Raw genomic sequence first — 57051 nt, 5'->3', positions numbered from 1 at the left:
AATAGTAGCAAACTCCCATACTATGCCGGTTAATTCTTTACTTCTAAAAGGCACGATGACAAGATCGCCGATATTTAAAACTAAACTTTCAGGGATTAAATAATCTAGAGGGAATAATTTTGCTGCCGGTAATAATATTTTTGCTATTCGCATATATAATGTATTTTATAATTTTTTTTTTATTATATACTAAACTGATAAATTATAGAAACCTAGATGAATAAAGATAAAAAAATTATTATAGCAATTTCCGGAGCATCAGGTGCTATATACGGTATTCGTTTGCTTGAAGTACTAAAAGAACAAAATATCGAAACTCATTTAGTTATTTCAGAGGGAGCAGCTCTTACTATAAAGCTTGAAACTAAATATTCTATAGATGAAGTTAAGTTTCTCGCTAATTATTATTATGATGATAAAGATTTAGGTTCTACTATTTCAAGCGGCTCTTTTAAAACTTCAGGCATGATAATAGCCCCTTGTAGTATGAAGACCTTAGCAAGTATCGCTCACTCAATGGAAGATAGTTTAATTAGTAGAGCGGCAGGTGTTGTACTTAAAGATAGACGAAAACTTATTTTAATGACCCGTGAGACTCCGCTACATATCGGACATTTAGAAAATATGTTAAAAGTAGCGAATTACGGTGGTATCATAGCACCGCCCGTACCGGCTTTTTATAATAACCCTAAAGCAATAGATGATATAGTAAATCATTCTATTACTAGAGTTTTAGATTTTTTTGATATTGAAACTAATTTAATTAAACGCTGGGGGAGCACTTAGGTAAACGTATTGTATACCACTCTTATGTCATTCCCGCGTAGGCGGGAATCCGGTAAAACATATAAAAACTTGTTTTTATATGTTTGTTTTTATCAAATATGTAACTTCTATATCAATATTAAAGTTATTTTTCTAGATACCGTGGTCAAGCCACGGTATGACAGCAAAAAGTACTGGATTCCCGCCTACGCGGGAATGACATAAAACAAGCAATGCTTTCGCAGGAATGACATAAAGTGCTTCTTTTTTTCAAACCATATAATAATTTAACAAACAACAATGGCACGTAATAAAATAAATAATGACAAAAACATAGCTGCTAACGAAGAAGCAGATATTCCTATCCCAAGGGTTTTACCTTCAAATGTTCAAGCAGAACAAATGCTACTTGGAGCAATTCTAACTAATAATGAATTACTTAGTTATGTATCGGAATTTTTGCGTAGTGAACATTTTTTCGAACCTATTCATCAAAAAATCTATAACGCAATTGAAAAAATTACCGAAAAAGGTTTGATAGCTACACCTATTACTTTACGTAGTATGTTAACTCAAGATGAACTATTTCAAGAAATAGAAGGAGCGGAATATTTAGCAAAATTGATAACTATGTCAATGATGGTAATAAATCCGGTTGATTACGGTAAAATAATATATGATTTAGCAATAAAGCGTAATTTAATCAATATCGGTGAAGAAGTAGTAAACGACGCTTATAACTCCTCATTAGAGATTGAAGCAAGAGAACAGATTGAACATGCCGAGGCTAAACTTTACGATTTAGCTAGCGAAGGTCTAAATGAAAAGAGTTTTACCAAAATCGATATTCCTATTTCGGAATCCCTTGCTAGCATCAATAGAGCTATGAAAAATAACTATCACGTAATCGGTATATCTACCGGTTTACTTGATCTAGATAATAAATTATTCGGCTTTCATAATTCCGATCTTTTAATTCTCGCAGGACGTCCATCGATGGGTAAAACAGCATTTGCTATAAATCTTGCACTTAACGCCTGTAATAATATGCGTCTTAAAAATATTAGGGATAATCAGGAAATTCAGTCGGTAGGTTTTTTCTCTTTAGAAATGTCCTCAGAACAGCTAACCACACGTCTACTTTCAATGTGTGCAGAAATTGATTCTACTTCTCTTCGTACGGGGATTCTAGGTGAAGAAAAATATAACCGTCTTCGCAAAGAAGCAAATACTTTATCGGAATTACAATTTTTTATCGATGATACCCCTGCTCTATCTATTTCCGCTATAAGAACAAGAGCTAGAAGAATGAAACGCAAGCATAATCTCGGTATATTATTTATCGATTATTTACAATTAATTAGAGGAGTAAGTAAATCTGAAAATAGAGTTAGCGAGATTTCAGAAATAACCCAAGGTTTAAAGGCAATAGCAAAAGAGTTAAATATTCCGGTTATTGCGTTATCTCAGCTTTCGAGAGCGGTAGAACTACGTGAGGATAAAAAACCTATGCTATCCGACCTTAGAGAATCAGGAACTATAGAACAGGATGCTGATATAGTAATGTTTATTTACCGTGAAGAATATTATTTAACAAGAAAAGAACCGGCAGCAGGCGATGCTAAACATACCGAATGGTTAGATAAGCTCAATAAAGTATATAATATTGCCGATATAATTGTTGCAAAACATCGTAACGGACCGGTTGGAAATGTTCCGCTTTATTATGATAGTCAATTTTCTAAATTTGCTAATTTGGAGAAAAGAACTTTTAATTCTAATTAAATCAGAATTACTTTAACGTCTTAACGTCGTTATTGCGAACTGGCATTACCCAAGTAGATACCAAAATCGTCATTGCGAGGAGCGAAGCGACGTGGCAATCTAGAAAAAGATTAAAAAAATTCTGTAAATCAGAATTTTTTAACTGTATTGCTTCGTCGAAACTTACAGTTTCTTCTTGCAATGACGGCGTATATTTTTAGCCGAAAATATCAATTATTTCATCAAAATTTTCACGTCGTTTATTTTTTTCTACCCATTTTATTGCTTTATCAAGCACCTCATTATTATTGTCCCTATAAAGCCACATCTCATTATCAGGAATGAACTTACCGGCATATTTCTTTCCTAAGGATATTTGCCCGTTATTCCCTGCTTGCTTGATTGTCTTTGTATTATTTTCTATTATCATAATTCCTATTTTTCAATATTACTATATATTATTTAGTTACTATATTAACAAGTTCATAGCCCATTATAAGCATTCCGACAATTACGCATATAATAATTAGATATTGTTTTTGCAATTCAGGATAATAAAAATTCTTTATCTTTGTTTTATATAACAGATAAACCGGTAATAAAATTGCAATTATTACAAGAATCATAACGGCAAACCCTAAAATTGTAATAAAAGCATTAGGTACTACTACTGCTACAATATAGGCCGGTAATATAGTAACAATAGCGGCAGTCATATTACGAATTACTACATTAGGTATCGAATTCATAAATATAGTTTTAAGGGAATCACATAGCCCTACTCCTACTCCAAGTATTGACGTAGCGATAGCAAGAGTTGAAATTATCCAAACTAATAATTGTACGGACTGCCATTTTGCTATATTACTTAATTCCTTAATTAAATCTCCGACTTCTACATTACTTGTAATCATTTGTTGGTAAAATGTTGGATTATTATGATGTACTACAATAAGAATACTACAAGTCCAAATTATATATACTATTGCAGGAATCAAGCTGCCGAATAAAAACGCCGTCTTTAGCATTTTAGCATCTTTGTTACAATAATTAGTTAAGGTATGGAAGATTACTTGGAAACCAAATGAAGTAAAAACTACCGGAGTTACTACTCCCCATATAGATATTTCTTTATAATTTGGTGAGAATAAAGGTAAATTATCCCACTGAATCATGGAAACAAGTCCAATAACTAAAATTGCAATTATTATAAGCAATCCGATAAATAGCACACGATTTATATAATCTACTAACTTTAGAGGTAATAATAATATTAGAATGCTAATAATAACATACCATGCTCCTATATAAGTTATACTTGTATCTAAAGCTAATAACTTCTGTAATATTGAAGAACCTCCATATATAAATACTGCAAGTAAAGCATATGAAAGGAGCTTAAGGCTTACCGTACCGATGATTTGAGCAGTATGTCCTGAAAAATACTTTCCAAGCATCCCTAGTGTTAAGCCTTTACCAGCTTGAAGATTAAGCTCTAGATTAATTAAAGAAGTATAATACATTATAAACCAAATTATAAACATCAATATTATACTAGGTATTATACCTAATTTTGCTAATACCATAGGCAGTGCTATCATACCGCTACCTATACAAGTAAGTTTTTGCATAATTTACCTGAAATTAACAGGATTGAACCAATAATGAAAGTTAGGTTGAAGAAAAAAGTATGTAATTTTTGCTAAAAAGAAAATCAGCTAAAAAAAGAAGATAAGATTTTAAAGGAAAAAGTTTTGATAAGTAAAATTAACATTCGTATAATTTTGTTAAAGTATATGTAACGATATAGTATAATTATATTAATAATTTATGTCAAATTATTAATATTGCTTTTTAAGGGTATTTTTGTATGTTTTTATTAGACAGCTTTCTAAATAACCTCTAGAAGCCGGTTTAGAAAGATGTCTATGAAATTTACTATATTTAAAAATGCAGAGATTAGCCAAAATAATTAGTAATGCAGGAATATGTTCTAGGCGTGATGCTGAAAAGCTGATACTCGAAGGGCAAGTAAAAGTAGACGGCATTACAATTTTATCACCGGCTACAAATGTTGATATTAGTAATCAAATTGAAGTATCAGGCATATTAATCAATCAATCGCAAAAACCAAGGCTTTGGATTTATTACAAGCCTGTAGGTTTAATTACCACTCACAAAGATCCCTTATCTCGTAAAACAGTATTTGAGCAGCTAACCGGTTTACCTCGTGTTATTTCAATAGGTAGGCTGGATTTAAATAGTGAAGGTTTGTTATTACTAACTAATAGCGGTGACTTAGCTCGTCAGTTTGAGCTACCTTCAAATAGGTTAAAGCGAGTATATCATGTTAGGGCATATGGGAAGTCTGATATTCTACTAAAAAGCGATTATAAAAATTTAGAAATTGACGGGATATTTTATAATCCTCATTCGATAAAGTTACTTAAGCAAAATAAGAGTAATTCTTGGTTTGAAGTAGTTTTATTTGAAGGAAAAAATCGGGAAATTAGAAGAATATTCGAGTATTTTGGACTAAAAGTTAACAAATTAATTAGGGTTCAATATGGTAGTTTTACAATAGATAATCTAAAACCCGGAGCTTATAAAGAAATAAATAATAAAATACTGGAAAAATAATTAGTAATGTGTTATTATTAAAGCATGTATGGACCTTCCTAATAATGCAAGAAAAAAATAACATTTAATAGCTAAAAAGCAAATGCAGTCATGTATCCAACTTATAATTGATAAATTACCTTACTTGTATATTTACCGTATAGCCCTGATGGAATTCGTTTGCCTACAAACTTTTACTTATCACTTCGACGGCTTCTATAGAGCCTGTGCGTTAATCAGTTTTTTCGTAGGTTAAGGTTTGTCTTATTCACCATCAATATTATCTCTCACGCATATTTCGGATTGGAATTTTTACATATATTATTATCTAATTTATTCAGTTAATATTGGCAATTCAACAATATATTATTACCTTAAATTGCAATAATTGTAACTAATCTAGCAATGCCTAATCTCTGCTTTTGCTAAATCTTTTAAAGTGCGTGATCCGGTGCATAGCATAGTAATTTTAAGCTGCTCGATTATTAATTGTATCTCTTCGGAAAGCAAGCTTTCAGAAATATCTGCCGCTTTTAAAAATTGACCGGCAAGCCCAAAAATACTTGCTCCCATACGTATTGCTTTTGCACCGTCAATACCGGATTTTAACCCACCGCTGGCAATAATTGGAATGTCCCCCGAAACTTCTTTCACCATTTTTAGAGAATCTAAAGTCGGAATTCCCCAGTTAATAAAGCTACTAGCTATACGATTTTGTAATGAATTTGTAGCACGATAAGCCTCTACTTGACTCCAAGACGTTCCACCGCTCCCTGCAATATCAAGAACCTTAACCCCTACCCTTATGAGGTTTTCAGCAACTTTTTTAGATAAACCGTATCCTACTTCTTTAACGATTACAGGGACAGAGAGGTAATTAACCACTTCTCTTATCTTAGGTAGCAGATTTTCCCAGTTTCTATTACCTTCCGGTTGCGTTAGCTCCTGCAATATATTCAGATGTAAGATTAAAGCATCGGCTTTAATAGCATCAACTAAATACTGACATTCTTTAGGTGTAACGAAGTAATTAAGCTGCACTGCTCCGATATTGGCGAGTAATGGAATATCGGGAGCAACATCCCTTACCGCAAATGTTTTGATCGTATCCGGCTTCGTTAACAAAACCCGCATAGAGCCAAGCCCCATAGCAATTCCGGCTTTTTGGGCGGCCTGTGCAAGTCGATAATTGATATCGCTAGCTCTAGTCGTGCCTCCGGTCATACTAGAAATGAGAATAGGTGCTTGCAAAGATTTCCCGAGAAAAGTAGTAGTAGTATCTATGTTATCGTAGTTAATTTCCGGTAATGCGTTATGAATAAATTGCATAGATTCAAAACCGCTTGTAAGCGTAGATTCAACGTTTTTCGTAAGATTAATTTCAATATGGTCTTGCTTTCTTTCTATATCTAAATTCTGGTTTTTCGACATTTTACTTACTAATTCCTTTTTGTACTTAATCTATATTAATATATCTAGCTTTGCAAAATATATTTCTTTACTATTTTCTAATTCTTATTATAACTTTTGGTATATAATTAATATAGTTAGATAAATTTATGAGTAATAATGCTGATTTAGTAGATCAAAGTTTAATAGGCACATTTAGATATTTTGGATTGCAAGAAATGCAAATAGATAAGGTAAATTATTATCTGATACATACAGGGTGTAATCATCCAGTATGGAATATGATTGTACTGCCTGATAAAGTGAATGTAGCTCAAATGGATAGAATGGAAGAAGGGTTTAAACTAAAAGGTTTGCCGTTTGCTTGGTGGGTTGATAAAAATAATCTATCTTCTGAAATGCTTGAGCGTTTCCAAAACGGTAAATATGCTGATTTTGGCGACGTACCGGGAATGGTTTACGAGCTTAAAGATTATCATGAGCAAATTATAGATAATAAAAATATTAAAATTATTACTGAAATAGAAGAATATACGAAATGGGTTCAGGTACTTGCTCAGGGATTTGGATTTAGTGATGATGTTTATGACGTTTATTTTGATAAATTATCAAAATTTATTGGGGATAATAAAGTATTTATTCCGCTTGCAGCATATGAAGAAAATAAAATTGTTGCAACTGCCTCTATAACTTTTGCAAACGGCATAGCAGGTTTTTATCATGACTCAACGATGCCGGAATATAGAAATCGTGGTCTTGCAAGCAATTTATATAGAGCTAGGTTTAACATATTAAAAGAAATGGGAATAGATAAAGCAGTAGTTCAAACTTCACCGATGGCAACTTCACTTGCTGAAAAATTAGGCTTTAAGAAATACACGAATTATAAAATATATTGCCAAAGTTAGTAAAAAATAATTCTTTATGCCACTCTCAAATAACCAAAAATTTTATATTGCTGAAACAGCTGATGAAAAAGCTTTATGTAGTGCAGTATGGAATAATAACGTAAATGAAGCACGCTCTCTTATTTTAAAATTAATTGATGCAAATCAGTTTCAAAAATTTAATGGAGATCTTCGTGATCGTGATCCTGAAGAAACATATTATGAAGTATATTATCCGTTGCTTTCAGTAGCTGTTTTAAAATGTAATCTTGCAATGCTTAAAATGTTGTTAGCATATGATTTTAAGCCACATGCTATATCTTCAGGGCTAAATCCTGAAACTACTCCGTTAATAGAAGTATCTAGAACCGGGCAGTTTAATATGGTAAGAACTCTTACCTCTCTTCTTAAGAAAGAGGAGCTATGTTATTACGATAAAGATATAAGAAATTCAGCCGTGTATTATGCGATAAAAAATAATCATATAAATATACTTAATGAATTTATTATATGTAATGGAATAACTATTGATTTTGAACTTAGTATGGAATTTTTTATTGAAGCAGATAATTACCATCTATTTTTGCAACTTTTTTATAAGGCTCCGCAAAATGTTAAAGAGAAAATATTAAATGAAGGTTATTTGTTACAGTGTGCCGCTAGTAAAAAAAATCTACAAATAGTTGAATTTTTGTTAGCACAAGATAATATCCAAATTAATATTGAACCTGTAACGATAAGTAGTATCGGTATTCCAATATATCATTATTCTCCTTTAGCAACAGTAGCATCTGTAGGTAGTGTAGAAATTGTTGAAGCATTATTAAGTAAAGGAGCTGATATTAATTTTGGCTCTACTCCTCCTTTTATAGCAGCAATTAAGAATGGACATTTAAAAATTTGCTACTTATTAAAAGCATTAGGAGCTAATACACAAATTAATCTACCGCACGGGGAAAAACCTTTAGAATTATACAAGGATTATCTCTATAAATTTTATGATGAATTATATGAATTTAAGCAAACTATACAAGATAGAGCCGGAGCTTATTATGGATATGGTAAGAATAAGCCGCTTAATATAAAAGACCTTGAAATATGGTATACAAAATTAATAATATGGGATTCTAAAGCTTTTTCTAGAAAAGCTTATACAATGAAAAAAATAGAAGAGTTATCGGAATATGAACAAAGTTTATTTCCGGAAATTATGGGGATGGATGTAAACATAATCGGGTAACTTATTTCTTAATTAATCCAATTAATCTTATCGGCATCCCACATTCCAAGTTGGAATGTTGCTATCAAGCATATGCGTTAAGTCAACGAGTTTGTATGGGAATGTCATGAAACCTTTTATCTTAGATATGACTTTTTACTTATACAATGAAAATTTCTTTGTTATCTGAGAAACCATATCCCATTTTCCGAAGAGAACAGCCGAATAGTAGACATGCTCTTCTTCTGTTTTCTTTGCAATATTTTCTATTTGCTCTAAATATGTTCCGCCAGTCATACTGTCTGTAAATGCTAACTGCATAACTTTTGATTCTTTTGCTGCGAGAATAGCTTTTTTTATCTCACTTGATTTGCCTCGCAAAATAATATACGGCATTCCTGAAATTTGCCAATTATTACCGCTTGCATCAATATTAGGTTGTAAGAAACAAGTAGATTTACCAAGTAAAGCACCGGCTGCAAAAGAAGAATGTGCTACCGCATTCATAGCAACACCTATTTCAATATCTTTATTTACAATAATAACTAATTTATTTTCAAAGCTCATGTTATCTCCATATCGTAAAGTATTTATTTTTAAGTAAAGACAATTATATAAATGTACTTAAAAGCAATTGCTATATTATTATTTATTTATAACCGAGAAATCTTCAATTGTAGCTATTTCATATCAATAATCATTTTTTGCTCTTTAAATATCTTTAAAATAATATATATTGTAAGTATAAAAACTAACAGAAAAATAATAATATGACTGATAAAAATCTAAACACGGCAATATCTTACTATACTTCTATGCGTGACAAGAAGTTTGATGAGATGGCAACATTCTTGCATCCTAAGATTAATTATTATAGGACCATTATCAGTTATGGACGGTAAAGAAGCAGTTGTTGAAGCGGCTAAAAACTTTGCTATGTTTTTTAAGAATCTTACAATTAGTGAAAAATTTAGCTCTAATGATAAAGTGATGCTAGCACTTGAGTTTGATTGTCCAGAACCTATCGGTATTTTCAGGGGTGCTTCATTATTATCTTTTAATGATGGGCTTATTTCTCGTATAGAATTATTTTATGATGCCCGTCTTTTTGTAAGCAAAAAAGAAGAGATTTTTAGTTAAAGATGATAGGAATTAGATAAATAATTCTTTAAGCATTAGTACTTCATCTTTATTTGTTTTAATTATTTTAAATCCTGCTTTTTCATAAGTTTTAATAGCAGCGATATTTTTTCTATCGGGATCAACTAAAACATGAGTATATTGCTTATCTATAAAATTTTCTAAAAAATTTTTTAAAGCAAGTAGTCCAATTCCTTTGTTTAAGTATTCAGCTTCGCCTAAAAAGAAATCGATTGCTGCAAGTTTTGAAGGTAAATTAATTAATGGGCTTGAACGCATAGAATCATAGGCATTATAAATTTGGATGTATCCTATAGGAATACGGTATGCTTCTATAATATAAGCTTGTATATTTTAAGGCTCATTAGATATCTTTTCAAACTTCGTTTCTAGAGGTAATTTAGACGTCGAGCCTAGACTCGCATCTGTGAGATTGTCTATATACGCTGCGGTGCTGTAGAGGTCAAGATTTAATCTTACAGGCACTATAAAAATTATATCTGAATGTCTGATAAGTTATGACTGTCAGATGAGTATTCAAGATATAAGATTTCATTATTCTTTTCAACAGCTAACTTCTTACTATCCTTGAAGGTCTGCATAGGATTTTTACCATAACAATATTTCCCAGAATGAGGTCTTTCATTATTATAATGTTCTAACCAAATATCAAGGTCAAGTTGTAGATCATCAAGATCAGTATAAATCTTTTTACGCATAGCCGTATCAAATAATTCTTGCTTCATAGTTTTATTAAAACGTTCACACATACCATTTGTTTGAGGAGAATATGCTTTAGTAGTGTTATGTTCAATGCCCTCAATGCTTAAGAACAATTCAAAAGCATGATGTTCTATATTTCCTTTATATTCACCACCTCTATCAGTTAGAATACGAAGCACTGGTATTTGCTGACTCTCATACCACGGCAGTACTCTATCATTAAGCATGTCAGCAGCGGTAAGAGCTGTTTTATCAGTATATAATTTAGCATCTGCGACCCTAGTATAGCTATCAATAAATACCTGAGAATATACCTTGCCTATACCTTAAAATTACCTACATAATATGTATCTTGGCATCCTAGATAACCTGGATGCTGTGTATCAATCTCACCATGGGCTTCTTTTTCGCTACGCCGTTTCTCTAATACTTGTAACTGAGCTTCGGTAAGAACAATACCATCTTGAGCCATCTTTGCTTCTAATGCTTTAAGTCTTTTATTGATATTATTTAAATCATTACGTAGCCAAATCGATCTAACTCCTCCAGGTGATACAAGAATACCAGTCTTTTTAAGCTTATTTGATACTCTCATCTGACCATAAGGCTGGGTATTCTATTGCCATATCTAATACTGCTCTCTCTACTGCTGGTTCAACTCTATTCGCTATAATTGGCTTCTTCCTGCTAATCTCATATAACGCCTCTTCTCCACCAGTTTCATATAGCTCTTTGAACCTATAATAACTGTCCCTGCTGTATCCCATTGCTTTACAGGCGGACGATATACTACCAAGACTCTTAGCTAATTCTAGTAATCCTATTTTTGGCTTTATTATTTTTTGATTTAGATTCATCTCTAATCCTCCATTTAATATTTATCTTATTTTACTAAATGTAAGATTAAATCTCAATTATTGCAGTTTTTAACTGTTAAGTATTTTTAATACCAATATAAATATCAACTATAGCATTATTTAAATCACTACTTCTTTCATCATATATTTCAAAGTCAGCTATGTAAGCTCTTTCACCTTCTAACATTGCTGTATTCATATTCCATATTTTTTGCCACATATCAATAACGACTTTAGGCATTTGATCGGGACCTGATGTAAATTTTGCATTGGAATAGTAAGAGTTGAAAATTCTTTATCTATATTCTCAAAAGAAGTAACTTCTTCTCCAAGAAAGTAAGTATATTCCCCGGTAGCGTCACTCTCATAATTTGTATAAACTGCAAAAACTTTTTTTGGAGTTTTTCTATTTAGGATTTTATCTTGTAATTTGTCTGCAAAAAATCGCTGCATTGTTGTCCCTATTTTTGCAGTATCAGCGTTCATTTCTGCAGCGTTTGAGGTGCGGGCTGTAATACCACTAATTTAATTTCTGATAATTGTGTAATTACTTTATTCATTTTATAGCCTCTTAATTAATTCGCTAAGTAAGTTAAAACTAATCTAAAAAGGAATTATGATAAAGTTTTAATTGAATATTATCTAACTTTTTTGAAGAGTAAAAAGTTCTTAGTGTGTAATATGTTTACTGTTTGAATTGTTTATAAATTGAAATAGAAATAAGACATGGTGGAGCCAGAGGGAATCGAACCCTCGACCTCTTGAATGCCATTCAAGCACTCTACCAACTGAGCTATGACCCCAATAACAAATTAATTCTCTTATACTATAATAATAAAACTAAATCTATAAGATTTTTTTTATAAAATTCTTTAAGCATTGCTAACTAAGTATAGATTAATTAGAAATTAACGTCTGAGCTACGAAAAAATTAAAAATTTTGACTAAGCAATCCAGTAAGAAAATATTAGAATTAGCACTTTTTATTATTTTTCTGGATTAACCCAGCCACTTCATGGCTGGCTTTGTTGCATGGCTTAAAAACCCGCTCGGTGTCATACCGTGGCTTGTTCACGGTATCCAGTAAAACAACTAAAAATACTAAAATTATTAGTATTTTTAACTAGATCTCGTGAATAAATCACGGGATGACAAAGGCGAGGTCGAGCCATGCAACAACGATTTCATGGCTTCGCAATGACGAATCTATATTTAGTTAGCAATACCAATTCTTTATTTTGTTGACATTGTCATAGCATCTCTAGAAGAAATTATATTATCGATTATTCCAAATTTCTTTGCTTCTTCCGGCGACATGAAATTATCACGTTCCATACTTTTTTCGATATGTTTTAACTCTTGTCCAGTGTGTTTACTATACAATTCGTTAAGTAACCTTTTGATTTTTAGGGTTTCTTGAGCGTGAATTTCTATATCGGTAGCTTGTCCTCTATAACCTCCTGACGGTTGATGGATCATAATACGGCTATGAGGTAAACTATAACGCATTCCCTTCTCGCCTCCGCAAAGTAAAAGTGAACCCATAGAACAAGCTTGACCTATACATAATGTAGCTACTTTAGGCTTTATATATTGCATTGTATCATAAATAGCAAGCCCTGCGGTTACAACTCCTCCGGGGGAATTGATATACATATATATATCTTTTTTAGGATTTTCTGCTTCAAGAAACAATAATTGTGCAACGATTAAGTTTGACATATGATCTTCAACAGTACTACATACAAAGATTATACGTTCTTTTAGCAATCTTGAATATATATCATAAGCACGTTCACCGCGTGATGTTTGTTCAATTACTATCGGTACATACGACATTAATATTTTCTCCTGAAATTATATTAAAATGTCATACCGTGGCTTGACCACGGTATGACAAATTGGAAAAAAAACTTCTACTTCTTATCTTCTAAAGCATTAGCAAGTATATCTCCCATATTGGTGGTATTATCACTAGAACCATATTCTTTGAGAGCTTTTTGACGTTCTGCTATTTTATGAGCTTTTACCGATAATAAAATTCTACCGGTTGATTTCTCGATAGAAACAACTTTTGCTTCTATTTCTTCGTCTATTTTAAACATTTCAGGCTTCTGCTCGTCTTTTTCATCCGATAGTTCAGTTCTTTTAATAAAACCTGCTACTTTATTGTTTAATAGTACTTCGAGTTCATCATCTTTAACTTCTGTTATAAGGGCTTTAACTATTGTGCCTTTTTTATATTCGTCACTGATTTCTTGATATGGATTAGGCGACAATTGTTTTATACCTAAGCTAACTTGTTCTTTTTCAATATTAATGGCTAGAACTTTGCATTCTATTTCGTCACCTTTCTTGTATGATTTTAATAGATCTGTTCCCTTATCTTCCCAGCTAATATCACCTTCATGAATCATGCCGTCCATATTATTACCAAGTGCAACAAAAATACCGAAATCCGTAATATTTCTAATTGGTGCTTTAATTATAGTACCGACAGGATTATTTTCAGCAAACTTTATTAAAGGATTTTCTTGGCATTGTTTAATACTTAAAGAAACACGATGCTTTTCAGTATCGACCTCTAAAACTACGAATTCTACTTCTTGTCCTATAGTTAATGTTTTTCTAGGGTTTTGATTAGATTTTAACCAACTAATTTCGCTTGAATGAACAAGTCCTTCAAGTCCGTCTTTTAATTCTATAAATACGCCGTAATCAGCAAAATTTGTAACTTTACCGGTCATTTTTTTACCGACGGGGAATTCTTTTTTAATTGCTTCCCATGGGTTAGAATCAAGTTGTTTTATACCAAGTGATATTCTTTTGGTTTTTTCATCAAACTTAATAACCATTACTTTAACCTTTTGGTTAAATTCTAATACTTCTGAAGGGTGGTTAACTCTTCCCCAAGAAATATCGGTTAAATGTAATAAACCGTCAACACTTCCAAGATCGATAAACGCACCGTAATCAGTAATGTTTTTTACGGTTCCTTCTAACACCATGCCCTCTTTAATTTTAGATAGCATCTCATCTCTAGCTTCAGAACGTGATTCTTCTAAGATAGCTCTTCTTGAAACTACTATATTACCAAGCTTTTTATCCATGCTTAAAATTTTAAACGGTTGCTTAATATTCATTATAGAAGTAGGATCTTTAATAGGTCTAACGTCAACTTGGCTTCCCGGTAAGAATGCTACTACACCGGATAAATCCACGGTAAAGCCTCCTTTTACACGACCAAAAATTGTACCGTCGACAAATTCACCCTTGGAACACATGATTTCTAGTTGTCCCCATAATTCTTCTTTGACTGCTTTTTCACGACTCAATATCGTTCTGCCGTTACGTCCCTCAATTTTCTCGATGAAAACTTCAACTACGTCCCCAACTTCAGGTAAAGCTAAAAATTCAGATTTAGGTATTCTACCTTCATTTTTTAATCCAACATCAACAATAACCATATCGTTTTTTATTTCGATTACTTGACCTTTAACTACCGTTTTTTCTTTTATATGACTTGTATCAACGGTTTCAAGCATTTTAGAAAAATCTTCTTCAAATTCGTGATTAATTGCTGCAAGTTGTGGAACAAATCGTTGTTTTAGTTTTATTGACATATTTTTCTCGTAATATTAGCTAAAGTGCTTAGGCTAATAAGATTTTTTAAAGGGTTAATAAAATGATATTGTAAAATAAATTACGTCATTGCGAGGAAAAATTGAAAATTTTGACGAAGCAATCTCATGCCAAAATCCTGAGATTGCCACGCAGCCTATGGCTGCTCGCAATGACTATATCTATAATCAAATAAAATAACTTAGCACTTTTTCAAGTTAGTTTATTCTTTATGTAATTCGTTATTTCTTCTACGACTTCTATAGCTAAAAGCTCTGAAGTATCGATAATTAAAGCATCTGAAGCCGGTAATAACGGTGCGGCTTTTCGCTCTTTATCTCTTTTATCTCGCAAAATTATTTGCTGTAAAATCTCATCGAGTATACATGTTTTTCTTTTTGCTTGCAACTGCTTATATCGTCTTTCAGCCCTAATTTGAGGATTTGCAGTGATAAAAACCTTTAAATCGGCATCAGGTGCAACAACGGTGCCTATATCCCTACCCTCCATAATGATTCTCGGCATTGTTTTTACTAGATTAATCAGATATTTATTTAGATTATTTCTAACTTCGCTTATTACGGCAATTTGCGAGGCTATATTCCCTATATCCTCATTTTCTAAGTCAAAATTATTATCGAGATTTAATTCTTTAGATAAAGCAATTACTGCATCTATATCAGTGATATCTATTTTTTGATTAATACAGTCAAAAGCAAGCTGCCTATAAACAATACTTGACTGAAAATATTTAAGAGAAAATTTTTTTGCTAATATTAAACCGATAATCCCTTTACCTGAAGCAGCAGGGCCGTCAAGGGAAATAGTAAAATTTTGAGAAAAATCGAAGGCTTTAGTTTTTAAATCCACCATAAAATTATAGACTAAGTAATAAAATATTATAAATAATAGAAATAAAGCTTGAAATCTAGTATATTATGCAATAAATATAGAATTTAAAATTATAAGCTAACTATTGTATAAGGCTTTGCTTGCAAAAGCTTATACATATAATTGGCGTTATAAGGGTGATTAGCTCAGTTGGTTAGAGCATTACGTTGACATCGTAAAGGTCGGTGGTTCGAGTCCACTATCACCCACCATCTCACTCCTTAATAAAAACCAATTCGCTATCAGATGAGTGTTTGGGACTAAATTCATAACCTAAATATGGGAAATTCTTAAGTAGCTCAGGTGAGTCAATGAGGTTGTTAGCAATAACCTTGACCATCGCCCCACGAGCCTTTTTAGCATTTATTCCAATTGTTGATAATTTTCCGTCTCTATTTTCTTTAAAATGAATGTTAACTAATTGATATTTAAGCTTATTTGGATTTACTACAGATGAATATTCTTGTGATGCTAGATTGAGTAAATATTTATTTTCATGCTTAGTAAGAATTTCATTAATATAATTAGTGACTTCATCTTGCCAAAAGCTTGTTAAATTTATTTCATTTAGTTTTGTTGCCATTTCTAATCTATACGGCTTAATAGCATCTAGTGGTTTTAAGGCTCCGTAAAGACCTGATATAATAAGCAAATGTGATTGCAGGAAATTTAGTTCATGATTAGTTAGTTTTTCTACATCTATATTATTAAAAGCATCTCCTGCATAAGCAAAAATAGCTGCTTTACTCTCTTGATTATTAAAATCCTTAAATCTTTCTTTATTTATATGTGCAAGCTTTGCACTTATATTCATTATTTCCGATAATTGATTCTCAGAATAGCTTTGGAGTGTAGAAAGTAACTGATTAGTTAAATTAGGGAATATAAGAGAAGTTAGTCCTGTTTTGGGAGCTAACTTCTCGAAATTAAGAGTTTTAGCGGAAGAAATAATAACAAGCATTCCTATCTAACCGGAGTACTCGGAAGAGATGAGGTAGTATTAGCGATATTTCTGTTGGTATTATCGATTGTTTTCATAATTGCATAACTTGGATCACCGTCAAGTTCTACTACTTCTTTTGATTTCGTAGTTTTTTGACCGGCACAACCAATTAAAGCTATAGAAGCAAATAAAATTATTAAATATCTTATCATAAATACCCTGTTTTAATTTTACACTTAAGATAGTTGTCTATTATTATAATGTCAAGTGAGAGGAAAATTTTATTACCCTACCCCTACAGGCTCTAAATAATAGTCTAAAGATGCTTTATAATATTCTAAATCTAATGCAGCATAATCTAAATTAGGTTCATCTTCTTTTCTTTCTATTTCGGGTTTAGGTTTAGGCTCATCATAATTTTTTCTAGTTTCTAAATAATATTCTAAAGTTTCTTCATATTCCCATCTAGGGTGATCATCAGATTCTTTTTCTAAATATGTCATTATTGATGATATTTTTTCCTTTAAAGATTCATTACATACTTCTTCAAAAATATGATAATATTCTTTCTTATTAGATACTAAAGGCATGAGTGCTGGTTTACTATCATTTAAGTAATTATATAATGCTTCAAAAAAAAGAATCATATTTCCCATTATCTATAATATCGTGATACATGAGAGAGTCTATATTAAGTGCTTGAATAACTAGTTTTCCGTCTATCGATAATATTTTTTTGAAGAGTTCTAAATCTTCAATATGAAGAGCCATGGAAAAAATATTATTATGTAATGCCATGCTTTTTATTATTTTCCACTTCTCTATAACACTATATTTAGACCATTCCATAACTTATCTACTCCTTAAATAAATTTTTAGGCATTCTATAATAAACAATATTATAGAATTTATTGCTTTCAGGGAATTTGCGTTTGCGGATGGAGAAGTTACCAAAATTTCTAATTTCGATACGCTCTTGTTCTTTGAGAGATCGACTTAAATAATCTAAGATTAAATCTACTGAATCTTTAACATCTTCTTTGGAAAGATAATTCAGCTTATCATGTACTTTATCTATTAAATAATTCTTAGTAACCATTATTAAAAAATCGCTTTGATTCCGTTAAAACTATTTTTAAAAAAACTAGGTGCTATACTATCAAAATCTTCAAGTATTATGTCGATTAATTTTGGTTTTGGTTTTAATTGATAATCTTTAACTAGTAGATTAGCATTAATTTTCTTAACTTCCTGTAACCATTTTAATGCAGTATCTTCCGAGCCTATAGCATCTACAAGCTTTAACTTTAAAGCCTGACGACCTGAATATACTCGCCCGTCTGCGAGCTTTTTTACTTCTTCTATAGGAAGATTGCGTCTCTCTGAAACAAGTTCAAGGAAAAAATTATAAGTATCTTCTATATTTTCCATAATGGCTACCCGCACTGCTTCCGTCAGTTTTTCGGTAGGATTTGGGACAGCTTTTAATTCACCCGATTTGAAATTATTAAACTTAATTCCCAATTTTTGAGCAAGCTCCGTTACCTCGGCTGTTTGTAGTATTACACCGATTGAACCCGTAATAGTTCCGTTATGGCTAATAATATAATCGCCTCCGAGAGAGATTAAATAACCGCCACTTGCAGCCATTGTTCCCATAACGATTACTACCGGCTTTTTTTTGGATATTTTGCGTAAGATATTATAAATTTTTTCAGAGCCGACTACCGTACCGCCGGGAGAATTTACGTTAACTATTAACGCTTTAATATGAGAATCATCGATTATTTTTTTGAGCTTTTTGTCACGCTTTTCGTCTTCAAGGATTATTTCATCTATTAATATGGAAGCTATATAGTCTTCATTACTATTAATAAGTAAAACCTCTTTTGGAGCAAAATCTTTACCGACTAGTAAGAATACGATAGCAATTAAAATAATAGCTGCTAGTTTCCAAATTAACAAACGAGATTTTAGTTGTCTTCTTTCAATTAAATAATCAGGTGTTATACTCATTTTGCAATATATTTTTAATAAGTAAAAGAAATACGAAGATCAATTTTAAAAAGAGCAAGGAGTTTACAAGACGAGGAGCGGAGCGTATACTTAATACGTGAGCACCGCAGTACTTGTAAAACGACGTAGCCAATTTTTAAAGTTCATCGAGTATTACAAACCGTTTTTAGGGCGTTCAGGACTCTTCATCATCTCAAAAAACTCACCGTTAGTTTTAGTATGTTCAAGTTTTTTGAGTAAAAATTCTATTGCCTCACTGCTACCCATCGGATCGATAATACGACGAAGAACCCACATTTTATTTAATATTATTTTATCTACTAATAAATCTTCTTTTCTAGTTCCTGATCTAGTTATATCAATAGCCGGATAAATACGCTTATCGGCAATCTTACGGTCTAGAACTATCTCGGAATTACCTGTACCTTTAAATTCTTCAAAAATTACTTCATCCATACGAGAACCGGTTTCAATTAAAGCTGTACCGATTATAGTAAGCGAACCGCCATTTTCGATATTTCTTGCTGCTCCGAAAAATCTTTTCGGTCTTTGTAGTGCATTAGCATCAACACCGCCCGTTAATACTTTCCCTGATGACGGCACTACGGTATTATAAGCACGAGCGAGTCGTGTTATCGCATCTACTAAAATTACCACGTCTTTTTTATGTTCTACTAAACGCTTTGCTTTTTCGATAACCATTTCTGCAAGCTGCACGTGCCTACTTGCCGGTTCATCGAAAGTAGAGCTAACAACCTCTCCACGCACGGAACGTTGCATATCGGTTACTTCTTCAGGTCTTTCGTCTATTAATAATACTATTAAAAATACTTCCGGATTATTAGTTGTAATTGCATGTGCTATATTTTGTAATAATACGGTTTTACCTGTACGAGGCGGTGCTACTATTAATGCACGTTGTCCTTTACCCATAGGGGCAACAAGTTCAATAACCCTTGTACTAAAATCCTTACTATCTTTACTATTATTTTCAAGTTCTAATCCTAATTTTTCATCAGGATATAAGGGAGTTAAATTATCAAAATGAACACGATGATAAGCTTTAGAAGGGTCTTCAAAATTTACTCTATTGACTTTCAGTAAAGCAAAATAACGTTCTCCGGCTTTTGGAGCTCTGATCTGACCTTCTACCGTATCACCGGTACGTAGACCAAAACGACGAATTTGACTAGGAGAAATATAAATATCATCAGGACCTGCTAAATAGTTTACTTCCGGTGAACGTAAAAAACCAAATCCGTCAGGTAGTACTTCAAGTACTCCTTCTCCCACTATTAAGCCTCCTTGCTCTACGGATTTTTTCAAAATTGCAAAAACTAATTCTTGTTTAAGTAATGAATTAATATTTTCAATTTTTAATTCTTCTGCTTGAGCTTGTAGTTCCTCCGGTAATTTACGTTTTAATTGTTTTAAATTAATAATATTACCGTTCTCTGCAAAATTATTATGATTGTTATTGGATTCGGTATTGTTAAGTTCTTCTGTAGATTCTTTATTAGTTGTGTTCATTATTTTATTATTAATAGATTATAATTGAAAAGTTGAGTTAGCAATTAAGTTTAAAGGTAAGTAATATAATTATTTAAAATTAGGAATCAAATTAGATTTTTAGAAAATTTTATTTATTCTTGAGGTTTGAAGAATTATTTATCTTGTTAGCTTATAAGAGCTGTTTATGTATGTAAAAGCATACTAACAACGTAATAGCACATTGTCAACCCAAATCGTCATTACGAGCAGGTATTGTTGTATGGATCAATTTCACCTCTGTCATCCCGTGGCTTGACCACGGTATCCAGAAAACAACTAAAAACATCAATAATATTGATATTTTTAACTGGATCTCGTGAATAAATCACGGGATGACAGGAGAAAAACCGAACCATGCAACAACACCTACGGCTCCTCGCAATGACGGTTCGGGTATCGCCATCTACTCTCTAAGAACTATATCTTTTATAATTAATTGAATAGTATAATTATCTTGCCAATTATTGGTTTTTAACGTTCCTATTGCGTCAATATTTTTTGCTTTAGGGCTTAATAAAACATCTTCAAATGAAGTTCCTACCGAATTAAAAGCAATAGCAGATAAGGCTTTATTACCAAAGCCTCGCTTATTTGGAACAAGCATACATTTAATATGCTTACTTCCAACGATATCTGCTTTTAATACAAATAAATCATCGAATTTAAATATAGGCTCATGATTTCCTTGACCGAAAGGCTCTAAAGTGTTTAATTCCTCCATTAAAGGGAAATTTACACTATTAACCGTTAAATCAATATCATATTCCGCATGCTTATAATTTTCTAGTTTATTTATACTAATTCTAAAAGCATTATTAAAAAAAATCTGCAATTCTTGTAATTTTTCAGCAGTTACGGTAAAACCTGCCGCCATAGCATGACCTCCACCTGCTATTAGCAAATCTTTGCTTTTAGCATTAATAATCTCAGCACCGAAATCAATACCTAAAATAGAACGGCATGAAGCTTTACCAATCCCGTCATTTAAAGCCACAACCGCTACCGGCTTATCAAATTTTTCTTTTAATCTGCCGGCAACGATTCCTATAACGCCTGGATGCCATCCTTCTTTTACGATAAATAATAAACTACTATCTTGTTGAGTTAAAGCAATTTCTGTTGCCTCTTCTATCATTAATAACTCAATTACTTTACGCTCATTATTATGTTTTTCAAGTTCTTCAGCTAATTTACTTGCTTCATTAGAACAACTAGTAGATAGGAGATTAGCCCCTAAACTTGACTTTCCTACTCTACCGCCTGCATTGATACGTGGACCTAGAATAAACCCTAAATGATAGCATTTCGGTATTTCATTAAGCCCTGCCATATCATATAATGTTTTAATCCCTATATTTTGCCTTTGTTGCATTACTTTCAATCCGCTTGCGACAAATGCACGATTTAAGCCTGTTAATTTCATCATATCACAAACAGTACCAAGGGCCACTAAATCTAGATACTTCATTAGGTTAGGCTGAAGCATTGTTTGCGTGAAATAATTTTGCTTCTTTAAATTTGATAATATTGCAGTTGCAAATAAGAAAGCAACTCCTACGGCTGCCAAATGTTTACATTCGCTTTTTTCATCAATACGATTTGGATTTACTATAGCTACTGCATCAGGTAATATTTCCGTGGCTATATGATGATCAATTACTATAACATCAAGGTTAACGTCTTTTGCGTATTTTAGGGCTTTATGTGCCATAGCACCGCAATCAACCGTAATTAATAATTCTGTGCTGCTATCTTTAATTTTTTGCATAGCAAAAGGAGTAGGACCGTATCCTTCAGCTATACGATCGGGAACATAAATATCACATATTATGTTTAAATCTCTAAAAATATTTTTAAGTAAAGCGGCTGAAGTAGCACCGTCCACATCATAATCGGCAAAGATACATATTTTTTGGTTACTTAAAATAGCTTTAACTGTTCTATCTACAGCCTTTTCCATATCGAGTAGATGAAAAGGATTAGGTAATAAATTTTTGATTTTCGGTATCAAAAAATTTTCTACTTCCTCTAGATTATTTACTCTTAATGATATTATCCTAGCCAGTAAATCACTAATTTTGAAACTACGACATAACTCGGTGACTATATCTTCGTTAATCAGTTTCTGCTGCCAGATTTTACCGTTTATAGATGCTTGTGGTTTCATGTGTTTATTAGACCGTATTTTTGCTGTATATCGTCATTGCGAGGAGGTATTATTGTGTGGATGCCGCCCCGTCATTGCAAGCAGTCGTAGTACTTGCGTGGCAATCTCATGAAATAATAACAAACTCCTGAGATTGCTTCGTCAATTGCTACGCAATTTCCTCGCAATGACGACTTGGGTATCCACGCAACAATGCCTACTCACAATGACGTATACACTTATATCTCTGAAAGTTTCTTGGCCTCGTCATCTGCAATTAAAGCTTCAACAAACTCGTCTAATTGTCCGTTTTTAACTACTTCGTCTATCTTATAAAGTGTTAAGTTTATTCTATGGTCGGATACTCTTCCCTGTGGGAAATTATAAGTACGTATCCGTTCCGAACGATCTCCCGAACCTACCTGCCCTCGTCTACTGTCGGCTCTTTCTTGTTCTTTTTTGCGGCGTTCTTCCTCATAAATTCTAGCACGTAGAATTTTTAATGCCTTTGCTTTATTTTTATGCTGTGACTTCTCATCTTGCAAGGCTACGGTAATACCGGTAGGGATATGAGTGATACGTACGGCAGAATCGGTAGTATTAACATGCTGCCCACCAGCCCCTGAAGCTCTATAAGTATCGATTCTTAAGTCTTTATCCTCAATTTTAATATCAACCTCTTCAGCTTCAGGAAGTACTGCAACCGTTGCTGCTGAAGTGTGAATACGTCCTTGTGATTCCGTTTCCGGTACTCTTTGCACTCTATGAACGCCTGACTCAAATTTTAGTTTAGAGAATACATCTTTGCCTTTTATCGACGCCGATGCTTCTTTATAACCGCCTATTCCCGTATCGGAAATCGCTAATATCTCGAAACACCATCCTTTTAACTCGGCGTATCGTTGGTACATATTAAAAAGTACGGCAGCAAAAAGTGCGGCTTCTTCACCGCCGCTTCCTGCTCTAATTTCAATAATAGCACTTTTACTATCCGCATCATCTTTCGGTAATAAAGCAATTTTTAAGGCTCTTTCAAGTTTTGGTAACGAATTTTCAAGATTGTGTATTTCGTCTTTAATCATTTCTAAAGTGGCATTATCAAGTCCCACTTCTAGCTTAAAATTATTTGCTTCTTCAAGCTCAGATTTAGCTTTATTATATTCTTTAATTTTTGCTACAACATCTTCAAGTTCGGCATATTCTTTAGATGCCTTAACAAACTCGTCTCCCATAATGCCGGAAGATAGTTTTTTGCCTAAATTTTCATATTTATCTAAAATTTTTGCTAAATTATCTGAAAAACTCATATTATTTGTGATTTATTTATGGGTGAGATATAGTGTTATTGTATGAATTGATGTCATTCCCGCCTACGCAGGAATGACATCGAGTAGGTTTTACAGGTCCATGCAACCACAATAACCATTTATATTAACATCAAAGCGGGACTTTCTATAAACTTCTTAAATGCTGCCAAAAACTCAGCACCGACTGCTCCGTCTACTACTCGGTGATCGGCAGAAAGAGTTACATCCATAATTGTTGCTATAGTTACTTGATCATTCTTGACTATAGCACGTTTTGCACTAGCTCCGACGCCCATTATACAACTTTGCGGTGGGTTAATTATAGCATTGAAATTCTTAATACCGTACATACCGAGGTTAGAAATGGTAAACCCTCCGCCCTGAAATTCTTCAGGGGTTAATTTATTATCTTTTGCTTTCTTTATTAATTCTTTCATTTCACGAGATAGCTCTATAATGTTTTTTTGATTGGCATTTTTAACTATCGGCGTAACAAGCCCGTTCTCAATCGCTACCGCTACTGAAATATCGACATTATTGTAATACCTAATTGCATCTTCTCCCCAGCTAGCATTGGCATTTGGTACTTCTTGTAAAGCTTTGGCTACTGCTAAAATAATAAAATCATTAACCGATATCCTTGTTGATTTATCTTCAGAAAAAGATTTATTAATGTCTTCTCTTATATCTAACAATTTATCGACATTACATTCTATAGATAAATAAAAATGTGGAACTGTTTGTTTAGATTCAAGCAGACGCTTAGCTATAATCTTGCGGATATTATTATTTGGTACTAAACGATATTCTTCAGGATTTCTACTAACTATTTTATTATGAACAGTGCTAGGAGTATATGATAATATATCTTGTTTGACTATTCTACCGTGCGGACCGCTACCTTTTACGCTCTCAAGTCTAATATTTCCCATTTTTGCAAGTCTTTTTGCTAGTGGTGAGGCGAATATTTTACTAGCATCATGTTTTATAACTGCTACCTGTTCTTCTACCTTAGCTATATTCTCGTGGGGTTTTGGAAGGTTAGCATCTGTTTTCGGTGACGGTGATACATTATTATTTTTTGCAATAAACGCATCAATGTCCGTTTTTTCTTCACCCTCTTCGGTTAGCACCGCAATCAATGAGTTAACAGGTACATTTTGACTATTTTGTGGGGTAACTATTTTGGCAAGTATACCTTCGTCTACTGCTTCTACTTCCATCGTTGCTTTATCGGTTTCGATTTCGGCAATCACTTCCCCGGGATTAACTTTATCCCCTTCTTTTTTTAACCACCTAGCTAGATTTCCTTCTGTCATAGTTGGAGATAAAGCAGGCATAAAAATTTTAATCGGCATAATTTGTTTTTAGTTTTTATTATTGTTTAGTTGTGGTAGGTATTTTTTATCCTCATTGCGAGGAGAAGCGTAGCATCGAGGTGGCAATCTCAGACCTTTAGCACAAGATTGCTTCGTCAAAATTTTCAATTTTTCCTCGCAATGATGATTCAGTATCCACGCATCACAATGACGACTTGAGTAGCTATCACACCTTAATATCAGGGCTAACTATCATTATCATCTGCTTACCTTCCATTTTAGCATGCTGATCGATTTTAACGAGTCCTTCAAGTCCTACTTCTATACGTTTAAATAGTTCTTGACCGACTTCTTTATGAAGAATCTCTCGTCCCTTAAACCATAAAGAAATTTTTACCTTATCACCGTCTTTCAAAAATTCTTTTATTTTTCTTAGCTTAGTTTCAAAATCACCTATACTAATGTTAGGTTTAAATTTCATTTCTTTAAGTACGACGATTTTTTGCTTTTTGCGTGCTTCATGCAAACGCTTTTTGCTTTCGTACTTGAACTTACCAAAATCTAGAATTTTACAGACAGGGGGTACAGCATTCGGTGATATCTCGACTAAGTCAAGACCGGCTCTTTCCGCCATATCTAATGCTTCTCTAATATTTACGACGCCGTGCATTTCGCCGTTTTCACCTACTAGACGAACTTCTCTAGCTCTGATTTCTCTATTAGCCTTAGGAAAATTATTTTTAGAAATAAAATTTCTCCGTATTATGTTTATAAATAAATATATATTGCATTTAACTTATTTTATTTAAAATTACAAGTAAATAAAATATTTTATCTTTAATTTTATTTAGAAAGTTTTAAAAAAAATTGAAACTACAAGACAAATTCCAAATATTAATAAACAGATTCGTGTTAATTTAGCGACTCTTTCCTGTATTTTCAAGTTTTTTAGGTCTATAGCATGCTTATGAGCTTGTTCTTTTTGTGCCATATGTATTAATTCCTGTAAAGTACCGGGATAAATATTCTCACACTCACTGATTAAATCAATTGGCGGTAATATATGTTCAAATTTTTTACGGTAAAAATTATTATCAGGCTCGTTTACACTAAAAGTCTTAACATAACCTTTATTTAATCTATTATTTTTGTTAAAAAAACGTTTAGTCTCTTTCATATTCCTTTTTTATTTTTTGAAATGTATATAATATATTACTTTCAACTATTTTAAAATAATCAATTAATTGCGTTTCTTTTTTTTGCTGTTGTTTGGAGCTTTTCATATTTATTATATTCTTTAGCTCTGCATATATTAGTTTTATAAAACTTTGTTTCATTGATTATACTAAATTTATAAAATCTTTTTTTGGTATTAGCGGTTCGCCCCTAAAATTTATAGCATTATTAAATTTATTGCAACAGCTTATAAAATTTTTATCACATTCGGCAATAATTTTTATTTCCTCGGTATCTTTGGCAGCATCTGGTATAATATCCTCTAATATAATCAAATCACCGAAATTGCTTAGAACTTTACTGTTAAAACGATTTTCGCCGAATATAATTTGACCGCCGTTATAATAGCCGTTTTCTTTATCTAAATCTAGTATTCTTAAACTTTCCTTGAGCATTTCTTTAACCTTATATATGCCGCTATATAAAGCTTTATCTATTTTGCATTTACTATCTCCAAAAACTGCTCTACATGTTTTGCTATATCGATTAATTACAGTCTGATTATATTTTACTGTTTCAGGTTTTAAATGTATTTTAAAGTTTAAATTGTATTTTGTATATAAAGTGCAATAATATGTCACGAAATGTTCAAAAAGCTTGTCAGTATATATTATTATTTTAACAATAGAATTATTTAAATCCATTGCCGTCGTAATGCCGTTTTCTTCAAAAATACCTTCAATGATTATATGGTTTTGTGCGGAATCGTTAAATTCTGCTTCTTTTAAATCTAAACCGGAATTTGGTAAAAGAACTCTCTCTTCATTTTTTATAGCATAGTCATTATTTGTTAAGTTTAATTCCTCACCGCTAGCTAGCTTAATTTGAAAACAATAAACAAAATTTGTAAGCTTTGTAATTACTTCTTCAATATTATTAGATGATAAAATACTCATATATATTCCTGATAAATAATAAAGCAGATAGACGAAGTTTAATTTGGAAAAGAGCAAGGCACTTTGAAGCTTATAACCGCAGCGTATATATAATACGTGAGGATTATAAGCGAGAAGTAACGCCGCCAATTTTTCAAATTAAACGAGTATAGCTACCTCCACTAACTCTATGTTGGATAATTCTATAGAACCGTCATTACAATAAGAATATTCAAAACTATCTATACTAAATCTAACTGCTACGTCAAAAGTAAAATCAGCAGTTAAAATTACATCTTGACCTAAGGGACTTGGTAAGGTTACTATACCGTCGTTGTAATCTACAATGCCCATAGCTCTTACATTATTAATTATATAGAATTACACTATTATTAACCGGTTTAGTGATAACTCGTTCGTAAGGAGCAATAGAATCGCTATATATATTCTTTAGCTGAAATTTATTTAAATTGCCGTCACCCTTATCAATCATTCCGTTCGTTACTTTATAATCGGCATAATCCCTAAACCTAAAAGCAAAATTACTTCCACGTCTTGCTTTAAAAAAGCTATTAAACTGCTCAAATTCAGAGCTACTTAATCTAGCATTTTTGATTAAATATTTTTGGCAACCGTAATTGCGGTCTAAATGTCTTGCTTCTCTACCTGATTTAGTTATAGCGTGAGAAGTAGAAAATTCCGTCTTTCCGACCGCAAAACTTTCAATAAATTCCGGCATACGTATATCGTGAAAATTCATAAGATACCTAAATTATTATTCAAAAAGAATAATATCCTTTTTAATTAAAGAGCGGAAATCTTCATTCATATCTATATTCCATCTTTTTATATCTATATGTATTGATATATCAGACTCATCTAGTACTTTCCTAATTTCAAGCAAAACTTCATGATTAATATCATCCATAATACAAAGATCAAGATCAGAAAATTTTTTATGATTTCCTTTAACTCTTGAGCCGTAAGCATAAAATTTATAAGGATATTTGCTTAGTATGGTACGTAATATTAGTAAATCTTGTTTATCAAGCTGAATCACTACGTTTCTCCAAATTTTTTATAAGCTCATCTACAGCATCAGAAAACTCATCAAAAATACTAATTACCAATTCTACATTTTTTTCATTATAAGTATGAACTGTAATGTTACGAATCTCGATAAATCTAAACCATTTCCTAGGATCAGAAATTAAACCGCTAACCGCTGCTTCTCGAAATACTTCTTTTAAAGTATATGGGGACTTACCACCTTTTTCACAAAAACGTTTCATCATTTTCCATGCCACTTCATAGCAAAACTCAAAGGCCTGTATACTACCTGCTTTATTCTGCTCGGTATCTAAATGTTTACGAAACTCTTCAAATTTCTTTCTTGATTTTAGTAGGCTACTTATATCTAGCCCTGCGATTAAAAGCATTTTATACTCCTATTTTTTGTTTTAACAATGTCTGATAATTCATTACTAGTTTTGTACTGACTAAGTCTTTGCTAGTTTGAAATTCTATTTTATTTGCTTTTATACCTGCAACATTTTCAAATGAGTAACGCTCTATTTTATCACTTATTTTGCTAGCAAGATTTAGCGCAATATTGCGATTTTTATCATTAGTAAAAATACATATTTCAAATTCCAGCTGCATTATATGTTGTACATTAGTTGATATATTAGTAACATTCAATATATTAACAAGTAAGAACGGACATTTTGCATCTTGAACAACGGAAAAATATATTTTATTAATTTTTGTTTTTATTTCATTATCATTTATAAGTAATTTATACAAACTTAGCTGAAAATTATAGATAAAATCATGATACATATATTTCCAACGCTATTATATTTAAAAATTTGCTTTTTTCTTCAACATTAATAATCCGTTTAATTTCAAATTCCCGTTCTTTAAATAAAATACGCATTTTAGTAGTGATGTTTTTTATAAATCTTATTCTAAATAAAAAATATCCTTCCGTTATTATATGTCCGAAGCTTATATTTTCTAGAGCAAGAAATTTACTATCACATAACGGTTTGATTTCGGCATAGATTGTTAATTTTTCTACCCATCTATCCTCTTCCATCCCCTCTCCTGCGATATTTTCTAAAAACTTAATTTGATGCTGAAAATTTTTCACGACTGTTTTTGTCATTTTATTACCTTTTAAATTATTTCCGTCATTGCGAGCCGGCATTTATGCCGGCGTGGCAATCTCAGGAATTTATATTATTTCATGAGATTGCCGCATCGTTGCTAACACAACTCCTCGCAATGATGACTCAGTATCTACGCAGGAATGACATAAGAGCCATATTTCCTAAATTTGTATATTGCGATAAGGTAAATATAAATTTTTTACCTCTTTGGAAAGACCGATACAATTCGTAGCTTGACGATCATACATCTCAGCTATATGTAGCATAATCCCGTGTTTTATAGCATGCGGAATATTATTTTTATCGTAACCGCTTATATATTCTACCCACAGCTCTTCATTACTTAATGCTTTATTTAGAGTTAAAAGATTCTGCTCGATCGCATAATCATCTGCCGTTAAGTCATTTTCTTGGTCTTTAAATTGTTTCTTTATTTTTGTTATTTTTATTAATGGGTTATATTTTAATAAAAACTCTTTTTTCCCTGAAATATTACAAATAAATTTGATTTGTTTTGAGATAAAATTTAGCTTAGTAAAATTCTCTGCTGCCGTGATTGCTGCATCAATTAATCCGATTATTAAATCATCATCGTAACTAGCCTCTACCCGCATATAATTCTTTACCTGCTCTAAACTCCACACTTCTTGCGGAAATGTTTCTATGATTTGAAAATTGTTTTTTTTGAACATAGCTTACCTCCCGATGTCATGACTTAATCACGGCATGTATGCATTAATTAAAGAGTGGATAGACGAAGTTTAATTTAGAAAAGAGCAAGGCGTCTTGAAGCTGATAACCGCAGCGTACATACTAGTACGTGAGGATTATCAGCAAAAGACAACGTAGCCAATTTTTCAAATTAAACAAGTATATCTAACCAAATACGCCAATTTTAATGGCTTCTTGGTTTACCACATCACCCCCTACTCTCTTCACTGCATAAAACTTTACAAAAGGCTTTTCAGTGTAAGGATCACGCATTATATTAATACCGCTTCTATCTACTATTTTATAGGCTGTTTTAAAGTCACCTATCGCTATAGCATTTCCCTTTTTATCTATAAGAGGCATATCGGAGCTACAAACTACCGGTATTCCAAATATTGTTTGCTTAAACGAATCTGATAGTGATTGCTGCCAAATAAAACGCCCTTGATTATCTTTAAGCTTTCGTACTTCCGACAAAGTAATACGATTCATTAACAAAGTTGCATTCGCTAAATATTCTTCCTTAAGTGAATTTATAAAATCAAGCAGCCCATCGGCGGTAATTTTATTACCCATCTTAACTTTTTCGATTTTATCATGGTCAGGCGATAAAATACCTCTAGGTTTTTTTATACCGTCACCATTTATAAACGCATTATTTTCCATTTTAAAGAAACTATTACGCAATCTTTCACCTAACCAATTTTCGACTCTGATAGTCGCATCATCAAGTAGTGCTTGGCTAGCTTTCGGCTGTGCATATAGCTCATGAACAAAAATACGCTGTTGCTTTAACTTCGCTGCCGGAGTTTCTTCTCGTGCTTCTACCTCCCCAATCCAGCCACTACTAAATTTACCGTCCTCGCTTATTATATCAAGGGCATTCGTAGAAATTGTTTCAATCGAAGCAAGTCCCCTCATTGGCGATCTAGCATTTATTTCGGTGATGATATTGTTATATAAAGTCTGTAATATTAAAACGCCGCCTGCTTCAGTACTACTATTTAGGGATGATTTTTGCATAAGCTCATTATCTTCGCCTTTACGTACATAATTAATGAAAGCTGTTTTCTGTTCTTGTTCTTCTATATTTACACTATTTGGTCTTTCTAAAATATTTTGCGTATTATATAGCTTTTCCTCTAACTCATTGATTTTATCGTTATATTCTACTTCTTGCCCTTTAGTGATATATAAGATTTTAGCACTTTGATTAGCTGGAAAAGTAACAATACTTATCTCTAAAAGCTCTGCTTCGGTAATTACTCTCTGCCTTGTATCATTATAAATCGAGTTTTTTATATAAAAGCCTATAGATAGTCCGTCTATTGCCCCTTGCTTTATTAGCTCTATCGCTTCTACTCCTGCTTTGACTTTATTATTTATCACCGCTTCCATTTTTAAACCGTGGTCATCTTCAGCCAAATGAGTAATAATTCCGATAGGTTTTTTACTGTCATGTTGCCAAAGAAATTTTACGTTATGATGATCGGCAATATTATAAACACTCGCATAGCCGATAATTACTACCTAATTATCGGTTACGGACTTTATTTCCATATTATCGAAAGTTTGATTGCTGTAGATTACTTTTTTCATATATTTATTACCTATTTTCCGTTGTCACCCCATGACTTAATCACTCGGTGCATTAAGATAATATAACTGAAAAAATGCTAGCACTAAGAGGTGGGTGTTGTATGTCATTACTGCAAGGCATTAAATCGTCATTGCGAGCAGCCATAGGCTGCGTGGCAATCTCATCAAATATCCTGAGATTGCTTCGTTAAAATTTTCAATTTTTCCTCGCAATGACGAAAAAACTAGACATAGAAAAAACATTCAAGATATCAAACATTTACTATCATCAGTAGATTTTGTACCCATCAAAGGTACTTCTTCAAGTTTTTCGGCTTCTTCTTCCGGCCTTTCAAAAGATAATAATGTTGAATAGGAATATTCAAATTTACAAAAATGCCATACTTTATCAAATTGCTCATTGCAGTCTTTAATAATTTTTTTTTAATCTCATCACCTATGTATTTAAAATGACGATGATAAAATAACATATTAGAAGTAATAGTAATAGCGATACTATCTAGATTTAGTATTAGTAATCATTCTTAAAGAAATATTTTGGCATGATTTATATCCAAGTTTTTGACCTATTAAAATAATATAATCACCAAAAACTAAATCCGGTAAAATATCGTAAATAGTACCGCTATAATAGAGATGAGATAGAGGCAATATTGCCTCTTCTTCGCCAAGTAACATAGCACAGGTTAAATTTTCTACTGCTGACTCAAACAATAGATTAACTGCTTTTTTACTATAGAAAGGCCATTTATCGTAAAAAACAAAAAACATTTCCTGCTGCTTTAAACCTTCCTTAAGCAACTGATTTACCGGTGATAGATAAAAGATTTTATTGTTTTTTATAGAATTAAACATTTTTTAACAACGAAGCAATTATTATTTTTTTCTGTATCTTCGACTAACCCAAGAACCTCTGTTTGTTGTGTGTTACTAAATTCTGTTTGCTGCTGAAATTCAGTAATCATATTAGGTATAATTAAGGGAAGTTGTTCATTATTATTAGGAATCTCTATTTGTTGTACAGTATTTAATTCTGTCTGTTGTAAGGGAACAGGTGGTGGAGGTGCTTTATTATCAACATTAATCTCTATTTGTGATTCAGTATTTAATCTTGTCTGCTGTAAGAAAACAGGTGGTGGAGGTTCTGGATTATTAGTATTATTAGGTCCATCGAATGTAGAAAGCAGCACCAACACGCTTAAATTATCATTTTTTTTAGGTTTAACTAATGGTTCATCTTGTGACGATATATCAGCCTGCGTTAATAGCTCCGGAGTATTAGATTCTTTTTGTGGCGTATTATCTATAATACCGAATATGTCTTTTATTTCAGTATCTTTTATACATTCAATAATAGCAGACTCAGCTTCCTTTTTTATTGCGTCGGTTATTTCTGATTGATATTTTAACTTGGAGCTTATACTAACTCTAGTACATGTTATAGCCAAAGCTTTAAGTTTTTCAGATAAAAGATCATCATTCTTATAACGTAAAGCCGTACAATTTGGATCACCGCATTTTTTCCCTATTGAAAGAATAAAATCTCCCTTAATAATATCTTTTTTAACTGACCAGCCGTTGTAATAAAATTGAGCTAAATAGTAAGCTGCCTCACCACCTTGCCCGCAAAAGAATGCTTCTTTTAATTGTTGGTATAATCTATCTATAATCTCTATATTTTCAGGTGTTGTTATTAGTTCATTATTTGCTGATTTAATAAGAAGTCGATTGATGTCATCTAAATATTGCTGTCGTGCTGCTTTAAACATTTCATCAGAAGTTAATTTTTTATCTTGGTTATTCATCATTATTTTCATCCCTTTATTTTTTTAAGATATGGTACAGTTTCCTGCCCCGAGTAGTGTAGAATAATCGTGCTTAGTATTCTCTCTATATTCTTCTATTGGTTCTAGAGTTATAGGTTGAGATTGAACTGTAGTGATATCTAATATAGATTCAGATTGGGTTAGAGGAGTAAATTCATTTAATTCTTTATTGATTTCTTCTTCATCAATAGAGTCTTTGATTTCTTTTTTTCTTATTTCTTCTTTATGTTCAAAAATACTTTCATCGGTAATTAATTGATATTTAGGCGGTAACTCGCTATTAAACTCCTGTATAATTGTTTTTAAGTTAGTCAGACTCAAATATTCAGGAACGGGAATTTTATGCCATTCCCCCTGCACTGCATTCATATATCCCTTTTCTATTATAGCTAGTTCCATAAGTTCAGAATAATCGGATATTCCAAAATCTTTTAAACACATAGAATTTGTTAATTTACTGTAATGTAAAAATTTTCCTATATTAGCTACAATTTTTATTAAATTATTTAGTCGTTCATTATTAATTCCAAGATGATTTCCATTTTTATAAAATTCAGATAAATATGCACAAGCATCTTCGCTTCCTAAAAACATAGCACCTTGAAAATATAATATAGCGTTTGTATATAATTTTTGTTGTGTAAAAATTACTTCTTCCACTAAAGCCTGCTGATAAGATTCTTTACCTTTTTTATATAAATACTCAGGAGTTAGTTGTATAAATTTTTGAGCTGAAATAAAAGTTGCTTTCATAATCCATATTCCTATGATATATTACAATAATTATCTCCTGAGGTTATTACCTCATCTTCGCCTGTAGGTATTAAGCATACAAGCTCTGAATATTCTATTGGTACATATATACATGGGAGTCTATCAAGAGTGAGATTAAAATCGTCGATAATTTTATCCTCGTTAACTGTGAAAGGATTGTTGCTATTTTGCTTTTGACATATTTCAATAGCTTTTACATGAGCAACAACACTAGGTTCAAAAAAACTTTCATTAATTTTTACTGACAATAAGGAGGTATTTATACATTTTTTATTATTAAGTTCTCTTCCGACTAAGAGCATAATATCTCTAAATTGTGTTATATTTATATTCTTAAGTTCATAATCAGGCATTTTTTTTATTACTTCATCATATAATTCTACTAAACCTTCACATGCGTTATTATTACCGGTAAATAATGCACATTTAAAAGTTTTTTCAGTTTTTAAAAAATCTTCACTAATATTACGAGAAGAAAACTTTTTAAATTCGTTTAATTGCTTATACGCATTTATTAAAAACTCTTGAGACTTAGAGTTGCTATTCTCTTGGGGCATATTAATATTACCTTGTTAAATTGGAGCTTAAGTAGAAGTTAACAAAAATTAAATCTACAATTTAAATTTAGTAATATTTTTGCTAAAAGAAAAGTTCGGCAGTGGAAAAAGAGATTATTTTTTTGGAAGGTAGTTGCAATATTATTCTACCGGTATTATCAATGTCTTTAAAAAAACCGGTTATAAGTTTGTTTTGATGTTTAACACTAATATTTTCATGTAACTTATAAGCATGTTTTAACCAGCTTTCTCTAATAAAAGAAAAACCGTTATTATGCCAAATTTGATAATATTTTTCAAAATTCTTTATTAATTTTTCAAGTAAAGCTTGCGGCTCTATAGGCGTTAGATTTTCGCTTATTAAGCTAGTAGTAGGCTGGTCAATATTATCAGGGTGATAGGTGATATTAATCCCTATACCTATAATAAGGTAATAATTATTTTCTACTTTAACGGATTCAAGAAGTATACCGGCAATTTTCCGACCGTTAACTAAAACATCATTGGGCCATTTTAGTTGTATAATGTCATCCCGTAGCCCCCCTACGGGATCCAGAAAACAACTTACAGCATCATTGGTTGTTGGTTTACTAGATCCCGTGGACAAGCCACGGGATGACATACAATCATAAACGGCAAGGGCTGTAACAAAAGATAATTGCGGTAATAATTCTAGCTCTTTATTAGGCTTTATTAGTAAACTTACATGTAAGTTACCTACCCTAGACTGCCAATTTTTACCGCTTCTTCCTCGTGCTTTGGTTTGAGATTTAGCAAGTACTGCATAGTTTGAATCAACTATTCCGCTTTTAGCAGTTCTCATAGCCTCAGAGCTTGTACTGTCTATTTCATCAAAAACAATTAGTTTAAATTTACCGATATTCATTTTTCTAGTAGTCGTCATTGCGAGAAGGCATTGCCAGCGTGGATACCAAAACCGTCATTGCGAGGAGCGAAGCGATGCGGCAATCTTATGAAATAATAACAAACTCCTGAGATTGCTTCGTCGAATTACTACGTAATTCTTCTCGCAATGACGGAAAACCGGTCTACGCAACAATACTCGCTCGCAATGAAGATAATCACCCCCTACTTGCATGACTTCTGGCTACACTATGTTTGCTTTGAATTTTTGGTGCTTCACTTTTACTTTTAGTTATAAAGCTTTCTAAAGCTTGTTTAGTAAATTTAAACTTAGCAATATTTTCATCAAAGGTTTTAGTTTTATCAAATCGTACATCTTTATTTTTATCTATTCCAAGTACCTCAATGAAATTATCTTTTATTTTACTTGAAGCAGCAGGATCGTTTAAGGTATACAGCAAAGCTTGCAATGAGTTTGTATCGGCTTTTAATGTATTATTGCGACTAGTTGCAGCAATAATTACATATTCTTTAAGCTTTTCATTTAATTCTTTTTCGTTTAATGCTCCGGTTTTACAAAATGATAATAACATTTTTGCTTTATCATCATGATTTTCGATAATTCCTTCTTGCCATTTAGAAGCATTATTTTCTTTTGACGGAATAAACATTTCTAATAATTTAGTTCCAAATGTTTTATGTAGATTTTTATTATCATAAACTTCATAAACATTTAGTAGAAATTTTTGATGGTCAAATGTTTTATCTGCTTCTTTGCCAAGGTCATGATTATTCAAATGTTCTCTAGTTTGACAATATCCTTTAATATGCAAATAATCAGAATATTTTTGTGCATCTTTGAAATCCAAAGTATCTATTCCGGCAGTATCTAAAACAACAGTGTTTAAAGCATTTTCACGTAATTGCTCATTAGTTTCTCTTAGAGTTTCGGTATATTTAAATTTTCCTCCTACTTTTGCAAGAGTCTTAAATAATACATCAGCTAAAAACTTTACGATATCACTTGGGCTTTCAAATTTTTTTGCACTATATATAGCAATATTTGCATCAGCTTCCATACCCGTGCCAAAAGCCATAGCTAGAGTTCTACCTTGCTTTTTAGCTAAGGTAATTTCCTCCATATTATCAGTTACTTCTTTTGTGTCAAATTCCGGTTCATTGCCTTTAAAATATTTTGTCGGTATATTATCTCTATACCCACCGTCGACATATTTTTTACCGTCAATTTCTACTGGTTCAAAAACAAGCGGTATAGAAGCAGAAGCACGGCAAGCTAAAGCAATTTCAATATTTGGCGTATCAAAGCTATTGAAAATAGTTAGTTCGCTTGTCTCTTGCTGAGTTGCCGTAATTACTAAATCCTTATACTGCACTGGATCGTATTTTCGCAGTAACGCTATATCCTTAAAATATATTTTACCATCTTTTTGGTTGTATCTTTCTCTTAATTCATCAAGAGCTTTATCATCTTTAACATTTACTATATCTGATCTCTGTAAAAAATTTCCTATATTTTCTTTAATAACAAGTTTTAATAAATCATATAAAGGTTTACCGTCTTTATTTAACTGTACTATACCCGCAGAAAATCCTTTTTTTCCAAGTAATGTTTGCAGATTTGTATTTTTAGAAATTTCTTCAAATCGCTCAGGCGGTGTCCCAAGAGCTACCACTGCTGCAGTTATAGCACCGGCGGAAGAACCTGCTACCGCCTTGACATTATCTAAAATACCGGCTTTTTTTGCTGCCTCATAAGCTCCGGAATATATTGCTCCCTTAGCTCCCCCTCCACTAAAAGCTATATATTCGATAGGAGTTTCTTGAGCCTTTTTAATATCCTCTAAATTCATAGTTTTATTTTATTAAGTTATCTTCTACAAACTTCCAGTTAATCATATGCTTAATAAATATGTCAACATAATCAGGTCGTTTGTTACGATAATCAATATAATAAGCATGTTCCCATACATCACATGCAAGAAGCGGCTTCATACCGTTTGCTATAGGCGTACTGGCATTAGCGGTTTTTATAATTTGTAACCTATTATCGTGATATACAAGCCATGCCCAGCCGCTACCGAACTGCCCTACTGCCTCTTGCTTAAACTGTTCACAAAATCCTTCAAAACTACCGAAATCTTTATTAATTTGTTCTAGTATTTTACCGCTTGGCTTACCTCCACCCTCCGGCTTTATTGAATGCCAAAAAAAGGTATGATTCCATATTTGGGCTGCGTTATTAAAAATAGCTGCATTTGAGTTTTGAGATGACCATTCTATTATTTCTTCTAAATCTTTTTTTTGTAATTCTTCTTTATCTTTGAGTAAATTGTTTAGATTTTGTACATAAGCATTATGATGTTTACCATGATGATAATCAAAAGTCTCGGGAGTAAAATGTGGTTTAAAACTCTCTTTGTCATAAGGTAAATCAGGTAAGATAAAAGGATATGAGGTTTGATTAGATTTGTTGCAATAGGTCATGTTATTTTCTCCTAGGTTGGTTTTATATATTTATAGCGAGAATCAATACGTCATTGCAAGAAAAAATTGAAAATTTTGACGAAGCAATCTCAGGAGTACTATTTCATGAGATTGCCACGCAGCCTACGGCTGCTCGCAATGACGTTTAACGCAGTAATTTATAAAAATCGGAAGCTAAATAAAGCGATCCGGTTATTATAATATTTGCTTTATTATCACCGTTTATCTTCTTTATATTACTAATCGCTTCTTCGAGTGAGTCGCTTTCGCTAAAATCAATCCCGCTCTTTCTGCCTTCCAAATTTATTGTTTCTGCACTATGGCTTAGTGGTTCGGATAAAACTTTAACACCGTAACCTTTAATTGTCAAACCCTTAAAGTAGGAGCAAAACTCCTCGATATTCCTATTTTTAGTCATACCGAGTATTAAATATATCGGTGATTTTAAGTTATCACGAATCCAATTTGTCAAAACTTGAGCTCCGCTATTATTATGAGCTGCATCTACCCAAATTTGAACATTATCACCTATTAATTTAGAATATTTTTTCGGCTCTATTTTTTCGATTCTAGCCCGCCAAATAGTATTTTGCAGTCCTTTAGAGATAATTTCGTTGCTAATATTAAATTGTTTATTTATTAAACTTATTAAAGAAATAACGCTTGCAGCATTTATTAATTGATGAACACCAAGTAGCGAAGGAGTCGGAAACTCATAACTAAAATTTCGTGATAAATAAATAAATCCGTTATCCGTCTTTTTAATACCGAAATCATATTCATAACAAAAACTCGGTACCTCTAACTCTTCAGTCTTTGTAAATAATGTTTCATAAACTTCCAAAGCTTGCATACTTATAACACAAGGAATGCGAGACTTCATGATACCCGCTTTCTCAACTGCTATTAGAGGTAATGTATTACCGAGCCTATACATATGATCATATGAAATAGGTGTAATTAAGGTAATTAGAGGCTGCTCGATTATATTTGTTGCGTCTAACCGACCGCCTAGTCCCGTCTCTAAAATTAATATATCGGCTTTTGTTTTCTCAAATGCTACAAATGCTGCTGCCGTAGTACCTTCAAAAAAGCTAAGTTCGATATTAAATTTTTCGCTTGCTACCCTCACCTGTTCGCAAACCTGCCATAATTCATTATCCAAGATTTTCTCGCCTGCTACTACGATTCGTTCGTTAAATTCTAATAAATGAGGAGATGTATAGCAATGTACCTTATAACCGGCAAGCGTAAAGATGCTTTTAAGCATAGCACTGCTTGAACCTTTACCGTTTGTACCTGCTATATGTATGACGGGAGGAAGCCTTAAATGAGGGTTACCTAAGGCTTTTAAAAGTCTTGCTATATTTTCAAGATCATATTTAATATTATTTTTCCAGGTCGGCACCGGAAAATGCGGCATTAGCATTGTTATTGATTTTTTTCATGAATATATAGAGTTATACAAAACTATAAACGCTTAGGATAGAAAAAGATTTTAAAGAAATATTTTTTAGCAATTAATCCAAATCTTGGCAATATTTTAAGGTTTTATTCAATTCTATTATTTCGTCAAAGGATAGTTTGCCAATTTTTGTATCGATTTTATCAATTGATATAGCATTAATTTTATCAACCATAATACAAGATTGTGATTTAAGACCATTTAACTCTATAGGAGTCAATAGCAGACGATAAATTGCAGTATTTATTAAATAGGTTGTTATAGGACAAACTAATATGCTGGCAAGAGTTTTATTTAACGAGTTAGATTGAATAACAACAACAGGACGAGGTTTGCCGTAATCTCCACTTAATACACAAACTACAATGTCGCCTTTTTTAATTTCTATTTTGTCCATTTATTAGAGGCTATCAGTAAATAAACTTTAATTAGTAATTAAAGAGCTTTTTTAGCGAAAATTATAAGATTTTTGTAGGAATAGTTATTCATATTTCAAAAAAATCTTATAATTTGCAGCAAAAAAGAACTAAATTACCGGTTAAAATTTGTTTACTGATAGCCTCTTAAATCCAATCTGTGTAATCTTGATTTTTTTCCCAGTCTTCTTCTAATTTTTTTTGTTCCCTAGATAACAAAGATTGCCGTTTAACATCTTCTGCTTTTAATTGTTTAATATGTTCCTGTCCCTCGACAAATAAACGTACAGCTTCATTAATTAAATTGTTTGGACGACAATGTAATTCTGCAGCTATCAATGTAATTTTTTCACTTAAATTGGTTTCTAAGTATATACTAGTTGGAGTGTTTTTTGTCATTTTATACCTGCACAACAATATTGATAATATAGATTATAACATATTATATTATAATCTACACTATACTTGTATTTCACTACAGTCAAATTTTGAAGTTCATCGAGTTTTTGGTTTTACTACATTGATAAGTCCGATTAATAAGCACGATTTAATTATTCCGGGTATTATAAAAAATAGTACACCACTATAAAATGCTTCTTTTAATCCTAAAAATTTGGATAACCATAACCAACCTAAACTCATAATAATTATATTACCGATCAAACATAAAGATATCTGATTTAACCATTTATTAGAAATAAAAATTTTATCTTTTAAGCTAGCCATAATATATACGGCAACTATGAAACCTGCTAGATATCCACCGGTAGTACCTAATAATATTGGTAAACCGCTAGAAAATTTACCAAATATCGGCACACCTGCAGCTCTTAGCGTTACAAAAGATAATACTGCTAAAGTACCGCTGACCCTATTATAAGTAAGCCCGATAAATAGTACTGCAACAGTTTGTAATGTTATGGGAACAGGCTTAAACGGTATTAATATTTGTGAACAAATAGTAAGTAATGCCACTCCTAAAACTATTTCTATTGCTTGCCTTTTGGTTAACGGTAGTGAGATTGAATTAAGTTGCATAAAATTACCTCATAATTTATTTTTAAGTAATTACACTAAATAGAATTATATAATGTTCTTGTCAATAATATAAAAATGAAAATAAAAATTTATAAGTATTAAGCATTGCGTGCATAACTTAAAACTTTATGCTCCAAAGTATGAGGTAGATTACATTACTGCACAAGAAATTATAGGCGGAAAGTGGGTTCAAAATACCTTATTACTTATTTTACTTGGTGGAAGAGATTTATACTATGTACAAAAATTGCAAGGCAAAGGAAATGATAATATAAAAAATTATTTAAAAAATGGCGGTAATTTTCTTGGAATATGTGCCGGTAGTTATTATAGCGGCAATTATTTAGAATTTGCTAAAGGAACAAATATAGAGGTTATAGGTGAAAGAGAATTAAAGATTTTCAATGGAACGGTTAGAGGACCATTGCTTGCTCCTTACTACTATAATTCAAATAAAGGAGCAAGAGAGCCGCTTACCTAAAAATAAATCCAACACTTAATTTAAATATTAAGGATTGTTATGCTTTTTATAATGGTGGTGGATATTTTGTTGATGCAGAAAATACTAAAGATACTGAAATAATAGCAAGTTATGAAGATAATAAACCTGCAATAATAAAATGTACTTGCGGTGACGGGACAGCTATTTTAAGTGGAGTTCATCTTGAATATGAGCCTGCACTCATAAAAAATCAATCTCTTAATAATATTCGTAAAATACTAAAAGCTCATGATACGGAAAGAATCAAATTATTAAATTATATATTAGACTTCTTCATAAACTGCTTATAGAGAGGAATATGTAGGAAACATGCAGCACAGCAGCGTACATAGAAGTACGTGAGGATGCGAGCAGCGGATTGATGCACAAATTACCTCTAGAAGTAGAGTTTATGAAGAAGTCTATTCAAAAATCTAAATCTGTATAATAGCTTGGAGGGGTAAAGCCAGGGATTCTATCTTGTAATAATAACCTAAAAGCCGGTCTTGATTTAATTAGTGAATACCAATGTTTGATAAGCGTCCATTTATCCCAATAAATCTCGCCGAAATAATCGAGTACCGATAAGTGACAACTTGCGGCAATATCAGCAATAGATAGGGAATCTGATACAAGATAACTTCTTTTTTCGAGTAAAGAAGTTATATATTCTAAGTGATAATTTAAATTATTTTTTGCAGCACGTAAAAATTCGGTTCTTGGGCTGCTCATTTTAGCAATTGATCTTATAACTTTTTCATCGATAATAATCTTAGTAACTTCACGATAAAATTTATCGTTAAACCAAAAGAATAATCGTCTAATTTCGCAACAAATATCAATATCTTCATCTAAAAAATTAAAATTCGGATATTTGCTATTAAGGTATTCAACAAAAGGATAAATACCTACCACAAATAAGCCGTATGATTCTTCTAAAATAGGCAATGTTCCGGCAGGATTTATTTTTAAGAAATCTTTATTAAATTGCCAATAATCTTCTTTAATCGTAGTAAATTCTATATCTAATTCTTTTAAGAAGACACAGGCTTGTCTTGAAAGAGGACAAATAGGATAATGATATAACTTTTTCATTAAATTTGTGTCATAGTAAGTTCGGTGTGGTCCTGTTGCATGGCTCGAAAAGCCTGCTCGATTTCATACCGTGGCTTGTCCACGGTATCCAGTAAAACAACTAAAAATACTAATAATATTAGTATTTTTAACTGGATCCCGTGAATAAATCACGGGATAACAATAAGGTCTATAAGCCGGATTCTGTATGAATATAAATTCATTGCAGTTATTTATCTAGGATAAACGTTACCGTTTACCTCAAGCGATCTACCCGCATTACAAGCCGGCTAGAGATAACCCGGGAACTTGATAAGTTCTGTAACGCCTATTTGATCTTGCTCTTGGTGGGGTTTACCATGCGTAATTTGTTACCAACTTACCGGTACGCTCTTACCGTACCTTTTCACCCTTACCGAATATACTCGATGAACTTCAAAAATTGGCTACGTCGTTCTACAAGTACTACGGTACTCACGTATTAAGTATACGCTCCGTTCCTCGTCTTGTGAACTCCTTGCTCTTTTTGAAGTTGATCTTCGTATTCATATTCGGCGGTATATTTTCTGTGGTACTTTCCCTAAAGTAATAATACTCTGCCGGATCTTAACCGGCACCATACCTCTATAGAGTCCGGACTTTCCTCGTGATTATATCATCACGCAACTGCACGACCGTTTAGAATTATGGTCAATTTTCTTAAATTAGTCAATAACATTTAGAAAAAGTTCAATTAACTTATTAAGTTCTGTGAAAGTTTCTAATTGATTTGCTATTTTGAGATATTTTTTAGCAAAAATTAATAAGATTTTTTTGAAAATTTGACTTTTGTACACAGAATATAATTAAATTAATAAGTATAATAACAAATTTAAAATTTCAACTATTTTATTAAAGATATTCTTAATTTAACATTGCTACTATTTTTTTCATACTGTATAAATATGTATTTAATGCTTCTAAACACATAAATTGTTAGCAAATTTTGATATATGATATGAAAAAATTAATTTATTATTTTGGCAGTAATGGTAGTGATGGAAACGCTAGCATGAAGAATGTACTTGGTAATAAAGGTGCCGGTCTTGCTGAAATGTCTAATCTAAAACTACCTATTCCTGATGGTTTTATAATAACTACAGAGCTATGTAATTACTTTTATACCCACAATAATAACTTTCCTAAAAATTTTCAAAACGACTTAAAAAAAGCTATCACCGAACTTGAAATAACTACCGGTAAAATTTTCGGTAGTACAAGCAATCCCCTATTATTATCGGTGCGTTCGGGTTCTACGGTTTCAATGCCTGGAATGATGGATACTATCCTTAATCTTGGAATGAATAACGAAGTGTGCAATGCTCTTGCGGATTCCTGTGGTGATAAACGATTTGCTCTTGATAGTTACAAAAGATTTCTAGAAATGTATGGTTCAACGGTATTATCTATACCTAGTGATCTATTTGAACAAATTTATGAAAAGCACAAGATTCAAGCCGATATTCATAAAGATAGCGATATTACCGTAGAATTATTAGAAAAAATTATTGATGATTTCAAACGGTTGCATATTAAGTATACTAAGCAACTAATTAATGATCCTTATGAACAGTTAGAATCGGCAATTAAAGCGGTGCTACATTCTTGGATGAGTAATAGAGCGGTTATATATAGAAAAATCAATAATATTTCGGAGGGTTTCGGTACGGCTATTAATATCCAAGCAATGGTTTTTGGTAATTTAGGTAAAACTTCAGCTACGGGAGTTGCGTTTACTAGATCACCTTCTACAGGAGAAAAAAAGCTCTTTGGAGAGTTTTTAATAAATGCTCAAGGTGAAGACATAGTATCGGGAACTAGAACACCTATGCCTATTATTGCAAATGATTCAAATTCTATGCAAGCAATGATGCCGGAAGTGTTTAAGGAATTATCACAAATTGCGAAAAAGCTTGAAGAGCATTACTTAGATATGCAGGATATAGAATTTACTATAGAAAATAATAAGCTATATATCTTACAAACACGTACTGCAAAAAGAACAGTCATCGCTGCTATTAATATTGCCGTACAAATGGTAGAAGAGAAGCTTATTTCTAAAGAACAAGCCTTAATGCGAATCGATCCGGAATCATTAAATCAATTATTACATACAAGAATTGATTACAGTAAGGGGCTTACTTCTATTGCCGAGGGTCTACCTGCTTCTCCTGGGGCTGCAACAGGTATTGCAGTATTTTCACCTTATGATGCCGAAAAATTATCTCATCATCATAAAGTAATTTTAGTACGCCATGATACTAGCCCTGAGGATATTAACGGAATGCATGTTTCTTCAGGTATTTTAACTATTAGAGGGGGAATGACTTCACATGCCGCAGTTGTGGCAAGAGGTATGGGGAAGCCTTGTGTTTGCGGTACAAGTAATTTATCTATAGATGAGAAAAAGCAAATATTAACAGCAGGCGACATAGTTATTAAACAAGGTGATATTATAACGATTGACGGAGGTATCGGCAAAATCTTCTTAGGTGAAATGCCGTTAATTCAACCTACTTTCAGTGAGGAATCAAAATTAATTTTAGATTGGGCAGACGAGATTAGTAGCTTAAAAGTTCGTGCAAATGCCGAAACAGTTAACGATGCTTTAGTATCTATAAAATTGGGGGCTCAAGGTATAGGTTTGTGTCGTAGCGAACATATGTTTTTTGATAAAAATAAAATTCCTTTAGTAAGGGAAATGATTATTGCTCCTGATATAGAACGTAGAAAGCTTGCCGTGCAGAAATTATTACCTCTGCAAATGGAGGATTTTAAAGCTTTATTCAGAGTAATGAAAGATAAACCGGTAAATATTAGATTACTTGATCCGCCGTTACATGAGTTTTTACCTACTACCGAAGAAGATAAAAAGAATTTGGCAAATAGCTTAAATCTACCGTTATCCATGATTAATCAACGTCTTCATGCTATGCACGAAGTAAATCCTATGCTCGGTCACCGTGGATGTAGACTTGGTATATGTTCACCGGAAATTTACCAAATGCAAATTGAAGCAATTTTTACGGCTATTTTTGAGCTACATAAAAAAGAACATATAGAATGTAACTTAGAACTAATGATTCCTTTAATTAGCAATGTAGGTGAAATAAAAAAGCTTAAAATGGATATTTATGAGGTAATAGAGGAATTAGAGCAACGTTATAGATATAAATTTTCTTTTACGCTCGGTACTATGATAGAACTACCAAGGGCAGCACTCGGCAGTAAGAAAATAGCTAAGGAAGTTGACTATTTTAGTTTTGGGACTAATGATTTAACTCAGACTACATACGGAATTTCTAGAGATGATATTGCATCTTTCCTCCCATATTATTTAGAAGAGAAGATTTTTGAATCCGATCCATTTACTACTCTAGATGAAGAAGGTGTAGGAGAATTAATTGAAATTGCTATAAAACGAGGAAAAAGCAGTAATGCTAATTTAAAGTTAGGTGCTTGCGGGGAGCATGCAGGCAATCCTGCATCTATAGAATTTTTCCATAGAATGAATTTAAACTATGTTTCTTGCTCTCCATACCGTATCCCTATAGCAAGAATCGCCGCAGCACAAGCTAAGATTAAACACGGGTGATAAAGGCGTTGTCCGCCTGGATCAATTTCACCTCTGTCATCCCGTGGCTTGACCACGGGATCCAGTTAAAAATACTAAATTTATTAGTATTTTTTAGTGTTTTTATAGACCCCGTGGTCAAGCCACAGGATGACATAGTGGGTTTTATAGCTCCTTGCAATGACCAAAAAATTATTTACAAATTAATATGATCATAATACCGATATTAAGCCTTTTTGGGTTTTCATCTTTTTTTGCCAAATATTTCAAAACAAAATTGACCTTCACTATTCCCGTAACAATCAGCATATTAGTACCGATTTTATATTGTTTTGCTATGTTAAAGCTATTACCGGCTGCAACATATGTAAGTTATTTCATCGGTATATTTTTAGCTCTCAGGTCATTCACCTCTTTCATGTTATCTTTCCCTTTCATGTCATCCTCGCCTTTTATGTCATTCCCGCAAAAGCGGGAATCTAGAAAAAATATAATTGAAATCATCGTATTTACTTTATTGATTCTTTTATTTTTTCTTTATACAAGAGAAGCATCGCTGCATGCTTATGATGATTTCTCACACTGGGGGATATTTACTAAAGAATTGCTATATTTCGGTGTTTTTGAGAATCAGTCTTCATTAACTTCCATTATTACTACTCATGCCCATTATCCAAGAAGTGCTGCCGTTTATCACTATTTTATGCTTTCACTTTCAGGCTATTCAGACGGTAACGTATTATTTGCTCATTTCTTATTACATTTAGCATTTCTAGCTCCTTTAGCCGCAAATAAGAAGCTCTGGCAAACCGGAATGTTGTTTTCACTTTTACTTTGCAGCGTAGTATTATATACGACTGGAATTCGCTCAATATATAATGATAGTACTATCGGCTTGATGTTCGGAGCTATTTTTACGATTTATATACTTGAGGAAGACAAGAAAAAAGCATTATTGCTTATTTTACCTATTACGATATTGCTTGCACTTTTCCGAGAAATTGGAACATGGTTTGCAAGTTTTGCTTCAATAATTCTTATAGCTCATTATACAATTTTCTATAAAAAACCTAAAAAATCAAGTGATTATATTGTATATCTGATACTACTTACCTTACCAATTTTGTGTAATTTTATTTGGATGAGTTATTTTAAAAATACTCATGATTTTTTTGACAGAGGCGAACATAGTTTTAGCAATTTAATATATATTGTTGAAAATTTTAATGAGCAGCATAGAGCATTATTACTAAATTACGGTAAATTTCTCTTGTTATTTTTAGTAAAAGAAGGAAGTTTAGTTGTATATACTATTTGTATAGCTGCATGGTACGGAATTCGTAAATATAACCCAGATTTGCTGAAAGAATATAAATTTTTTCTGATAAGTATGTTTGCTTGTTTTATAATTTTTGCCTTGTGGCGATTATATTTATATTTCTTTAACTTTAGCTATGAGGAGGCAATTAGAGGAGCATCGTTACTTAGATATCTAGGATGTTATGTTATAGCTATCGGAATGATTGCAGCTTCATATGTTAAAAATAGTATTTTCTTAAATAAGCAAAGTAATAAAGAATTATTTATATTCCTTCTGCTTCTTGCTGTTTCTACGTTTTCTGTAGTAAAAAATATATTAAGAATCAAACACTTAATCTTAGAACAAAAGAATTTTATCCAGCAAACGACAGAGATTAAAAAGCTATTAGAGCAAGGCAATAAAATTGAATTTAATTTTAGCGGTAAGAAAGATAATTTACAATGTTATGTATTAAATTATAATCTAGCACCGTATTTAGATAAAAAATATTTACAAGAATGTATAAAAACCCCTAAAGAAACGATTATAGAAACCGAGGAAAAAACGGTATACGCTCCCTTTAAATAGCTTTTGGAGATTTGTTGCACAGCTCCTATGTCATTCCTAGCTAAAAGCGGCGTTGTTGCATGGCTCGTTTTATGTCATTCCTGCGAAAGCAGGAATCCAGAAAAAAACATAAATACAGTAAATTTTTAAAATTAAAAGCTCGATTTATCTCGCTTTATGCTGGATTCCCGCTTTTGCGGGAATGACATAGCCGAATTTGCAACAATTTTTGAGCCATGCCAACAACACCGCTAAAAGCGGGAATGACATAAACGAGACCAATGCCCACGCAAGAATGACATAAAACCAATATAGATTTTAACAATTATGGATATAAAATATAATTTAGCTGCCGCTTACCGAATAATGGCGTATTTATCGCTGGATGATCATACTTATACGCATCTATCCGCAAGACCTAAAAATGCCGATTTTTACTATATTTATCCTTTTGGACTAAGGTTTGAAGAAGTAACTACGGAGAATCTTTTAAAAGTTAGTTTAGACGGAAAAATTTTAGAAGGGGAAGAATATCAATATAATAAAACCGGTTACTTTATTCATGGTAGTATTTATAAAGCACGCCCTGATATTTCTGCTGTTTTTCATTATCATACTCCCGCAAGTATAGCTGTTTCTGCTTTAAAATGCGGGCTTTTACCGCTCAGTCAATGGGCATTACATTTTTATGACAGAATATCATATCATGATTATAATTCTCTAGTATTAGATGCTGACAAACAGAGTAGTAGACTTGTTACTGACCTTAAACAGAATTATGTGATGTTACTTCGTAATCACGGTGCTATTACCTGCGGCAAAACTATTCATGAAACTATGTTTTATACTTACCATTTGGAACAAGCTTGTAAAACACAATGCTTGCTAAATTCTATAAAACAACAAGAGCTTATAGTTCCTTCCGTAGAAATATGTAAGCAGACGGTAAAAGACTTATTATCGTTTGAAGAAGATTTAGGCAAACGTGACTGGGAAGCTTGGCTACGACTTGTGAAGATGTAATCACAACACTACTATCCCGGCAGCTTTACTTGCTTGTTTTAAGGATTTATCAAGGGTTGCTATTGGTAACCCACAGCGTAATGCTAACTCTAAATAGCTAGCATCATAAAGTGTTAATCCATACTGCAACGCTAAATCCATTGTTTCAAACCATGTGTGTTCTAAGGTTATTTGATCAACTTTGATGTAAATATCTTTTAAAGTATAAATTGCTTGGTGGCGTTGATTGGAAGTAAGACGTTTTGCACGCTCTGCACATAATAATACATTTCCAATCTCAAGTCCCCAAATAGAAGAGACGATTGTTCCTTCCGTTATGGTTTTATCTAGTATATCCAAGCTTGCTACTTCATCCGGCATAAGCCATGATAAAGCTATTGAAGAATCTAAAACAAAAGAGACCATTTTTTACTTTTTACCCTCATTTCTGTAATTTAGCCATACTTCTAAATCCGATGGTTGTAAATTAATTTCTTTTGCAAGTTTCCGAAGTCTAAGAGCTGCAATGTTTGCAATCTCAATATTATTATGAGAATCAATAGGAACAATTTTTGCAGCAGCTTTACCTCTTTTAGTAATTAAAATTTCTTCGCCTTTACTAGCACGGTCTAATAACTTAGAAAAATGGGTTTTAGCATCAAAGGCCGTAATTACGTTTTTCATATAATTAACTAGTTAATTATAACATATTTTAAATTCAAATGTCAAAAACTTTAATGCCGACAACCGCTACCGTGAATATGTGGAGGATGGAGTTTGATATGCTTTAGCATCTTTTTAAGGAGTGTATCACGCTTAAGTTTTGATACATAATCTAAGAAAGTTTTGCCGTTTAAATAATCTATTTCATGCTGAATTACAGTTGCTAAAAAGCCTTCTGCTTCTAGCTCTTGTTTATTACCGTTGTAATCAAGATATTTTACCTTGATTGCTTTTGATCGTGTAATAGATGCTTCAATGCCTGGAAATGATAAAGAACCCTCAATAAAAGTTTGTTTTTCTTCCGAAAAATAAGTTATTTCCGGGTTAATAAAAACTATAGGCGATGATTTATTATTTTCATGTAGGTCAACTACCGCTATACGCTTTAATATTCCTACCATATTAGCACCCAAGCCCACTGCCCTTTCTATATGTAAAGTCTGAAGCATTTTGTCGACAATAGTACGAATATTATCATCAACAATGTCTATATATTCTGCTTGTTTTTTAAAAATATCGTTTGGTGCATAAACTATTTGATAGTAATGTTTCTCTTGATTCATTAATATACTCCAGATAAATGAAGAGTTATTTTTGCATTGCTAAATAAAGATAGATATCGTCATTGCGAGGAAAAACTGTAAGTTTTGACGAAGCAATCTCGTGCCAAAATCCTGAGATTCCCGTACTCCTTTTAGTCGCTCGCAATGACTTAGCCTTATTTAACAATGCCGTTATTTAATTACGATAGCTGATAATATATTCTGATTATAAGGTTCTTGCAAATGATATGAGCGTCTTTTACTTGGGTATTTTAACGGATTTGTGTAAGTATCTTCACCGATATTTTTTATATCTTTAACACCGGCTTCTTTAAGTTTTAACTCTACAAAAGCCGGTAAATCAAACATATAATGATTTTCTTTTATTGAGTTTATAAAAAACTGTTTATTGTTAATATCTTTACTTAAGAAAGCTTTATAATATTCATCATCAACCTCATATGAATTTTGAGCTATAGCAGGACCTATAATTGCTATTAAATTCTTTGCTCCTTTTTCTGTCATTTTAGTAACTATATTACTAATAATATTATTTATACTTCCTTTCCAGCCCGCATGTGCCGCTCCGATTATTTTACCGTCGCCGCTTGCAAGTAATACCGGTACACAATCTGCCGATTGTACCGCTAATACTAAATTTTTCTTAGTTGTAATACTTCCATCTGCTTCAGGTACTGCTATTATGGACTCATCAGCATTAACAATTTGATTGCTATGTACTTGGTTTAAAATTAAAATATCTTGTGCTTTAAAATAAGTAGTAATAGATTTTTTGTTTTCAACTATTTCTGTTTCATTTATAGAGTTATTTTTTTTTATATATCTATGACTTGAATTATTGAATGTTTTATCATAAATTTTATAATAAACTGATCCGTTTATTAATCTTTCCATGAAAATACCCCATATTAATTATAATAGTTATATTAATACTTTATCCGGTCGTTTACAAAAAAATAAACAGCTAGAAAAAATAATAGCACAATTTCATCAAGACTATAACCTAATCCCTATTATCGGCGTAGAAATAGAGTTTTATTTAAGTCACAATATTGATATAGCTAAATTTGAAATACTTTCAAGAAAATACTTAGCTAGATTTAAAATTTCTAAAATAAAAAAAGAAAAAGGCAATAATCAATTTGAAATAGATCTTCCTCCTTCTGTAAACCTAATACAATATATAAAAAATATATTAGAGGTTAAAACTATTTTAAAAAAAATGGCACAGCAGTTAAACGGTTATATAGATTTTTTTCCTAAGCCGTTTTTGGATGATTATGGTAATAGTATGCATTTTCATATTAATTTTAATTCAGAGTTTAATGATTATTATATAATTTTAGCAGCACAAGGGCTATGTCACTATATGCTAGACACCCTACTCGCTTTTATGCCGACTACTCTAGATTATTCACGGATAAATAAAAAATTTATGGCTCCTACGCATATATCATACGGTGGAAATAATAGAAGCGTAGCCGTACGAATTCCGAATTCTTTTCCCAAACGTTTAGAACATCGCTTATCTTCTCCTGAAACCGATCCATATATAGCAATTTTTACTATTTTAAAATCAATATTGTTGGCTTTAAAATCTCCAAGTTCGCTCCAAAAAATAGAAAAAATTTATGGGAACGCTTTCGATCCGCAATATAATTTAACTCCGTTACCTACATCATCTCAGGATAGCTTTATGTTATTTAAACCGGAGTTTTTTAAATAATTTGTATTTTGTTCGTAAAACCTAAAAACTAAAAAATAATTGTTTTTTTACAACTAAAATAAAGATAGTTTTAAATATAAAACTGCCGAAATTGTTTCAATTAATTATTTTATTTTTGTAAAACTAAATATTTATGAAGTAATGGTATGGACCTCCCTATATACGGAATCAATAATAATGTATTATTGTTCTAGAATAGGAAATTAATCCTAGGCAACAACAAGGAGGTCCAAATGGAAGTTACCACAATTGGCATAGATATTGCAAAAAGAATTTTTCAAATTCATGGATTAGATAAAAATGGCAAAGCAATATTAAAGAAAAAATTGATGAGAGATCAGGTGTTGAGTTATATAGCTAACTTACCAAAATGTTTAGTAGGTATGGAGGCTTGCGGCGGAGCTAACTATTGGGCAAGAGAAATAACAAAATTAGGTCATGAGGTTAAACTAATAGCACCACAATTTGTAAAACCATATGTTAAAACTAATAAAAACGATCAGGCAGATAGCGAAGCGATTTGTGAAGCAGTAACAAGACCGAATATGAGATATGTACCGATAAAAAGTGTAGGACAACGAGATATTTTGTCGATTCACAGGATAAGAGCAAGGTTGGTAAAAAATCGTACTGCACTTGCCAATGAGATAAGAGGATTACTAAATGAATTTGGTTTTACTATTCCTCAGGGTATAAATAAAGTTACTGCTAAATTAACAGAAGTTTTAGATAGTGGCGGTTTAAGCCCAATAAGCTATACAACATTCATCGAGTTAAAAGAAGAATTTATAGATAATGATAAAAAAATAATAGAGCTAGAAAAGCGATTAAAAATATTAGCAACAGAGTTAGAACAATATAAACGTTTAACATCTATACCCGGTATAGGTTTAATTACTGCTACAGCATTGATAGCTTCAATAGGTAATGCAAAATATTTTAATAATGGCAGACAATTATCAGCATGGCTTGGTTTAGTACCAAAACAACATTCGAGTGGAGGTAAAGAGAGGTTACTTAGTATAAGCAAGAGAGGCGATACTTATTTACGTACTTTATTGATTCAAGGAGCAAGAGCGGTATTAAATGCTAAGCTAAGGTTTACAACTGAAGCACAAAAAAACAAAAAGGATTTTACTAGATTTACCCAGTGGATGTATAATTTATCGGAGCGATGCGGGCATAATAAAACTACCGTTGCTGTAGCAAATAAATTGGCACGAATAGTATTCGCAGTATTACGTACCGGCAATGATTACAACGAAACTAAAGTTTGTAGTTAATTAAGGTAATAATATATTGTTGAATTGCCAATATTAACTGAATAAATTAGATAATAATATATGTAAAAATTCCAATCCGAAATATGCGTGAGAGATAATATTGATGGTGAATAAGACAAACCTTAACCTACGAAAAAACTGATTAACGCACAGGCTCTATAGAAGTCGTCTAAGTGATAAGTAAAAGTTTGTAGGCAAACGAATTCCATCAGGGCTATACGGTAAATATACAAGTAAGGTAATTTATCAATTATAAGTTGGATACATGACTGCATTTGCTTTTTAGCTATTAAATGTTATTTTTTTTTTGCATTATTAGGGAGGTCCATACATGCTTTAAGCCGCACTTCACTCTATATTTTCATAATTTTTCATTAGATAATTAAATTCCGCACCATAGATAAATATCATATTTATAATATAGAAGAATATTAATGTAACTATTATACTACCAAGGGAACCATACATTAGATTTAGTTGATTATAATAGACTATATATGTTGAAAGCAAATAGCCGCTTATTACCCATAATATCACAGTTAATAAAGCCCCTGGAAATACATCGATAAAATTTAGTTTTACATTAGGTAATATATAATACAAAGATGAGGCACCTAAAAATAATAAAATTAAAATTAAAGAATATCTTATAAAATTTAAAATGATCTTATATTTTTCAATGGTCTCTAATATTATCGGAATTTTTGTAAATAATATTGGAATTACCACTAAAAGAAACATAGTAAAGGTAATCAAGGCACTAATTATAAGAAACTGTATAATACTAAGTAATCTTCTTCTTATATAAGGGGGGGGAGATTTTATTTGATATACACGATTTAAAATAGTCCTTAAACATTCTACAAAAGAAGAAGCAGTCCAAATACTGCCTACTATGGCAAGATTCATTAAACTTTGAGGAGGAGCACTTAGTAATTCTCGTATTCTTTTTTCTATTGATTCCGTTGCTTGTTCCGGAAGACTCTCTAGAAAAATTTGTATAAAATTTTGACCAAGTTCTGAAGCTCCTAAAAAGCTTGTTAAAGCTAATAAGAATACTAGGAAAGGGAAAATAGATAAAAGTATCATGAATGACATATATCCCGAATGTTCAACGCCATCATCTTCTATTGTTCTAAATAAGGCTACGTAAAGACAATTAAAAATTTTTCTCATTATAAGATTTAGTTGTTATTATTAATTTTATATTTAACCTTAAATAAGTTCGCTGTAAATAATTAATTTATAATTAAAATGAAACTATATTTTATCTTTGATTTGAAATATTGATATAGAAATGAAATTTTCTCTTGCATTAGTTTTATATTTTTCTATAATACACCAAAATTTTATTTTTTATAAATTGTAATTTATACCTCAGTAAATAAGTTTTTAAAACATAAGATATTCGTATTTTATCTTTTAAATAATTTTGCACGATTCTTTAATAATTATTTACCAAATGATTACAAAAAACTTAAAAAATGTTATTTTATAGTTGCTTATAATATTAATTTATGGTATTATTTCTACTTAGAATTGGATAAGTTTAATGATATTAAATTATTAATAACCAAATGTTTTATAATAATATAGGATAATATCATTTTTGTTCAAAGAAAATTTTTAAATATAGACATAATTAGTAACCAAAGGAGAAGATAATGGGTAGAAAAAACGATATTATACAAAAAATCGATAGTTTTATCGGTAAGAAAATTTATTCTTTAAGACTAGCTAAGGGGTTGTCTCGTCAACAACTTGCTGAAGTAATTGATGTTACTCATCAACAATTACAAAAATACGAAAAAGCGATTAATAGAATTTCTGTAGGAAGGCTAGTACTAATCGCAGAAGCTTTAGATAGGAATATTGATTATTTCTTTGAAGGTTTAGAAGAAGCTAATAAACCGCAGCCTGTACATACTCAACATCAACGTATGTGTATTGAAGTTTCAAGAAATTTTATGAAAATTAATAGCACGGAAGAACAACAAGCCGTTAATAATCTAGTAAAATGTTTAGCCGGAAAAGAAAAACTAAAAACTAACGCATAAAGACACGCTGATCTCCTGATTATGTTTTGATATCATTTATGTCATTCCCGCGGAAGCGGGAATCCGGAAAAATAACTTTAATATAGATACAGAAGTTACATATTTGATAACATAAACATATAAAAACTTAGTTTTTATATGTTTTACTAGATTCCCGCTTTTAGCTAGGAATGACATTGCTTGCCTTTATAACATACAGCATACAAATCTTGATTAGCGTGGCGGAAAGGAAGACTCTCTTTTAATAGGTGTTGATTTATTTAAATTTTCCGACTGAATAATGCTATCTCTTGCATTCATTAATGCTCCCATAATTTTTATATTATCTTTGATATTAACTTTATCTCTTCCTACTACCATTTTAGCTTTTTCAATATCCGGCTCATCTTTACTTATAGGTTTTAATTCAGACTGTCCTGATACTACCCTTACATCTTCTGTTTTAACATTAGGGTTTTCAATTGCTTCTGCTCGTTTTTGTGCTTGTTCTTGTAATAACTTATCTATAGTTTGTAAACGTATCTCTTTAGATAAAGTTTTATCATCAATTAAATTAGCTTTAATAAAACTTTGCTGTTCTTCAGTAGAAGATTTAGTACCAAATTCCTTTACCAGCTCATCTACTTTTTTTGTTGATTCAGCTTTTTTTTCTTCAAGAGTTTTAAGATTACCATCTGGAGAGAGCATAGCACGAAAATTATTGACTTTCTCAATTGCAAGCTTAGAGATATCATTTAATATACTGGAAGTTTTTTTCACAACTTCTTCTTCTGAGACTTCACGTTTTTCAGGATGAGCATCTAAAACAGGCGTAATAACATTTTTTAATGCATCCGCTACATCTTGAGCTATATCATCACGAGGCTTAGGTTCTTCTAAATTCTGTCCTTTTAACCCTTTAGTTAAATTTTGAGTTTCTCTATCTAAAGCTGCCTCACTCGCTGCATCTTTAAGAGGTTGTTTATCTTCCGGTATAGCAGTACTCTTATCAATCCCTCTAGAAACAGCTTTAGTCATTTCAGAAGTTATTTCAGGATTTGCTTTGCTTTCATAAATGCCATCTACTCCTTTAGTCATTAGCTCTCTATCAGGTAAATCAGTCTTACTTTCTGCAATACCTTTTTCCGCTGATGCCATAATAAGTGCTTTATCAGGTAAGGATAAAGAGGTATCACTATGAGTAGCTATAGTCTCACCTACCCCTTTAACAATCTCTGCTTTGTCTTTAGCTTTAGCTTCAAGCGAGCTTCCTGCAACTGTGTTAGTAATTCCTTCAATTATTTCACTTTTCACCTCTACTTTAGCTGGACTATCTAAAACATTAGACATAATGGCTTGTATGTTTGTTGTTTTTAATTCAGTATTACTTAGAGGATCAAACAAAATATCATTTACTTTTTTTATTGTATCTTTTTTAGTTTGTTCTGCTGTAATCTTATCTAAA

General features: G+C 31.9%; 61 protein-coding genes, 2 tRNA genes, 1 other RNA gene and 6 pseudogenes (2 of these 70 running past the window's edge). 16 read left to right on the top strand and 54 right to left on the bottom strand.

What is annotated here, in order from left to right:
• Positions 1-153 carry the 5' end (the start) of a primosomal protein N' gene (locus ACE38Q_RS02805; protein ID WP_500190018.1) on the bottom strand. Its footprint begins 1794 nt before the window's first position, so only the first 153 of its 1947 coding nucleotides appear in the window; the start codon lies at positions 151-153; its stop codon lies beyond the left edge, outside the window.
• 63 nt (positions 154-216) lie between these two features.
• Between ACE38Q_RS02805 and ACE38Q_RS02800 the strand changes: the two genes are divergently transcribed.
• Entirely contained in the window at positions 217-786 is a 570-nt protein-coding gene (locus ACE38Q_RS02800) for a UbiX family flavin prenyltransferase (RefSeq protein WP_500190017.1), read from the top strand.
• A 279-nt stretch (positions 787-1065) separates the two neighbouring features.
• The gene (locus ACE38Q_RS02795; RefSeq protein ID WP_500190016.1) at positions 1066-2550 is read left to right on the top strand and encodes a replicative DNA helicase; all 1485 of its coding nucleotides are present in this window, start codon (positions 1066-1068) and stop codon (positions 2548-2550) included.
• 196 nt (positions 2551-2746) lie between these two features.
• Here ACE38Q_RS02795 and ACE38Q_RS02790 read toward each other — a convergent pair whose 3' ends face one another.
• Both ACE38Q_RS02790 and ACE38Q_RS02785 read right to left on the bottom strand, forming a co-directional pair.
• Entirely contained in the window at positions 2747-2959 is a 213-nt protein-coding gene (locus ACE38Q_RS02790; RefSeq protein WP_500190015.1) for a hypothetical protein, read from the bottom strand.
• A 130-nt stretch (positions 2960-3089) separates the two neighbouring features.
• Positions 3090-4115 (bottom strand): annotated as a pseudogene (locus tag ACE38Q_RS02785) (aromatic amino acid transport family protein); the annotation flags it as partial.
• Between the two features lie 364 nt (positions 4116-4479).
• On the opposite strand from ACE38Q_RS02785, the gene ACE38Q_RS02780 reads away from it, so the two are divergent.
• Complete coding sequence (locus tag ACE38Q_RS02780; protein WP_500190014.1) at positions 4480-5169, top strand: pseudouridine synthase; 690 nt, start codon at positions 4480-4482, stop codon at positions 5167-5169.
• A gap of 378 nt (positions 5170-5547) precedes the next feature.
• Here the strand turns inward: ACE38Q_RS02780 and fni are convergent, their stop codons facing one another.
• The gene (fni, locus tag ACE38Q_RS02775) at positions 5548-6579 is read right to left on the bottom strand and encodes a type 2 isopentenyl-diphosphate Delta-isomerase (RefSeq protein ID WP_500190013.1); all 1032 of its coding nucleotides are present in this window, start codon (positions 6577-6579) and stop codon (positions 5548-5550) included.
• 128 nt (positions 6580-6707) lie between these two features.
• On the opposite strand from fni, the gene ACE38Q_RS02770 reads away from it, so the two are divergent.
• Entirely contained in the window at positions 6708-7466 is a 759-nt protein-coding gene (locus ACE38Q_RS02770; protein ID WP_500190012.1) for a GNAT family N-acetyltransferase, read from the top strand.
• A 16-nt stretch (positions 7467-7482) separates the two neighbouring features.
• Positions 7483-8685: an ankyrin repeat domain-containing protein gene (locus ACE38Q_RS02765; protein ID WP_500190011.1), complete on the top strand. Its 1203-nt coding sequence runs from the start codon at positions 7483-7485 to the stop codon at positions 8683-8685.
• Between the two features lie 135 nt (positions 8686-8820).
• Here ACE38Q_RS02765 and ACE38Q_RS02760 read toward each other — a convergent pair whose 3' ends face one another.
• Positions 8821-9231 (bottom strand): DUF2000 domain-containing protein, encoded by a 411-nt coding sequence (locus ACE38Q_RS02760; RefSeq protein WP_500190010.1) that lies wholly within the window; start codon positions 9229-9231, stop codon positions 8821-8823.
• Positions 9232-9434: 203 nt separating this feature from the next.
• On the opposite strand from ACE38Q_RS02760, the gene ACE38Q_RS02755 reads away from it, so the two are divergent.
• The gene (locus ACE38Q_RS02755) at positions 9435-9566 is read left to right on the top strand and encodes a hypothetical protein (protein WP_500190009.1); all 132 of its coding nucleotides are present in this window, start codon (positions 9435-9437) and stop codon (positions 9564-9566) included.
• Positions 9556-9804: a hypothetical protein gene (locus ACE38Q_RS02750; RefSeq protein ID WP_500190008.1), complete on the top strand. Its 249-nt coding sequence runs from the start codon at positions 9556-9558 to the stop codon at positions 9802-9804. Before ACE38Q_RS02755 ends, ACE38Q_RS02750 begins: the two co-directional genes overlap by 11 nt.
• Positions 9805-9816: 12 nt before the next feature.
• Here the strand turns inward: ACE38Q_RS02750 and ACE38Q_RS02745 are convergent, their stop codons facing one another.
• From ACE38Q_RS02745 to cmk, 8 genes and pseudogenes are all read right to left on the bottom strand, one after another.
• Positions 9817-10140, bottom strand: a complete 324-nt coding sequence (locus tag ACE38Q_RS02745; protein ID WP_500191227.1) for a GNAT family N-acetyltransferase — start codon at positions 10138-10140, stop codon at positions 9817-9819.
• 30 nt (positions 10141-10170) lie between these two features.
• Positions 10171-10260, bottom strand: a pseudogene (locus ACE38Q_RS02740) (palindromic element RPE1 domain-containing protein); the annotation flags it as partial.
• Between the two features lie 38 nt (positions 10261-10298).
• Positions 10299-11384, bottom strand: a pseudogene (locus tag ACE38Q_RS02735) (IS481 family transposase).
• Between the two features lie 195 nt (positions 11385-11579).
• Entirely contained in the window at positions 11580-11870 is a 291-nt protein-coding gene (locus ACE38Q_RS02730) for a GyrI-like domain-containing protein (protein WP_500190007.1), read from the bottom strand.
• Positions 11871-12111: 241 nt separating this feature from the next.
• Positions 12112-12187 (bottom strand) — tRNA-Ala (locus tag ACE38Q_RS02725).
• 430 nt (positions 12188-12617) lie between these two features.
• A complete protein-coding gene (gene clpP / locus ACE38Q_RS02720) occupies positions 12618-13223 on the bottom strand; it encodes an ATP-dependent Clp endopeptidase proteolytic subunit ClpP (RefSeq protein ID WP_500190006.1) in 606 nt (201 codons plus the stop codon).
• A gap of 77 nt (positions 13224-13300) precedes the next feature.
• Positions 13301-15007: a 30S ribosomal protein S1 gene (locus tag ACE38Q_RS02715; protein ID WP_500190005.1), complete on the bottom strand. Its 1707-nt coding sequence runs from the start codon at positions 15005-15007 to the stop codon at positions 13301-13303.
• 211 nt (positions 15008-15218) lie between these two features.
• Positions 15219-15878: a (d)CMP kinase gene (cmk, locus tag ACE38Q_RS02710; RefSeq protein WP_500190004.1), complete on the bottom strand. Its 660-nt coding sequence runs from the start codon at positions 15876-15878 to the stop codon at positions 15219-15221.
• Between the two features lie 153 nt (positions 15879-16031).
• Here cmk and ACE38Q_RS02705 point away from each other — a divergent pair.
• A tRNA-Val gene (locus ACE38Q_RS02705) sits at positions 16032-16108 on the top strand.
• A gap of 2 nt (positions 16109-16110) precedes the next feature.
• Here the strand turns inward: ACE38Q_RS02705 and ACE38Q_RS02700 are convergent.
• From ACE38Q_RS02700 to ACE38Q_RS02545, 32 genes and pseudogenes are all read right to left on the bottom strand, one after another.
• Positions 16111-16857, bottom strand: coding sequence for a YaaA family protein (locus ACE38Q_RS02700; RefSeq protein WP_500190003.1), 747 nt, complete (start codon positions 16855-16857; stop codon positions 16111-16113).
• Positions 16858-16859: 2 nt separating this feature from the next.
• Positions 16860-17051: a hypothetical protein gene (locus tag ACE38Q_RS02695; protein ID WP_488267256.1), complete on the bottom strand. Its 192-nt coding sequence runs from the start codon at positions 17049-17051 to the stop codon at positions 16860-16862.
• A gap of 72 nt (positions 17052-17123) precedes the next feature.
• Positions 17124-17486, bottom strand: coding sequence for a hypothetical protein (locus ACE38Q_RS02690; RefSeq protein WP_500190002.1), 363 nt, complete (start codon positions 17484-17486; stop codon positions 17124-17126).
• Complete coding sequence (locus ACE38Q_RS02685) at positions 17470-17688, bottom strand: hypothetical protein (RefSeq protein ID WP_500190001.1); 219 nt, start codon at positions 17686-17688, stop codon at positions 17470-17472. Before ACE38Q_RS02685 ends, ACE38Q_RS02690 begins: the two co-directional genes overlap by 17 nt.
• Positions 17689-17695: 7 nt before the next feature.
• Entirely contained in the window at positions 17696-17938 is a 243-nt protein-coding gene (locus ACE38Q_RS02680) for an HU family DNA-binding protein (RefSeq protein ID WP_011271096.1), read from the bottom strand.
• A gap of 2 nt (positions 17939-17940) precedes the next feature.
• Positions 17941-18855, bottom strand: coding sequence for a signal peptide peptidase SppA (sppA, locus tag ACE38Q_RS02675; protein WP_500190000.1), 915 nt, complete (start codon positions 18853-18855; stop codon positions 17941-17943).
• A gap of 153 nt (positions 18856-19008) precedes the next feature.
• Positions 19009-20385 carry a transcription termination factor Rho gene (gene rho / locus ACE38Q_RS02670; RefSeq protein WP_485441385.1) on the bottom strand — a complete coding sequence of 459 codons (1377 nt, stop codon included), beginning with the start codon at positions 20383-20385 and terminating at the stop codon, positions 19009-19011.
• 424 nt (positions 20386-20809) lie between these two features.
• Positions 20810-22573, bottom strand: a complete 1764-nt coding sequence (gene recJ / locus ACE38Q_RS02665; RefSeq protein ID WP_500189999.1) for a single-stranded-DNA-specific exonuclease RecJ — start codon at positions 22571-22573, stop codon at positions 20810-20812.
• A 218-nt stretch (positions 22574-22791) separates the two neighbouring features.
• Entirely contained in the window at positions 22792-23859 is a 1068-nt protein-coding gene (gene prfA / locus ACE38Q_RS02660) for a peptide chain release factor 1 (protein ID WP_500189998.1), read from the bottom strand.
• Positions 23860-23978: 119 nt separating this feature from the next.
• Positions 23979-25217 carry a pyruvate dehydrogenase complex dihydrolipoamide acetyltransferase gene (locus ACE38Q_RS02655; protein ID WP_500189997.1) on the bottom strand — a complete coding sequence of 413 codons (1239 nt, stop codon included), beginning with the start codon at positions 25215-25217 and terminating at the stop codon, positions 23979-23981.
• A gap of 187 nt (positions 25218-25404) precedes the next feature.
• Positions 25405-25890, bottom strand: coding sequence for a translation initiation factor IF-3 (gene infC / locus ACE38Q_RS02650; protein ID WP_266264211.1), 486 nt, complete (start codon positions 25888-25890; stop codon positions 25405-25407).
• A gap of 135 nt (positions 25891-26025) precedes the next feature.
• Positions 26026-26355, bottom strand: a complete 330-nt coding sequence (locus ACE38Q_RS02645) for a DUF2335 domain-containing protein (RefSeq protein ID WP_500189996.1) — start codon at positions 26353-26355, stop codon at positions 26026-26028.
• Positions 26342-26515 (bottom strand): hypothetical protein, encoded by a 174-nt coding sequence (locus tag ACE38Q_RS02640; RefSeq protein WP_012152828.1) that lies wholly within the window; start codon positions 26513-26515, stop codon positions 26342-26344. Before ACE38Q_RS02640 ends, ACE38Q_RS02645 begins: the two co-directional genes overlap by 14 nt.
• A 3-nt stretch (positions 26516-26518) precedes the next feature.
• Positions 26519-27310 (bottom strand): phage/gene transfer agent baseplate hub protein, encoded by a 792-nt coding sequence (locus tag ACE38Q_RS02635; RefSeq protein WP_500189995.1) that lies wholly within the window; start codon positions 27308-27310, stop codon positions 26519-26521.
• A 138-nt stretch (positions 27311-27448) separates the two neighbouring features.
• Positions 27449-28049 (bottom strand): annotated as a pseudogene (locus tag ACE38Q_RS02630) (phage distal tail protein, Rcc01695 family).
• 15 nt (positions 28050-28064) lie between these two features.
• Positions 28065-28349 (bottom strand): nucleotidyltransferase domain-containing protein, encoded by a 285-nt coding sequence (locus tag ACE38Q_RS02625; protein WP_011271084.1) that lies wholly within the window; start codon positions 28347-28349, stop codon positions 28065-28067.
• Positions 28336-28728 carry an HI0074 family nucleotidyltransferase substrate-binding subunit gene (locus ACE38Q_RS02620; RefSeq protein ID WP_500189994.1) on the bottom strand — a complete coding sequence of 131 codons (393 nt, stop codon included), beginning with the start codon at positions 28726-28728 and terminating at the stop codon, positions 28336-28338. Before ACE38Q_RS02620 ends, ACE38Q_RS02625 begins: the two co-directional genes overlap by 14 nt.
• Before the next feature lies 1 nt (position 28729).
• On the bottom strand, positions 28730-29131 hold the full coding sequence (locus ACE38Q_RS02615; RefSeq protein WP_500189993.1) for a hypothetical protein: 402 nt from the start codon (positions 29129-29131) through the stop codon (positions 28730-28732).
• Positions 29121-29459, bottom strand: a complete 339-nt coding sequence (locus ACE38Q_RS02610; RefSeq protein WP_499161932.1) for a phage head closure protein — start codon at positions 29457-29459, stop codon at positions 29121-29123. Before ACE38Q_RS02610 ends, ACE38Q_RS02615 begins: the two co-directional genes overlap by 11 nt.
• A gap of 165 nt (positions 29460-29624) precedes the next feature.
• Complete coding sequence (locus ACE38Q_RS02605) at positions 29625-30155, bottom strand: head-tail connector protein (protein WP_500189992.1); 531 nt, start codon at positions 30153-30155, stop codon at positions 29625-29627.
• Between the two features lie 184 nt (positions 30156-30339).
• Positions 30340-31671: a phage major capsid protein gene (locus ACE38Q_RS02600; RefSeq protein WP_500191224.1), complete on the bottom strand. Its 1332-nt coding sequence runs from the start codon at positions 31669-31671 to the stop codon at positions 30340-30342.
• 597 nt (positions 31672-32268) lie between these two features.
• On the bottom strand, positions 32269-32628 hold the full coding sequence (locus ACE38Q_RS02595; protein ID WP_500189991.1) for a hypothetical protein: 360 nt from the start codon (positions 32626-32628) through the stop codon (positions 32269-32271).
• Positions 32613-33581, bottom strand: a complete 969-nt coding sequence (locus ACE38Q_RS02590) for an SEL1-like repeat protein (RefSeq protein WP_500189990.1) — start codon at positions 33579-33581, stop codon at positions 32613-32615. Before ACE38Q_RS02590 ends, ACE38Q_RS02595 begins: the two co-directional genes overlap by 16 nt.
• A 21-nt stretch (positions 33582-33602) precedes the next feature.
• Positions 33603-34352 carry a hypothetical protein gene (locus ACE38Q_RS02585; protein ID WP_500189989.1) on the bottom strand — a complete coding sequence of 250 codons (750 nt, stop codon included), beginning with the start codon at positions 34350-34352 and terminating at the stop codon, positions 33603-33605.
• Positions 34353-34363: 11 nt separating this feature from the next.
• On the bottom strand, positions 34364-34930 hold the full coding sequence (locus ACE38Q_RS02580; protein ID WP_500189988.1) for a hypothetical protein: 567 nt from the start codon (positions 34928-34930) through the stop codon (positions 34364-34366).
• A gap of 82 nt (positions 34931-35012) precedes the next feature.
• The gene (locus ACE38Q_RS02575) at positions 35013-35816 is read right to left on the bottom strand and encodes a biotin--[acetyl-CoA-carboxylase] ligase (RefSeq protein WP_500191222.1); all 804 of its coding nucleotides are present in this window, start codon (positions 35814-35816) and stop codon (positions 35013-35015) included.
• Between the two features lie 196 nt (positions 35817-36012).
• Complete coding sequence (locus tag ACE38Q_RS02570; RefSeq protein ID WP_500189987.1) at positions 36013-37665, bottom strand: patatin-like phospholipase family protein; 1653 nt, start codon at positions 37663-37665, stop codon at positions 36013-36015.
• Positions 37666-37669: 4 nt separating this feature from the next.
• Complete coding sequence (locus ACE38Q_RS02565) at positions 37670-38299, bottom strand: superoxide dismutase (protein WP_500189986.1); 630 nt, start codon at positions 38297-38299, stop codon at positions 37670-37672.
• A 145-nt stretch (positions 38300-38444) separates the two neighbouring features.
• Positions 38445-39728 carry a folylpolyglutamate synthase/dihydrofolate synthase family protein gene (locus ACE38Q_RS02560; RefSeq protein WP_500189985.1) on the bottom strand — a complete coding sequence of 428 codons (1284 nt, stop codon included), beginning with the start codon at positions 39726-39728 and terminating at the stop codon, positions 38445-38447.
• A gap of 91 nt (positions 39729-39819) precedes the next feature.
• On the bottom strand, positions 39820-40161 hold the full coding sequence (locus ACE38Q_RS02555; RefSeq protein WP_500189984.1) for a type II toxin-antitoxin system PemK/MazF family toxin: 342 nt from the start codon (positions 40159-40161) through the stop codon (positions 39820-39822).
• A 166-nt stretch (positions 40162-40327) separates the two neighbouring features.
• A complete protein-coding gene (locus tag ACE38Q_RS02550; protein ID WP_500189983.1) occupies positions 40328-40579 on the bottom strand; it encodes a hypothetical protein in 252 nt (83 codons plus the stop codon).
• Between the two features lie 96 nt (positions 40580-40675).
• Positions 40676-41218, bottom strand: coding sequence for a biotin transporter BioY (locus ACE38Q_RS02545; RefSeq protein WP_500189982.1), 543 nt, complete (start codon positions 41216-41218; stop codon positions 40676-40678).
• A gap of 91 nt (positions 41219-41309) precedes the next feature.
• Between ACE38Q_RS02545 and ACE38Q_RS02540 the strand changes: the two are divergent.
• Together ACE38Q_RS02540 and ACE38Q_RS02535 are read left to right on the top strand one after the other, a co-directional pair.
• Positions 41310-42024: pseudogene (locus ACE38Q_RS02540) on the top strand (BPL-N domain-containing protein).
• A pseudogene (locus tag ACE38Q_RS02535) lies at positions 42003-42138 on the top strand (palindromic element RPE1 domain-containing protein); the annotation flags it as partial. The pseudogenes ACE38Q_RS02540 and ACE38Q_RS02535, both read left to right, overlap by 22 nt.
• Here the strand turns inward: ACE38Q_RS02535 and ACE38Q_RS02530 are convergent.
• Positions 42126-42794, bottom strand: a complete 669-nt coding sequence (locus tag ACE38Q_RS02530) for a glutathione S-transferase family protein (RefSeq protein WP_500189981.1) — start codon at positions 42792-42794, stop codon at positions 42126-42128. The pseudogene ACE38Q_RS02535 and the gene ACE38Q_RS02530 overlap by 13 nt on opposite strands.
• Positions 42795-42950: 156 nt before the next feature.
• An RNA gene (gene rnpB, locus ACE38Q_RS02525) (RNase P RNA component class A) lies at positions 42951-43455 on the bottom strand.
• A 315-nt stretch (positions 43456-43770) separates the two neighbouring features.
• Here rnpB and ppdK point away from each other — a divergent pair.
• Positions 43771-46407, top strand: a complete 2637-nt coding sequence (gene ppdK / locus ACE38Q_RS02520) for a pyruvate, phosphate dikinase (protein ID WP_500189980.1) — start codon at positions 43771-43773, stop codon at positions 46405-46407.
• A gap of 171 nt (positions 46408-46578) precedes the next feature.
• Here the strand turns inward: ppdK and ACE38Q_RS02515 are convergent, their stop codons facing one another.
• Positions 46579-46695, bottom strand: a complete 117-nt coding sequence (locus ACE38Q_RS02515; RefSeq protein WP_318248848.1) for a pyruvate phosphate dikinase — start codon at positions 46693-46695, stop codon at positions 46579-46581.
• Positions 46696-46723: 28 nt separating this feature from the next.
• Here ACE38Q_RS02515 and ACE38Q_RS02510 point away from each other — a divergent pair, with 28 nt between their 5' ends.
• Positions 46724-48274 (top strand): hypothetical protein, encoded by a 1551-nt coding sequence (locus ACE38Q_RS02510; protein WP_500189979.1) that lies wholly within the window; start codon positions 46724-46726, stop codon positions 48272-48274.
• Positions 48275-48580: 306 nt separating this feature from the next.
• On the top strand, positions 48581-49276 hold the full coding sequence (locus ACE38Q_RS02505) for a class II aldolase/adducin family protein (protein ID WP_500189978.1): 696 nt from the start codon (positions 48581-48583) through the stop codon (positions 49274-49276).
• Here the strand turns inward: ACE38Q_RS02505 and ACE38Q_RS02500 are convergent, their stop codons facing one another.
• The 4 genes from ACE38Q_RS02500 to pgeF form a co-directional block, all read right to left on the bottom strand.
• Positions 49277-49681, bottom strand: a complete 405-nt coding sequence (locus ACE38Q_RS02500) for a type II toxin-antitoxin system VapC family toxin (RefSeq protein WP_500189977.1) — start codon at positions 49679-49681, stop codon at positions 49277-49279.
• 3 nt (positions 49682-49684) lie between these two features.
• Positions 49685-49939, bottom strand: a complete 255-nt coding sequence (locus ACE38Q_RS02495; RefSeq protein WP_500189976.1) for a type II toxin-antitoxin system Phd/YefM family antitoxin — start codon at positions 49937-49939, stop codon at positions 49685-49687.
• Positions 49940-49989: 50 nt separating this feature from the next.
• The gene (gene def / locus ACE38Q_RS02490; RefSeq protein WP_500189975.1) at positions 49990-50541 is read right to left on the bottom strand and encodes a peptide deformylase; all 552 of its coding nucleotides are present in this window, start codon (positions 50539-50541) and stop codon (positions 49990-49992) included.
• 171 nt (positions 50542-50712) lie between these two features.
• Positions 50713-51435 carry a peptidoglycan editing factor PgeF gene (pgeF, locus tag ACE38Q_RS02485; RefSeq protein ID WP_500189974.1) on the bottom strand — a complete coding sequence of 241 codons (723 nt, stop codon included), beginning with the start codon at positions 51433-51435 and terminating at the stop codon, positions 50713-50715.
• On the opposite strand from pgeF, the gene ACE38Q_RS02480 reads away from it, so the two are divergent.
• Together ACE38Q_RS02480 and ACE38Q_RS02475 are read left to right on the top strand one after the other, a co-directional pair.
• Positions 51434-52267, top strand: a complete 834-nt coding sequence (locus ACE38Q_RS02480) for a type I glutamate--ammonia ligase (protein ID WP_500189973.1) — start codon at positions 51434-51436, stop codon at positions 52265-52267. The two genes, pgeF and ACE38Q_RS02480, sit on opposite strands and share 2 nt — an antisense overlap.
• A 233-nt stretch (positions 52268-52500) precedes the next feature.
• Complete coding sequence (locus ACE38Q_RS02475; protein ID WP_500189972.1) at positions 52501-53550, top strand: IS110 family RNA-guided transposase; 1050 nt, start codon at positions 52501-52503, stop codon at positions 53548-53550.
• Between the two features lie 348 nt (positions 53551-53898).
• Here the strand turns inward: ACE38Q_RS02475 and ACE38Q_RS02470 are convergent, their stop codons facing one another.
• Positions 53899-54726, bottom strand: a complete 828-nt coding sequence (locus ACE38Q_RS02470; protein WP_011271057.1) for a YihY/virulence factor BrkB family protein — start codon at positions 54724-54726, stop codon at positions 53899-53901.
• A 488-nt stretch (positions 54727-55214) separates the two neighbouring features.
• On the opposite strand from ACE38Q_RS02470, the gene ACE38Q_RS02465 reads away from it, so the two are divergent.
• Positions 55215-55607: a helix-turn-helix domain-containing protein gene (locus ACE38Q_RS02465; RefSeq protein ID WP_011271056.1), complete on the top strand. Its 393-nt coding sequence runs from the start codon at positions 55215-55217 to the stop codon at positions 55605-55607.
• A 213-nt stretch (positions 55608-55820) separates the two neighbouring features.
• Here the strand turns inward: ACE38Q_RS02465 and ACE38Q_RS02460 are convergent, their stop codons facing one another.
• Positions 55821-57051 carry the 3' portion of a Sca4 family spreading effector gene (locus tag ACE38Q_RS02460; protein WP_500189971.1) on the bottom strand. It continues 1937 nt past the right edge of the window, so only the last 1231 of its 3168 coding nucleotides appear in the window; its start codon lies off the right edge, out of view — the gene reads right to left on this strand; it ends in the stop codon at positions 55821-55823.

Origin of the sequence: Rickettsia endosymbiont of Thecocarcelia acutangulata (genome assembly GCF_964263195.1) — a bacterium.
GTDB classification, from domain to species: domain Bacteria; phylum Pseudomonadota; class Alphaproteobacteria; order Rickettsiales; family Rickettsiaceae; genus Rickettsia; species Rickettsia felis.
The sequence above is the reverse complement of the archived record's forward strand: the minus strand, read 5'-3'. Positions and strand labels throughout refer to the sequence as shown.

What these genes read in the sequence shown, in the direction of transcription:
- ACE38Q_RS02770 (WP_500190012.1), top strand. Translation starts at nt 6,708, where the DNA reads ATGAGTAATAATGCTGATTTAGTAGATCAAAGTTTAATAGGCACATTT.
- clpP (WP_500190006.1), bottom strand. Translation starts at nt 13,223, where the DNA reads ATGTCGTATGTACCGATAGTAATTGAACAAACATCACGCGGTGAACGT.
- ACE38Q_RS02790 (WP_500190015.1), bottom strand. Translation starts at nt 2,959, where the DNA reads ATGATAATAGAAAATAATACAAAGACAATCAAGCAAGCAGGGAATAAC.
- ACE38Q_RS02620 (WP_500189994.1), bottom strand. Translation starts at nt 28,728, where the DNA reads ATGCTTTTAATCGCAGGGCTAGATATAAGTAGCCTACTAAAATCAAGA.
- pgeF (WP_500189974.1), bottom strand. Translation starts at nt 51,435, where the DNA reads ATGGAAAGATTAATAAACGGATCAGTTTATTATAAAATTTATGATAAA.
- ACE38Q_RS02690 (WP_500190002.1), bottom strand. Translation starts at nt 17,486, where the DNA reads ATGATTCTTTTTTTTGAAGCATTATATAATTACTTAAATGATAGTAAA.
- ACE38Q_RS02605 (WP_500189992.1), bottom strand. Translation starts at nt 30,155, where the DNA reads ATGTTCAAAAAAAACAATTTTCAAATCATAGAAACATTTCCGCAAGAA.
- ACE38Q_RS02500 (WP_500189977.1), bottom strand. Translation starts at nt 49,681, where the DNA reads ATGGTCTCTTTTGTTTTAGATTCTTCAATAGCTTTATCATGGCTTATG.
- ACE38Q_RS02750 (WP_500190008.1), top strand. Translation starts at nt 9,556, where the DNA reads ATGGACGGTAAAGAAGCAGTTGTTGAAGCGGCTAAAAACTTTGCTATG.
- ACE38Q_RS02610 (WP_499161932.1), bottom strand. Translation starts at nt 29,459, where the DNA reads ATGACAAAAACAGTCGTGAAAAATTTTCAGCATCAAATTAAGTTTTTA.
- ACE38Q_RS02680 (WP_011271096.1), bottom strand. Translation starts at nt 17,938, where the DNA reads ATGGTTACTAAGAATTATTTAATAGATAAAGTACATGATAAGCTGAAT.
- ACE38Q_RS02685 (WP_500190001.1), bottom strand. Translation starts at nt 17,688, where the DNA reads ATGGAATGGTCTAAATATAGTGTTATAGAGAAGTGGAAAATAATAAAA.
- ACE38Q_RS02580 (WP_500189988.1), bottom strand. Translation starts at nt 34,930, where the DNA reads ATGCCCCAAGAGAATAGCAACTCTAAGTCTCAAGAGTTTTTAATAAAT.
- ACE38Q_RS02700 (WP_500190003.1), bottom strand. Translation starts at nt 16,857, where the DNA reads ATGCTTGTTATTATTTCTTCCGCTAAAACTCTTAATTTCGAGAAGTTA.
- def (WP_500189975.1), bottom strand. Translation starts at nt 50,541, where the DNA reads ATGAATCAAGAGAAACATTACTATCAAATAGTTTATGCACCAAACGAT.
- ACE38Q_RS02765 (WP_500190011.1), top strand. Translation starts at nt 7,483, where the DNA reads ATGCCACTCTCAAATAACCAAAAATTTTATATTGCTGAAACAGCTGAT.
- ACE38Q_RS02545 (WP_500189982.1), bottom strand. Translation starts at nt 41,218, where the DNA reads ATGCAACTTAATTCAATCTCACTACCGTTAACCAAAAGGCAAGCAATA.
- ACE38Q_RS02480 (WP_500189973.1), top strand. Translation starts at nt 51,434, where the DNA reads ATGAAAATACCCCATATTAATTATAATAGTTATATTAATACTTTATCC.
- ACE38Q_RS02465 (WP_011271056.1), top strand. Translation starts at nt 55,215, where the DNA reads ATGGGTAGAAAAAACGATATTATACAAAAAATCGATAGTTTTATCGGT.
- ACE38Q_RS02615 (WP_500189993.1), bottom strand. Translation starts at nt 29,131, where the DNA reads ATGTATCATGATTTTATCTATAATTTTCAGCTAAGTTTGTATAAATTA.
- ACE38Q_RS02795 (WP_500190016.1), top strand. Translation starts at nt 1,066, where the DNA reads ATGGCACGTAATAAAATAAATAATGACAAAAACATAGCTGCTAACGAA.
- ACE38Q_RS02645 (WP_500189996.1), bottom strand. Translation starts at nt 26,355, where the DNA reads ATGAAAGAGACTAAACGTTTTTTTAACAAAAATAATAGATTAAATAAA.
- ACE38Q_RS02760 (WP_500190010.1), bottom strand. Translation starts at nt 9,231, where the DNA reads ATGAGCTTTGAAAATAAATTAGTTATTATTGTAAATAAAGATATTGAA.
- sppA (WP_500190000.1), bottom strand. Translation starts at nt 18,855, where the DNA reads ATGAGTATAACACCTGATTATTTAATTGAAAGAAGACAACTAAAATCT.
- ACE38Q_RS02565 (WP_500189986.1), bottom strand. Translation starts at nt 38,299, where the DNA reads ATGACCTATTGCAACAAATCTAATCAAACCTCATATCCTTTTATCTTA.
- ACE38Q_RS02755 (WP_500190009.1), top strand. Translation starts at nt 9,435, where the DNA reads ATGACTGATAAAAATCTAAACACGGCAATATCTTACTATACTTCTATG.
- ACE38Q_RS02800 (WP_500190017.1), top strand. Translation starts at nt 217, where the DNA reads ATGAATAAAGATAAAAAAATTATTATAGCAATTTCCGGAGCATCAGGT.
- ACE38Q_RS02510 (WP_500189979.1), top strand. Translation starts at nt 46,724, where the DNA reads ATGTTAAAGCTATTACCGGCTGCAACATATGTAAGTTATTTCATCGGT.
- ACE38Q_RS02475 (WP_500189972.1), top strand. Translation starts at nt 52,501, where the DNA reads ATGGAAGTTACCACAATTGGCATAGATATTGCAAAAAGAATTTTTCAA.
- ACE38Q_RS02575 (WP_500191222.1), bottom strand. Translation starts at nt 35,816, where the DNA reads ATGAATATCGGTAAATTTAAACTAATTGTTTTTGATGAAATAGACAGT.
- ACE38Q_RS02495 (WP_500189976.1), bottom strand. Translation starts at nt 49,939, where the DNA reads ATGAAAAACGTAATTACGGCCTTTGATGCTAAAACCCATTTTTCTAAG.
- ACE38Q_RS02570 (WP_500189987.1), bottom strand. Translation starts at nt 37,665, where the DNA reads ATGAATTTAGAGGATATTAAAAAGGCTCAAGAAACTCCTATCGAATAT.
- ACE38Q_RS02780 (WP_500190014.1), top strand. Translation starts at nt 4,480, where the DNA reads ATGCAGAGATTAGCCAAAATAATTAGTAATGCAGGAATATGTTCTAGG.
- recJ (WP_500189999.1), bottom strand. Translation starts at nt 22,573, where the DNA reads ATGAAACCACAAGCATCTATAAACGGTAAAATCTGGCAGCAGAAACTG.
- ACE38Q_RS02635 (WP_500189995.1), bottom strand. Translation starts at nt 27,310, where the DNA reads ATGAGTATTTTATCATCTAATAATATTGAAGAAGTAATTACAAAGCTT.
- cmk (WP_500190004.1), bottom strand. Translation starts at nt 15,878, where the DNA reads ATGGTGGATTTAAAAACTAAAGCCTTCGATTTTTCTCAAAATTTTACT.
- ACE38Q_RS02515 (WP_318248848.1), bottom strand. Translation starts at nt 46,695, where the DNA reads ATGCTGATTGTTACGGGAATAGTGAAGGTCAATTTTGTTTTGAAATAT.
- ACE38Q_RS02550 (WP_500189983.1), bottom strand. Translation starts at nt 40,579, where the DNA reads ATGACAAAAAACACTCCAACTAGTATATACTTAGAAACCAATTTAAGT.
- ACE38Q_RS02640 (WP_012152828.1), bottom strand. Translation starts at nt 26,515, where the DNA reads ATGAAACAAAGTTTTATAAAACTAATATATGCAGAGCTAAAGAATATA.
- rho (WP_485441385.1), bottom strand. Translation starts at nt 20,385, where the DNA reads ATGAACACAACTAATAAAGAATCTACAGAAGAACTTAACAATACCGAA.
- ACE38Q_RS02585 (WP_500189989.1), bottom strand. Translation starts at nt 34,352, where the DNA reads ATGAAAGCAACTTTTATTTCAGCTCAAAAATTTATACAACTAACTCCT.
- ACE38Q_RS02560 (WP_500189985.1), bottom strand. Translation starts at nt 39,728, where the DNA reads ATGCTAATGCCGCATTTTCCGGTGCCGACCTGGAAAAATAATATTAAA.
- ACE38Q_RS02595 (WP_500189991.1), bottom strand. Translation starts at nt 32,628, where the DNA reads ATGTTTAATTCTATAAAAAACAATAAAATCTTTTATCTATCACCGGTA.
- ACE38Q_RS02715 (WP_500190005.1), bottom strand. Translation starts at nt 15,007, where the DNA reads ATGTCAATAAAACTAAAACAACGATTTGTTCCACAACTTGCAGCAATT.
- ppdK (WP_500189980.1), top strand. Translation starts at nt 43,771, where the DNA reads ATGAAAAAATTAATTTATTATTTTGGCAGTAATGGTAGTGATGGAAAC.
- ACE38Q_RS02695 (WP_488267256.1), bottom strand. Translation starts at nt 17,051, where the DNA reads ATGATAAGATATTTAATAATTTTATTTGCTTCTATAGCTTTAATTGGT.
- ACE38Q_RS02590 (WP_500189990.1), bottom strand. Translation starts at nt 33,581, where the DNA reads ATGATGAATAACCAAGATAAAAAATTAACTTCTGATGAAATGTTTAAA.
- ACE38Q_RS02470 (WP_011271057.1), bottom strand. Translation starts at nt 54,726, where the DNA reads ATGAGAAAAATTTTTAATTGTCTTTACGTAGCCTTATTTAGAACAATA.
- ACE38Q_RS02655 (WP_500189997.1), bottom strand. Translation starts at nt 25,217, where the DNA reads ATGCCGATTAAAATTTTTATGCCTGCTTTATCTCCAACTATGACAGAA.
- ACE38Q_RS02555 (WP_500189984.1), bottom strand. Translation starts at nt 40,161, where the DNA reads ATGGACAAAATAGAAATTAAAAAAGGCGACATTGTAGTTTGTGTATTA.
- prfA (WP_500189998.1), bottom strand. Translation starts at nt 23,859, where the DNA reads ATGAGTTTTTCAGATAATTTAGCAAAAATTTTAGATAAATATGAAAAT.
- fni (WP_500190013.1), bottom strand. Translation starts at nt 6,579, where the DNA reads ATGTCGAAAAACCAGAATTTAGATATAGAAAGAAAGCAAGACCATATT.
- ACE38Q_RS02730 (WP_500190007.1), bottom strand. Translation starts at nt 11,870, where the DNA reads ATGAACGCTGATACTGCAAAAATAGGGACAACAATGCAGCGATTTTTT.
- ACE38Q_RS02505 (WP_500189978.1), top strand. Translation starts at nt 48,581, where the DNA reads ATGGATATAAAATATAATTTAGCTGCCGCTTACCGAATAATGGCGTAT.
- ACE38Q_RS02530 (WP_500189981.1), bottom strand. Translation starts at nt 42,794, where the DNA reads ATGAAAAAGTTATATCATTATCCTATTTGTCCTCTTTCAAGACAAGCC.